The sequence below is a fragment of the Sphingomonas sp. S2M10 genome (assembly GCF_012650175.1).
Taxonomy (GTDB): domain Bacteria; phylum Pseudomonadota; class Alphaproteobacteria; order Sphingomonadales; family Sphingomonadaceae; genus Sphingomonas.
The window spans coordinates 111,942-168,779 of record NZ_JAAILI010000077.1; the positions used below are offsets into that span (position 1 = coordinate 111,942).

Annotated in this window: 53 protein-coding genes (2 of these 53 running past the window's edge); 30 read left to right on the top strand and 23 right to left on the bottom strand. The window is 67.0% G+C overall.

Annotated elements, in window-relative coordinates; translation table 11 throughout:
* The 4 genes from S2M10_RS18165 to rpsF all read right to left on the bottom strand — a co-directional run.
* Positions 1-1,880, bottom strand: the 5' portion of a protein-coding gene (locus S2M10_RS18165) for a potassium transporter Kup (RefSeq protein ID WP_168847336.1). It extends 10 nt beyond the left edge of the window; only the first 1,880 of its 1,890 coding nucleotides appear in the window; it begins with the start codon at positions 1,878-1,880; its stop codon lies beyond the left edge, outside the window.
* A gap of 209 nt (positions 1,881-2,089) precedes the next feature.
* Positions 2,090-2,683: a 50S ribosomal protein L9 gene (gene rplI / locus S2M10_RS18170; RefSeq protein WP_168847286.1), complete on the bottom strand. Its 594-nt coding sequence runs from the start codon at positions 2,681-2,683 to the stop codon at positions 2,090-2,092.
* 11 nt (positions 2,684-2,694) lie between these two features.
* Complete coding sequence (gene rpsR, locus S2M10_RS18175) at positions 2,695-2,919, bottom strand: 30S ribosomal protein S18 (protein ID WP_010543816.1); 225 nt, start codon at positions 2,917-2,919, stop codon at positions 2,695-2,697.
* A 14-nt stretch (positions 2,920-2,933) separates the two neighbouring features.
* Complete coding sequence (gene rpsF, locus S2M10_RS18180) at positions 2,934-3,308, bottom strand: 30S ribosomal protein S6 (RefSeq protein ID WP_125977145.1); 375 nt, start codon at positions 3,306-3,308, stop codon at positions 2,934-2,936.
* 234 nt (positions 3,309-3,542) lie between these two features.
* On the opposite strand from rpsF, the gene fabD reads away from it, so the two are divergent.
* From fabD to S2M10_RS18220, 8 genes are all read left to right on the top strand, one after another.
* On the top strand, positions 3,543-4,478 hold the full coding sequence (gene fabD / locus S2M10_RS18185; protein WP_168847287.1) for an ACP S-malonyltransferase: 936 nt from the start codon (positions 3,543-3,545) through the stop codon (positions 4,476-4,478).
* Positions 4,479-4,491: 13 nt separating this feature from the next.
* Positions 4,492-5,232: a 3-oxoacyl-[acyl-carrier-protein] reductase gene (fabG, locus tag S2M10_RS18190; protein ID WP_168847288.1), complete on the top strand. Its 741-nt coding sequence runs from the start codon at positions 4,492-4,494 to the stop codon at positions 5,230-5,232.
* A 34-nt stretch (positions 5,233-5,266) separates the two neighbouring features.
* A complete protein-coding gene (locus S2M10_RS18195; protein ID WP_168847289.1) occupies positions 5,267-5,800 on the top strand; it encodes a hypothetical protein in 534 nt (177 codons plus the stop codon).
* 100 nt (positions 5,801-5,900) lie between these two features.
* The gene (locus tag S2M10_RS18200; RefSeq protein ID WP_010543822.1) at positions 5,901-6,149 is read left to right on the top strand and encodes an acyl carrier protein; all 249 of its coding nucleotides are present in this window, start codon (positions 5,901-5,903) and stop codon (positions 6,147-6,149) included.
* Positions 6,150-6,287: 138 nt separating this feature from the next.
* Positions 6,288-7,547, top strand: a complete 1,260-nt coding sequence (fabF, locus tag S2M10_RS18205) for a beta-ketoacyl-ACP synthase II (protein ID WP_168847290.1) — start codon at positions 6,288-6,290, stop codon at positions 7,545-7,547.
* A gap of 4 nt (positions 7,548-7,551) precedes the next feature.
* Positions 7,552-8,568 (top strand): endolytic transglycosylase MltG, encoded by a 1,017-nt coding sequence (gene mltG / locus S2M10_RS18210; RefSeq protein ID WP_168847291.1) that lies wholly within the window; start codon positions 7,552-7,554, stop codon positions 8,566-8,568.
* A gap of 78 nt (positions 8,569-8,646) precedes the next feature.
* Positions 8,647-10,260, top strand: coding sequence for a peptidase S10 (locus tag S2M10_RS18215; RefSeq protein ID WP_168847292.1), 1,614 nt, complete (start codon positions 8,647-8,649; stop codon positions 10,258-10,260).
* Between the two features lie 345 nt (positions 10,261-10,605).
* Entirely contained in the window at positions 10,606-11,067 is a 462-nt protein-coding gene (locus S2M10_RS18220; RefSeq protein WP_168847293.1) for a YaiI/YqxD family protein, read from the top strand.
* Here the strand turns inward: S2M10_RS18220 and S2M10_RS18225 are convergent.
* From S2M10_RS18225 to S2M10_RS18280, 12 genes are all read right to left on the bottom strand, one after another.
* Complete coding sequence (locus S2M10_RS18225) at positions 11,064-11,243, bottom strand: hypothetical protein (RefSeq protein ID WP_010543827.1); 180 nt, start codon at positions 11,241-11,243, stop codon at positions 11,064-11,066. The two genes, S2M10_RS18220 and S2M10_RS18225, sit on opposite strands and share 4 nt — an antisense overlap.
* Before the next feature lie 43 nt (positions 11,244-11,286).
* Positions 11,287-11,562, bottom strand: coding sequence for an antitoxin Xre/MbcA/ParS toxin-binding domain-containing protein (locus S2M10_RS18230; protein WP_168847294.1), 276 nt, complete (start codon positions 11,560-11,562; stop codon positions 11,287-11,289).
* A gap of 294 nt (positions 11,563-11,856) precedes the next feature.
* Positions 11,857-12,624, bottom strand: a complete 768-nt coding sequence (gene map / locus S2M10_RS18235; RefSeq protein WP_168847295.1) for a type I methionyl aminopeptidase — start codon at positions 12,622-12,624, stop codon at positions 11,857-11,859.
* A 1-nt stretch (position 12,625) separates the two neighbouring features.
* A complete protein-coding gene (locus tag S2M10_RS18240) occupies positions 12,626-12,832 on the bottom strand; it encodes a ParD-like family protein (RefSeq protein ID WP_168847296.1) in 207 nt (68 codons plus the stop codon).
* Between the two features lie 197 nt (positions 12,833-13,029).
* On the bottom strand, positions 13,030-13,614 hold the full coding sequence (eda, locus tag S2M10_RS18245) for a bifunctional 4-hydroxy-2-oxoglutarate aldolase/2-dehydro-3-deoxy-phosphogluconate aldolase (RefSeq protein ID WP_168847337.1): 585 nt from the start codon (positions 13,612-13,614) through the stop codon (positions 13,030-13,032).
* 29 nt (positions 13,615-13,643) lie between these two features.
* Positions 13,644-14,615: a glucokinase gene (locus S2M10_RS18250; RefSeq protein WP_168847297.1), complete on the bottom strand. Its 972-nt coding sequence runs from the start codon at positions 14,613-14,615 to the stop codon at positions 13,644-13,646.
* 125 nt (positions 14,616-14,740) lie between these two features.
* Positions 14,741-16,564: a phosphogluconate dehydratase gene (edd, locus tag S2M10_RS18255; protein WP_168847298.1), complete on the bottom strand. Its 1,824-nt coding sequence runs from the start codon at positions 16,562-16,564 to the stop codon at positions 14,741-14,743.
* Positions 16,565-17,272, bottom strand: a complete 708-nt coding sequence (pgl, locus tag S2M10_RS18260; protein WP_168847299.1) for a 6-phosphogluconolactonase — start codon at positions 17,270-17,272, stop codon at positions 16,565-16,567.
* 218 nt (positions 17,273-17,490) lie between these two features.
* Positions 17,491-18,951, bottom strand: coding sequence for a glucose-6-phosphate dehydrogenase (zwf, locus tag S2M10_RS18265; RefSeq protein ID WP_168847300.1), 1,461 nt, complete (start codon positions 18,949-18,951; stop codon positions 17,491-17,493).
* 137 nt (positions 18,952-19,088) lie between these two features.
* Complete coding sequence (argC, locus tag S2M10_RS18270; RefSeq protein WP_168847301.1) at positions 19,089-20,027, bottom strand: N-acetyl-gamma-glutamyl-phosphate reductase; 939 nt, start codon at positions 20,025-20,027, stop codon at positions 19,089-19,091.
* Positions 20,024-20,290, bottom strand: coding sequence for an SH3 domain-containing protein (locus tag S2M10_RS18275; RefSeq protein ID WP_348770635.1), 267 nt, complete (start codon positions 20,288-20,290; stop codon positions 20,024-20,026). The genes argC and S2M10_RS18275 overlap by 4 nt, the downstream gene beginning before the upstream one ends.
* A 43-nt stretch (positions 20,291-20,333) precedes the next feature.
* On the bottom strand, positions 20,334-20,687 hold the full coding sequence (locus S2M10_RS18280) for a MarR family transcriptional regulator (RefSeq protein WP_084253223.1): 354 nt from the start codon (positions 20,685-20,687) through the stop codon (positions 20,334-20,336).
* A gap of 238 nt (positions 20,688-20,925) precedes the next feature.
* Between S2M10_RS18280 and secG the strand changes: the two genes are divergently transcribed.
* The 5 genes from secG to rlmJ all read left to right on the top strand — a co-directional run bounded on the left by secG (position 20,926) and on the right by rlmJ (position 25,451).
* Positions 20,926-21,282, top strand: coding sequence for a preprotein translocase subunit SecG (secG, locus tag S2M10_RS18285; protein ID WP_168847302.1), 357 nt, complete (start codon positions 20,926-20,928; stop codon positions 21,280-21,282).
* 107 nt (positions 21,283-21,389) lie between these two features.
* A complete protein-coding gene (locus S2M10_RS18290; protein WP_168847303.1) occupies positions 21,390-23,021 on the top strand; it encodes a CTP synthase in 1,632 nt (543 codons plus the stop codon).
* A gap of 4 nt (positions 23,022-23,025) precedes the next feature.
* Positions 23,026-23,685, top strand: coding sequence for a peptidylprolyl isomerase (locus S2M10_RS18295; RefSeq protein ID WP_168847304.1), 660 nt, complete (start codon positions 23,026-23,028; stop codon positions 23,683-23,685).
* Positions 23,686-23,839: 154 nt separating this feature from the next.
* Positions 23,840-24,412, top strand: coding sequence for a pseudouridine synthase (locus tag S2M10_RS18300; protein ID WP_168847339.1), 573 nt, complete (start codon positions 23,840-23,842; stop codon positions 24,410-24,412).
* A 208-nt stretch (positions 24,413-24,620) separates the two neighbouring features.
* Positions 24,621-25,451, top strand: coding sequence for a 23S rRNA (adenine(2030)-N(6))-methyltransferase RlmJ (rlmJ, locus tag S2M10_RS18305; RefSeq protein WP_168847305.1), 831 nt, complete (start codon positions 24,621-24,623; stop codon positions 25,449-25,451).
* Positions 25,452-25,595: 144 nt separating this feature from the next.
* On the opposite strand, the gene S2M10_RS18310 is transcribed toward rlmJ, so the two are convergent.
* Positions 25,596-26,066 (bottom strand): Hsp20 family protein, encoded by a 471-nt coding sequence (locus tag S2M10_RS18310; protein ID WP_168847340.1) that lies wholly within the window; start codon positions 26,064-26,066, stop codon positions 25,596-25,598.
* A 225-nt stretch (positions 26,067-26,291) separates the two neighbouring features.
* Here S2M10_RS18310 and S2M10_RS18315 point away from each other — a divergent pair, with 225 nt between their 5' ends.
* From S2M10_RS18315 to S2M10_RS18340, 6 genes are all read left to right on the top strand, one after another.
* Positions 26,292-28,664 carry a TonB-dependent receptor gene (locus tag S2M10_RS18315; RefSeq protein WP_168847306.1) on the top strand — a complete coding sequence of 791 codons (2,373 nt, stop codon included), beginning with the start codon at positions 26,292-26,294 and terminating at the stop codon, positions 28,662-28,664.
* A 588-nt stretch (positions 28,665-29,252) separates the two neighbouring features.
* Positions 29,253-30,503: a lipoprotein-releasing ABC transporter permease subunit gene (locus S2M10_RS18320; RefSeq protein WP_168847307.1), complete on the top strand. Its 1,251-nt coding sequence runs from the start codon at positions 29,253-29,255 to the stop codon at positions 30,501-30,503.
* Positions 30,496-31,179 carry an ABC transporter ATP-binding protein gene (locus tag S2M10_RS18325; protein WP_168847308.1) on the top strand — a complete coding sequence of 228 codons (684 nt, stop codon included), beginning with the start codon at positions 30,496-30,498 and terminating at the stop codon, positions 31,177-31,179. The genes S2M10_RS18320 and S2M10_RS18325 overlap by 8 nt, the downstream gene beginning before the upstream one ends.
* The gene (locus S2M10_RS18330; RefSeq protein WP_168847309.1) at positions 31,176-31,658 is read left to right on the top strand and encodes a glutathione peroxidase; all 483 of its coding nucleotides are present in this window, start codon (positions 31,176-31,178) and stop codon (positions 31,656-31,658) included. Before S2M10_RS18325 ends, S2M10_RS18330 begins: the two co-directional genes overlap by 4 nt.
* A 198-nt stretch (positions 31,659-31,856) precedes the next feature.
* A complete protein-coding gene (gene dnaE / locus S2M10_RS18335) occupies positions 31,857-35,336 on the top strand; it encodes a DNA polymerase III subunit alpha (protein WP_168847310.1) in 3,480 nt (1,159 codons plus the stop codon).
* 296 nt (positions 35,337-35,632) lie between these two features.
* A complete protein-coding gene (locus S2M10_RS18340) occupies positions 35,633-37,225 on the top strand; it encodes a long-chain fatty acid--CoA ligase (RefSeq protein ID WP_211091125.1) in 1,593 nt (530 codons plus the stop codon).
* A gap of 184 nt (positions 37,226-37,409) precedes the next feature.
* On the opposite strand, the gene S2M10_RS18345 is transcribed toward S2M10_RS18340, so the two are convergent.
* Positions 37,410-40,022, bottom strand: coding sequence for a M1 family metallopeptidase (locus S2M10_RS18345; RefSeq protein ID WP_168847312.1), 2,613 nt, complete (start codon positions 40,020-40,022; stop codon positions 37,410-37,412).
* A gap of 130 nt (positions 40,023-40,152) precedes the next feature.
* Between S2M10_RS18345 and S2M10_RS18350 the strand changes: the two genes are divergently transcribed.
* On the top strand, positions 40,153-41,379 hold the full coding sequence (locus S2M10_RS18350; protein ID WP_168847313.1) for an SGNH/GDSL hydrolase family protein: 1,227 nt from the start codon (positions 40,153-40,155) through the stop codon (positions 41,377-41,379).
* On the opposite strand, the gene S2M10_RS18355 is transcribed toward S2M10_RS18350, so the two are convergent.
* On the bottom strand, positions 41,376-42,446 hold the full coding sequence (locus tag S2M10_RS18355; RefSeq protein ID WP_168847314.1) for a PA0069 family radical SAM protein: 1,071 nt from the start codon (positions 42,444-42,446) through the stop codon (positions 41,376-41,378). The genes S2M10_RS18350 and S2M10_RS18355 overlap by 4 nt on opposite strands.
* A 56-nt stretch (positions 42,447-42,502) precedes the next feature.
* Here S2M10_RS18355 and S2M10_RS18360 point away from each other — a divergent pair, with 56 nt between their 5' ends.
* Positions 42,503-42,838: a VOC family protein gene (locus tag S2M10_RS18360; RefSeq protein ID WP_168847315.1), complete on the top strand. Its 336-nt coding sequence runs from the start codon at positions 42,503-42,505 to the stop codon at positions 42,836-42,838.
* 140 nt (positions 42,839-42,978) lie between these two features.
* On the opposite strand, the gene moaB is transcribed toward S2M10_RS18360, so the two are convergent.
* Genes moaB through S2M10_RS18375 form a run of 3 tightly spaced genes read right to left on the bottom strand, consistent with a single transcriptional unit; the run spans position 42,979 to position 46,125 of the window.
* Positions 42,979-43,506: a molybdenum cofactor biosynthesis protein B gene (moaB, locus tag S2M10_RS18365; protein ID WP_168847316.1), complete on the bottom strand. Its 528-nt coding sequence runs from the start codon at positions 43,504-43,506 to the stop codon at positions 42,979-42,981.
* Positions 43,496-45,406 (bottom strand): lytic transglycosylase domain-containing protein, encoded by a 1,911-nt coding sequence (locus tag S2M10_RS18370; RefSeq protein ID WP_168847317.1) that lies wholly within the window; start codon positions 45,404-45,406, stop codon positions 43,496-43,498. The genes moaB and S2M10_RS18370 overlap by 11 nt, the downstream gene beginning before the upstream one ends.
* Positions 45,403-46,125 carry a uracil-DNA glycosylase family protein gene (locus S2M10_RS18375; protein ID WP_168847318.1) on the bottom strand — a complete coding sequence of 241 codons (723 nt, stop codon included), beginning with the start codon at positions 46,123-46,125 and terminating at the stop codon, positions 45,403-45,405. Before S2M10_RS18375 ends, S2M10_RS18370 begins: the two co-directional genes overlap by 4 nt.
* A 131-nt stretch (positions 46,126-46,256) precedes the next feature.
* Between S2M10_RS18375 and S2M10_RS18380 the strand changes: the two genes are divergently transcribed.
* The 9 genes from S2M10_RS18380 (at position 46,257) to S2M10_RS18420 (ending at position 56,587) form a co-directional block, all read left to right on the top strand.
* Positions 46,257-47,909 carry an electron transfer flavoprotein-ubiquinone oxidoreductase gene (locus tag S2M10_RS18380; protein WP_168847319.1) on the top strand — a complete coding sequence of 551 codons (1,653 nt, stop codon included), beginning with the start codon at positions 46,257-46,259 and terminating at the stop codon, positions 47,907-47,909.
* Positions 47,884-49,470, top strand: a complete 1,587-nt coding sequence (locus tag S2M10_RS18385; RefSeq protein ID WP_348770636.1) for a tetratricopeptide repeat protein — start codon at positions 47,884-47,886, stop codon at positions 49,468-49,470. Before S2M10_RS18380 ends, S2M10_RS18385 begins: the two co-directional genes overlap by 26 nt.
* Before the next feature lie 19 nt (positions 49,471-49,489).
* Positions 49,490-50,326 carry a 4-(cytidine 5'-diphospho)-2-C-methyl-D-erythritol kinase gene (locus S2M10_RS18390; protein WP_168847320.1) on the top strand — a complete coding sequence of 279 codons (837 nt, stop codon included), beginning with the start codon at positions 49,490-49,492 and terminating at the stop codon, positions 50,324-50,326.
* 159 nt (positions 50,327-50,485) lie between these two features.
* The gene (locus S2M10_RS18395; RefSeq protein ID WP_168847321.1) at positions 50,486-51,217 is read left to right on the top strand and encodes an enoyl-CoA hydratase-related protein; all 732 of its coding nucleotides are present in this window, start codon (positions 50,486-50,488) and stop codon (positions 51,215-51,217) included.
* Positions 51,217-51,948: an N-formylglutamate amidohydrolase gene (locus S2M10_RS18400; RefSeq protein WP_168847322.1), complete on the top strand. Its 732-nt coding sequence runs from the start codon at positions 51,217-51,219 to the stop codon at positions 51,946-51,948. The genes S2M10_RS18395 and S2M10_RS18400 overlap by 1 nt, the downstream gene beginning before the upstream one ends.
* An 11-nt stretch (positions 51,949-51,959) precedes the next feature.
* Positions 51,960-53,681, top strand: coding sequence for a dihydroxy-acid dehydratase (ilvD, locus tag S2M10_RS18405; RefSeq protein WP_168847323.1), 1,722 nt, complete (start codon positions 51,960-51,962; stop codon positions 53,679-53,681).
* A gap of 7 nt (positions 53,682-53,688) precedes the next feature.
* A complete protein-coding gene (locus S2M10_RS18410) occupies positions 53,689-54,000 on the top strand; it encodes a hypothetical protein (protein WP_247650898.1) in 312 nt (103 codons plus the stop codon).
* Complete coding sequence (locus S2M10_RS18415; protein ID WP_168847324.1) at positions 53,997-55,400, top strand: NAD(P)H-hydrate dehydratase; 1,404 nt, start codon at positions 53,997-53,999, stop codon at positions 55,398-55,400. Before S2M10_RS18410 ends, S2M10_RS18415 begins: the two co-directional genes overlap by 4 nt.
* Positions 55,397-56,587, top strand: a complete 1,191-nt coding sequence (locus S2M10_RS18420) for a class I SAM-dependent RNA methyltransferase (RefSeq protein ID WP_348770637.1) — start codon at positions 55,397-55,399, stop codon at positions 56,585-56,587. The genes S2M10_RS18415 and S2M10_RS18420 overlap by 4 nt, the downstream gene beginning before the upstream one ends.
* Here the strand turns inward: S2M10_RS18420 and truA are convergent.
* Positions 56,577-56,838, bottom strand: the 3' portion of a protein-coding gene (gene truA, locus S2M10_RS18425; protein ID WP_168847326.1) for a tRNA pseudouridine(38-40) synthase TruA. 485 nt of this gene lie beyond the right edge of the window; 262 of the gene's 747 nt are visible here — the last part of the coding sequence; its start codon lies off the right edge, out of view; the stop codon is at positions 56,577-56,579. The genes S2M10_RS18420 and truA overlap by 11 nt on opposite strands.

Below are 56,838 nucleotides of genomic sequence, written 5' to 3' on the forward strand. Positions count from 1 at the left end.
AGCTGGCTGCCGAGTTCGACCACGCGATTGGTGGGGAGCTTGAAGAACTCCATCGCGCTTTCGGCATTGCGCACCATCCAGGCGAACAGCTTCTCGCGCCAGATCGCCATGCCGGGGCGCGACGAGGGCAGCAGCGTCTGACGGGCGAGGAAGTAGCTCGTTTCCATGGGCTTGAAGGGCGCGCCGCAATCCTGGATCGCCGCCAGCGCCAAGGGTACGTCGACTTCATCCATGAAGCCATAGTGCAGCACGACGCGGAAGAAGCCTTCGCCGAGCGGCTCCATCGTCCGGCATTCGGCGCCGCGAACGTGCGGGACCTGCTCGATCGCGACGGTGAGCAGCACGATCCGCTCGTGCAGCACCTTGTTGTGCTTGAGGTTATGCAGCAGGGCAGGGGGAATGCTGTCCGGCGTGGAGGTGAGGAACACTGCCGTCCCCTTCACCCGCGTTGCCGACTGCGCGGCGGAGCGGATGAACAGCGCGATCGGCATTGCGCCCTCCTGCAGGCGGTCCAGCACCAGCCGGCGGCCGCGCGACCAGGTGGTCAGCAGCACGAATGCCACGGCGGCCACGAGCAGCGGGAACCAGCCGCCATCGGGGATCTTGGTGATGTTCGAGGCGAAATAGGCTCCGTCGATCAGCAGGAAGGTGCCGGTGACGGCACCGGCGAGCAGCGGATGCCATTTCCACACGGCGAAGGTCAGCACGCCCAGCATGCAGGCGGTGATGAACATCGTGCCGGTCACTGCAATCCCATAGGCCGAGGCGAGGTTGCTCGAGCTGCGGAAGCCGAGCGCCAGCAGCACCACCATCACCAGCAGCCCCCAGTTGACCAGCGGCACATAGATCTGCCCCGCCGCCTTGGCGCTGGTGTGGAGAATGCGCAGCCGCGGCAGGAAGCCGAGCTGGACCGCCTGTTGCGACACCGAGAAGGCGCCCGAGATCACCGCCTGACTGGCGATCACCGTCGCCATGGTGGCGAGGATGACGAGGGGCAGGCGCGCCCATTCCGGCGCCATCAGGAAGAAGGGATTCTCGATCATCGCCGGATTGCGCAGGATCGAGGCCGACTGGCCCAGATAATTGAGCATCAGGCACGGGAAGGCAATGTAGAGCCACGACACCATGATCGCGCGGCGACCGAAATGGCCCATGTCCGCATAAAGCGCCTCGGCGCCGGTGACCGCGAGTACGACCGAGCCGAGCGCCAGGAAGGCGAGGCCGGGGTCCAGCAGGAAGAAGTTGAGCGCGTACCACGGGTTGAGCGCCCACAGGATCTCCGGCGCCTGCACGATGCCGGAGATTCCCAGCACCGCGATCACCGCGAAATAGATCAGCATCACGGGCCCGAACAGCTTGCCCACCGCCGCCGTGCCCCGCGACTGGATGGCGAACAGCGCGACCAGAATGGCTACCGTGACCGGCAGCACCAGCGGCGCGAAACCCTGTTGCACGGTGGTAAGGCCTTCGACTGCCGACAGCACCGAGACAGCAGGCGTGATGATTGCATCACCATAAAAGAGCGCGGTGGCGATAACACCGGTCATGGTGATCGCAACCCGCCAGCGCGTATTGCCCATCACCCGGGTGATCAGCGCGAGCAGCGCCAGGCTGCCGCCTTCCCCGCGATTGTCCGCGCGCAGGATCAAAGCGACATATTTGATCGTGACGATCGACGTCATCGTCCAGAAGATCAGCGAGAGGACCCCGAAGATGTGCGCGGCATCCACCGTCAGCCGATGGTGGCCGATGAAGCTCTCCTTGAGCGAATAGAGCGGTGACGTGCCGATATCGCCGAATACGACGCCGATCGCGCCGACGGTCAGCGCGGCGAACCGCTCTTGATGCGCAGGCGTGGGGGCATCCCCGTCGCTCGCCAACTGCTCCACTGCATGTCTCCTGGCCCCGACCGATTCGGGGTGCCACGCGGTACGCCGCAACATTTTGCCGCACCAGTGGGCAGCCGGGCAATCGCTGACGATCTTCGGCGGATTTCAGGACAGGTGCGCGCGTTTCCGGTGCGTGAAAAGGAAAGGGCCGCACCGATCGCTCGGTACGGCCCTTTGCCTTGTTGATGGAGTCGCTGGACTCAGCCCTGCGCGTCGTCCGCGGCGGGAGCTTCGGTCGCGATCTCGCCCGGCTCGGCGTTGGGATCATAGTCCTCGGTGAAGCCGGTCTCTTCACGCTCGAACATCGCCGCCGTAACGTCGACGCCCTGCGCCTGCATCTCGGCTTCTTCCGGCGAACGTGCGACGTTGACCTTGATGGTCACCGCGACTTCCGGGTGCAGCGCGACGCGGACTTCGTACACGCCGATCGCCTTGATCGGACGATCGAGCACGATCTGCGCCTTGTTGACCTTGTGGCCGTCGGCGGTCAGCACGTCGACCAGGTCGCGCACCGCGACCGAGCCGTACAGCTGGCCGGTGTTCGACGCCTGGCGGATCAGGGTGACCGAAACGCCCTCGAGCGTCTTCGATTCCTTCTCGGCCTCGACGCGACGGGTCGCGTTCTCAGATTCGATGCGCTCGCGATTAGCCTCGAAGACCTTGCGGTTGGCTTCGTTGGCGCGCAGCGCCTTCTTGCGCGGCAGAAGGAAGTTACGGGCAAAGCCGTCCTTCACCTTCACCACGTCGCCGATGTGGCCGAGCTTCTCAACGCGCTCCAGCAGAATGACTTCCATGGATCCGCTCCTTACTTAACGATGTAGGGCAGCAGGCCCAGGTGACGGGCGCGCTTGATGGCCTGGGCCAGCTCGCGCTGCTTCTTCGCGCTCACCGAAGTGATGCGCGAGGGGACGATCTTGCCGCGCTCGGAGACGAAGCCCTGCAGCAGGCGGACGTCCTTATAGTCGATCCGGGGCGCATCCTTCGCGGAGAAGGGGCAGCTCTTGCGGCGGCGGAAAAAGGGTCGTGCCATGGTCTATACGCTCCTTATTCGCCTTCGAAGTTGCCATCGCGGTCACGACGGCCGCGACGCTCGCGGTCGCCCTTGCGCATCATCACCGACGGGCCCTGCTCATGGCCGTCCACCTTGACGGTCATGTAGCGGATCACGTCTTCGTTGATCTGCGTCTGGCGCTCCAGCTCGGCGACCACGCCGGCCGGCGCGTCGATCTCGAGCATCACGTAGTGCGCCTTGCGGTTCTTGGCGATACGATAGGCGAGGCTGCGAAGACCCCAGGTCTCGGTCTTGACGACCTTGCCGTTATTGTCTTCGACGATCTTGGTGGCGGTTTCCGCCAGCGCGTCCACTTGCGCCTGTGCCAGATCCTGGCGCGCAAGGAACACATGCTCGTACAGAGCCATTGGTTCTCTTCCTGTTGGCCGATCGCTGACGCCGCCCCATGCGAACGCCCCTCCGGCTGTCGTCTCGATAAAGCAAACGGAGCGGACGCATTGCTGCTCCGCTCCGATCGGGTGCCTTTACACGCAATCGGGCGGCGAAGGCAAGCCCATTCGGCGCGCCGGGCTTGCATCGCCCGGGCGTTCGGCTCTAACGCGCGCCGCCAATATAGAAGCGTTCGCAAAAGAGGAGCCAGCATGCGCGCATTCATCTTTCCAGGCCAGGGCAGCCAGGCCGTCGGCATGGGCAGGGCGCTGGCCGAGGCCAGCCCCGCGGCGCGCGAAGTGTTCCAGGAAGTCGACGAGGCGCTGGGTCAGCATCTGTTCAAGCTGATGATCGAAGGCCCCGAAAGTGACCTGACGCTCACCGCCAATGCCCAGCCGGCGATCATGGCAAATGCGATCGCGGTACTGCGCGTGCTGGAGAAGGAAGGCGGCATCCGCCTATCCGACAAGGCGGATTTCGTCGCCGGGCACTCACTGGGCGAATATACCGCGCTGTGTGCTGCGGGCGCGCTGGATCTGTCCACCACGGCCAAGCTGCTCCGCAAGCGCGGCGATGCGATGCAGTCGGCAGTGCCGGTGGGTGAGGGAGCGATGGCGGTGCTGCTTGGCGCCGATCTCGTCAAGGCGCAGGCAATTGCCGACGCGGCGGCCGAAGGCGAGGTGTGCACCGTCGCCAATGACAATGATCCGACGCAGGTGGTGATATCGGGCGCCCGCGCCGCGATCGAGCGTGCGGTCGCGATCGCCAAGGATCATGGCGCCAAGCGCGCATTGCTGCTGCCGGTGTCGGCGCCGTTTCATTGCCCGCTGATGCAGCCGGCGGCGGACGCGATGGACAAGGCGCTGGCGGACGTCGCGATCCAGGCGCCGCTGGTGCCGGTCTATGCCAATGTCACCGCGGCGCCGGTCGTCGACGCGGCGACGATCCGGACGCTCCTCGTCGAGCAGGTCACCGGCATGGTCCGCTGGCGCGAATCGGTGTCGGCGATGTTCGATGCGGGCGTGCATGATTTCGTGGAGCTGGGCGGCAAGGTGCTCGGTGGCATGGTCAAGCGGATCACGCCTGATGCTAAGGTGGCCAGCGTCGTGACGATGGATGATATTGAAGCGCTCGTGAAGGCGCTCTGAGGAGATACGGGACATGTTCGATCTTACGGGAATGACCGCGCTGGTCACGGGCGCATCGGGGGGCATCGGTTCTGCGATCGCCAAGGCGCTGGCGGCGCAGGGCGCCAAGCTCGCCGTGTCCGGCTCCAATGCCGAGAAGCTGGAGGCATTCCGCGCCGGCCTTGGCGGTGAGCATGTCGCGCTTGCCTGCAACCTCTCCGATCGCGCCGCGGTCGATGCGCTGGTGCCGCAGGCGGTGGAAGCGCTGGGCGGCAAGCTCGACATCCTCGTCAACAATGCCGGCGTTACCCGTGACAATTTGGCGATGCGGATGAAGGACGAGGAATGGGAGCAGGTGATCCAGGTCAATCTGGAAGCCGCGTTCCGCCTGATGCGCGCCGCCGCCAAGCCGATGATGAAGGCACGCTTCGGTCGCATGATCTCGATCACCTCGGTTGTCGGCGCGACCGGCAATCCGGGGCAGGCAAATTATGCCGCCTCCAAGGCCGGCCTGGTCGGCATGTCGAAGGCGCTGGCGCAGGAACTGGCCAGCCGCAACATCACCGTCAACTGCGTCGCGCCGGGCTTCATCCGGTCGGCAATGACGGACGTTCTGCCGGATGCGCAGAAAGAGGCGCTGCTTGGCCGTATTCCTGCCGGAAAGCTGGGCGAGGGCGAAGATATCGGCGCGGCGGTCGTCTATCTCGCCAGCAAGGAGGCGGCCTATGTCACCGGCCAGACCTTGCACGTGAACGGCGGGATGGCGATGCTCTGAGCCGAGCAGCCGGGGGGCGTGGAGTAGGAAGACGATGCGTTTTATTCTTGCCGCAGCAATTGCGCTTGCCGCCGCAACCCCCGCTTTTGCGGCGCCCGCGGACCCCGCCTCGATCGGCTGTGTCGGGCAGAAGCTCGACGCAGCCGTAAAGGCGCAGCTCGCCGCCGATGTCGAACGCAACCTCGGTACGCCCGGCCAGCGCCCGCGCTATGACCCGGCGGTTACCCGCGGGCTGAACGACGCCACCACCGCCTGCGCGAACGAGCGCGGGTGGAGCGGCGCCGCGGCCACGGCGTCCGGCGTCTATGCGCTGGCCGAGGTGGGGCTGCCGGTCGCGAAGCGGGTCGTGCAGGCCAAGGGCTTCGATCCCGCCGCGCTGGACCAGCAGTTCGCGGCCTTGCCAGAGGCGGTGCGTCGCGCGCCGCTGACCCCCAAGGCGACGCAGGACCTGATCCGCGCCGCGGTTACCGATGAAACGCAACAGACCCGCGCCAATGCGGAACTGCTCGCGCAATATTTTGCGTTTCTCAACACGCTGGAATATGCTTCCGCCGACTTTTCCCGATAGCGGGACGGGGCCCTTGCGGCTCCCTCTTGCAACCGCCCCGGCGGCATTCTAGGTGCGGGAAAACGGATTCAGAGCCCCATCACAAAGGAAAACAGGGACCATGGCCAACCAGGAAGAGATCACCACCCGCGTGCAGGCGCTCGTTGTCGACCATCTGGGCGTCGACGCCAAGGACGTGGTGCCGACCGCGAGCTTCACCGATGATCTCGGTGCGGACAGCCTCGACATCGTCGAGCTGGTGATGGCCTTCGAGGAAGAATTCGGGGTCGAGATCCCGGACGACGCCGCGGAGAAGATCAGCACCGTCGGCGACGCCGTTGCCTACATCTCCGAGCATCAGCAGGGCTGACGCTCGAACCGCGCTCCCCGCCCGATGGGCAGGAATTGCGACTAGGCGGCTTCCCGTCCCGTGCCTTCTTGGCGATGCGGACGGGGAGCCGTTTTGTATTACACCTACAACCGAACGTAGATTGACTGGAGAACTGCCATGCGCCGCGTAGTCGTGACCGGCCTGGGCCTCGTCACCCCGCTGGGGGCCGATGTCGAAACCGCCTGGAAGAACATCCTCGCCAGCAAGTCCGGCGCGGGCACGATCACCCGGTTCGACGCCACCGACTTCCAGAGCAACTATGCCTGTGAAGTGAAGCCGGCCGATCATGAATATGGCTTCGATGCGGGCAAGCGCGTCGATCACAAGATCCAGCGCCAGGTCGATCCGTTCATCGTCTATGGCATCGATGCCGCCGGCCAGGCGATCGAGGATGCCGGCCTGCTGGACATGCCCGAGGAAATGCGGTTCCGCGCCGGCTGCTCGATCGGTTCGGGCATTGGCGGCCTGCCGGGCATCGAGAGCGAATCGCTCGTCCTCGCCGAAAAGGGGCCGAAGCGCGTATCGCCGCACTTCGTCCATGGACGCCTGATCAATCTGATCTCCGGCCAGGTCTCGATCAAATACGGACTGATGGGCCCGAACCATGCGGTGGTCACCGCCTGCTCGACCGGCGCCCACTCGATCGGCGACGCCGCGCGGATGATCGCGATGGATGATGCCGACATCATGCTGGCGGGCGGCGCGGAAAGCACCGTCTGCCCGATTGGCATCGCCGGCTTCGGCCAGGCGCGCGCGCTTTCCACCGGATTCCGCGACGACCCCACCAAGGCCAGCCGCCCCTGGGATCAGGGCCGCGACGGCTTCGTGATGGGCGAGGGCGCGGGCGTCGTCGTGCTCGAGGAATATGAGCATGCCAAGGCGCGCGGCGCGAAGATCTATGCCGAGGTGGTCGGCTATGGCCTTTCGGGCGACGCCTATCACGTCACCGCGCCCCACCCCGAGGGCTCGGGGGCGTTCCGTTCGATGCAGATGGCGATGCGCAAGTCTGGCCTGGCGCTCGAGGACATCGATTACATCAACGCGCACGGCACCTCGACTCCGATGGGCGATGAACTGGAGCTCGGTGCGGTACGCCGACTGTTCGGCGATGCGCTCGGCAGCCTGTCGATGAGCTCGACCAAATCGGCGATCGGCCACCTGCTGGGTGGCGCCGGTGCGGTGGAGAGCATCTTCTGCATCCTCGCGCTGCGCGACCAGATCGTGCCGCCGACGCTCAACCTCGACAATCCGAGCGAGAATTGCGCTGGCGTCGACCTGGTGCCGCACATCGCCAAGGAGCGGAAGGTGAAGGCCGTGCTGAACAATTCGTTCGGCTTCGGCGGTACCAATGCCAGCCTGGTAATGAAGGCGCTGTAAGGCCATGGCGAAGGACGCACGCTCCCGTTCCCGCAAGCGTGCATCTGCGCGCCGGAGCCGGGGGCCGCGCGTTCTGCTCGTTGCCGCGCTGCTGCTGGTCGCCGCCTTTGCCGGTGGCTGGTTTCTCTGGGCGGGGCCGGGGCCGGCGACCCGGGAATTGAGCGTCGTCGTGCCGGAGGGGGCGACGCTTTCCCGCGCCGCCCGCGAACTGGAGAAGGCGGGGGCGATCGCCTCCCGCCCGGTCTTCCTCACCTTCGCCAAGCTGTTCGGGGGCGGCGGTACGATCCGTGCGGGCGAATATCGCATCGCACCACGTTCCAGCGCGCGACAGATCCTCGCCATGCTCCAGGATGGGAATACGCTGCAGCGGCTGGTGACCGTGCCCGAAGGCATGGCATCGATCCTCGTCGCCGAGGCGCTGGCCAAGGCACCCGCGCTCACCGGCGCTGCGGAGACGCCGGCAGAAGGCTCCGTCCTGCCCGACAGCTATGCCTATGTTCGCAATGAACCGCGTGCGGCGGTGCTGGCGCGGATGCAGAAGGCGATGGCGGCCTATCTCGCCAAGGCCTGGGCGGGACGCGCCAAAGGCCTGGTGGTGACCACCCCGCGCGAGGCGATCATTCTCGCCTCGATCGTCGAAAAGGAAACCGGCAAGCCTTCGGAGCGCACCACGGTCGCGGCCGTCTATGCCAATCGCCTGAAGGCCGGGATGCCGCTGCAGGCGGATCCCACGATCATCTATCCGATTACCAAGGGCAAGCCGCTCGGCCGACGGATCCTGCAATCGGAGCTGCGCGCGAAGAACGGCTACAACACCTATACCATGCGCGGCCTGCCCGAAGGGCCGATCGCCAATCCGGGCCGCGCATCGATCGACGCGGTGTTGCACCCGGCGCAGTCAAAGGCGCTCTACTTTGTTGCAGACGGCAGCGGCGGCCATGTCTTCGCCGAGACCTATGCTCAGCATCAGGCGAACGTGGCGAAATGGTATGCGCTTCGCCGTGCGCGCGGCGAGATGTAGGCCCTTCGCTTCCCGGCTTGTTTCCCCGTCTTTGGCATGTAACAAAGTCTCCCTGATCCGAAAATTCAGGGGGAAAGAATGCGTCGTGCCGCCTTGTTGTGCCTGTTGTTCGCCACCACCGCCAGCCCCGCCTTGGCGCAGGAGAAGCCGAAGGAGGCAGCTGCCAAGGGCGATCATCGCGAGCAGATGAAGGCCGAGGCGGAGGCGGCTTGGGCCAAGCCCTCGGTCGAGGAGGCTGCGGCGGTCAGCCACGGCGCGGTCACTGTGGGGGGCCAGCGCATCGCCTATACCGCCACCGCGGGCACGCTCACCATTCGCGACGACGACGGTAAGCCGACCGCCTCCTATTTCTACACCGCTTATGTGCGCGACGGCGCGCCGCGCGAGCAGCGGCCGGTGACCTTCTTCTACAATGGCGGGCCGGGCTCGCCGACGATCTGGCTCCACATGGGCAGCTTTGCGCCGGTGCGGGTCACCACCGCCAATCCGGAATATATTCGCCCGGCGCCCTATGGCTTCGGCCCCAACCCGGACTCGCTGATCGACAAGAGCGATCTCGTCTTCATCGACGCGCTCGGCGCCGGCTGGTCACGGCCGCTGGGGGACAAGACCGGCAAGGACTTCTGGGGCGTCGACCAGGATGCCGACGGCTTTGCCCGTGCCATCCTCCGCTACACCAGCAAGTTCGATCGCTGGCAAAGCCCGAAATTCCTGTTCGGCGAGAGTTACGGCACGCTGCGCAATCCGGTGGTTGCCGCCAAGCTGGAGGAGGCGGGGCTGAGCCTGAACGGCATGGTGCAGTTCTCGACGATCATGAACTATGGCGTGCGCCAGCCAGGCTACGACCAAAATTTCCTGACGCTTTTCCCGACCATGGCGGCGACCGCATGGTATCACAATCGGCTTCAGAACCGTGCCGCCGATCTGCCGACCTTCCTTGCGGAGGTGCGCGCCTTCACCAGCGGCCCCTACGCCGCTGCGCTCGCCAAGGGCTCGACCATCTCGGCGGCCGAGAAGGCGGCGGTCGCCAGGAAGATGGCGGACTATACCGGCATCAGCGAGGCCTATATCCTGCGTGCAGACCTGCGTCTCACCCTGCCGCGTTTCCAGACCGAGTTGCTGCGGGATCGGCGTCTCGCGGTCGGGCGCCTGGATTCTCGCTACCTGCTGAACGTCACCGACGCCAATGCCGACAGCCCGAGCGACGATCCGGCCTCCACGGCGGTTACCGGCGCCTTTGTCGCAACCTTCCAGGACTATGCGACCCGCGTGCTGGGCTACAAAACCGACATGCCGTACCGCATGACCGCGCGCGGCCCGGGGTTCGAATGGGACTGGAAGCACCGCGCGCCCGATGGCAGCGGCACGCACCTGATGCCGAACAGCGCCGCCGACCTCGCCTATACGATGCGGACCAACCCGTATCTCAAGGTCTTGTTCATGAACGGCTATTACGACTTTGCCACACCATTTTTCGGCGCCGAGTTCGACGTGAGCCACATGCTGCTCGACCCGCAGCTCCAGAACAACATCCGCTTCACCTATTATGATGCCGGACACATGGTCTATCTGAACCCGGCGACGATGCCCCAGATGCATCGTGACCTCGCCGCCTGGTACGACGATGCCCTGCGCAGCGCCGCATCCAGCCGGCCGCCGGCGCGCCCCGAGGCGAAGGCGGCGCAGAACTGAGACGAGGGCTCCGACCGTTCCAGCGACTCCGGGGAAGCGCCATCGACGCTCCCCCGGAACTGGCTTGCGCGCGAGCATCGCGGTGGCTGCGGCACAGCTGAACCGCGCGGTGCGGAAACCGTATCGCGCTGCCACTTATCGCGCGGCGGGGATCGCACACACGCGTTCGGTGCTCCAGCCGTCCGCATGCGCTGCCGGCTCGCCCTCGCCCGGATCAGCAGGATCGCCGCTTTGCCGGGCCAATGCGCAGAGAACAGGCGCGATCGCCATGCGCAGGAATTCGCTTTGGTCCCTTGGTCGGCCGTGGCGGCTTGGCCCGCGCATGCTGCTATGGCAGGGCGAAGCATGACGATTGCGCCGCATATCCTCGTCGATGCCGATGCCTGCCCGGTCAAGGACGAGATCTACAAGGTCGCCTGGCGGATGGAGGTGCCGGTGACGCTGGTCAGCAATGCGCATCTGCGCGTGCCGCAGCATCCGCTGATCACCCGTGTGGTGGTGAGCGAGGGGTTCGACGCGGCCGACAACTGGATCGCCGAGCACAGCAACGCCGGCAGCGTGGTGGTGACCGCAGACATCCTGCTCGCCGATCGCTGCCTGAAGGCAGGCGCGGCAGCAGTGCTGTCCCCTAACGGCAAGCCGTTCACCACCAGCTCGATCGGCAGCGCAGTGGCGGTGCGCGCGATCATGGCAGATCTGCGGGCCGGCGGCGACCGCATCGGCGGCCCGCCGCCGTTCGGGAAGGAGGATCGCTCGCGCTTTCTCTCGGCGCTGGACTCCGCGCTGGTACGAGCGCGGAGCGGCTAGTGCAGCTTGGCGATCGAGAGACCGTCGAGTTTGGCGCGTTCCTTCACCGATTCCTCGCTGCGGGTAAGCGCCTTGGCGATGGCACGCAGCGGCATGCCCTTCTTGGCGAGGGTGTGGAGCTTTTGCAGCTCGTCGGGACGCCAGGGCTGGCGATGTCGTTCGAAGCGTTCGGCCATGGCACCTGTTAGCCGATATATGGTGTCTGGAACATGGGCCAGCTCAGACCAGTGAACGCAGGGCGGCTTCAACGCGTGCAGCGCCCGCCTCGCCGGAACTGGCAACGTCGATCGGGCGCCCGCCAAGCGCGTCGTGCACGCCGTTGAGGAACGCCAGAGCTGCGTCGCGGTCGGGCAGGCACTGAAAGGCGAGCAGGGCGACGCGCGACTGGCGGGCGATGACATCGGGAGCAAGTTTCGTCCGGGCGGTGCCGCGGAAGCGCGGGCGGTCCTTCTCGTCCGAGGTTGCGCCGACGGCGAGCTGCGTGATCGCACCCATCAGACGGTGATCGCCATGTGAGGCGCGGCGTTGGCACGGTGCCATGAGTGGATGGGATCGGCACAGGCCCACGCTCGCTGGGAGGCATGCAACGCGATGCACTCGGCGACTACGACGCGGGGCTGGCAGTTCTGATATCGGGGAAGCAGATCGGCGAGGTCCATGGACACACTCGTGCTGCGCAAGCGAGAACATGACGTACCCAGCCGCCGGCGCTTACGGATTGGAAGCCGGCGATGATGGATAGATGGGGAGGGGGCAATCGTTTCGCAAGCGCCGCGCCCTGCGGACCCACTAGGCGGGCACGCGTTCGCCCTCGCGCAGGGTCAGCACCTCGACCCCGGTGGCGGTCACCGCAACGGTGTGCTCGAACTGCGCGGAGAGCTTGCGGTCGTTGGTCACCACCGTCCAGCCGTCGTCGAGCGTCGTCACCTTGCGGGTGCCCTGGTTAAGCATCGGCTCGATCGTGAAGGTCATGCCTTCGCGCAGCTTCATGCCTGTGCCGGGGCGGCCGAAATGAAGGACCGAGGGCTCCTCGTGCATCTCGCGGCCGATGCCGTGGCCGCAATAATCGCGGACGATGGAATAGCCGTGCTGCTTGGCGTGGCGCTCGATCGCGGCGCCGATGTCACCCAGCGTCGCGCCGGGGCGGACTTGGGCGATGCCCTTCCACAGCGCTTCCTGCGTCACCTTCACCAGCCGCCGGGCCTGGGGCGAGACGGTGCCGACCATGTAGGTCTTGCTGGAATCGGCGATGAAGCCGTTCTTTTCCAGCGTGATGTCGAGGTTGATGATGTCGCCGTCGCGGACGATCGTCGCGGCATCGGGCACGCCGTGGCAGACGACATGGTTGATCGAGCAGTTGAGCACGAAGCCATAGCCATATTGCCCCTTGCTGGCGGGGCGGGCGTGGAGCTCGTCGGTGATGTAGCGCTCGACCAGCGTGTCGATTGCGAGTGTCGACATGCCGGCGAGCGGCGTGCGGTCGAGCATCGTAAAGACCTGGGCGAGCAGCCGCCCTGCTTCTCGCATCAGGTCGAGCTCTTCTGGCGTCTTGACCATCTCAGGCGGGCTCGAACGCGGCGGCGCCGACCTGCGCCTCGGCCAGCTGGCGGCGGACAATCTCGTTGAAGGAGAGGGTGGGGTTGGCCTCGGCGAGCATGCCGATCTTCATCCAATATTCCGCCTGGGCGTTGATCGAGCGGCACATCACCGCGCTGGCGCGGCGCGCCTCCTCGTGGAGGTCGTCGGCGATTTTCACGATGCCCATGGGTGCTCCGGTATGGGTGAGACTACGGAGCGTATATGGTTCGTATATTGGCAAAGGGCAAGGGTTTGGAGAGCTTAGCCCCTCCCCTTTAGGGGAGGGGTAGGGGTGGGGCTGTGTCTCGCAGAGACCAACAGCGGGTCTGGAATCCCTCCACCCCAAACCCCTCCTCCAAGGAGGAGGGGCTTAGAACGTGTGAATTATCGCGGCAGCGCGGCGGCTTCGCGCGCCTTGGCTTCCACCTCTTCCAGCGAGCCGCTGGCGATCCAGCTGCCGCCGACGCAGAGCACCGGATCGAACGCCAGCCACTCGGGCGCGCTCGCCAGGCTGATGCCGCCGGTGGGGCAGAACTTCGCCTCGTAGAAAGGCGCGGCAAGCGCCTTGAGCGCCTTGAGTCCGCCCGAGGTCTCGGCCGGGAAGAACTTGAAGTGGCTCAGGCCCAGATCCATGCCGCGCATGATGTCGCCGGCATTGGCGATGCCCGGCAGATACGGCACGCCGCTCTTGACGATCGCATCGCCGATACGGTCGGTCAGGCCGGGGGATACGATGAACTCGGCGTCCTCCCGCATCACCTGCTCGAATTGCTGGGTGTTGACCACGGTGCCGGCACCCACGATCGCGCCGGGAACCTGCTTCATCTCGCGGATGGCGTCGAGCGCCGCCGGCGTGCGCATCGTCACTTCGAGCACGCGCAGACCGCCCTTCACCAGCGCCTCGGCGAGCGGGCGCGCCTTGGCGGCGTCGTCGATCACCAGCACCGGGATGACCGGGGCGGTGCGCATGATGGCTTCGATCGTGGGGCGGGTGTCGCTCACTGTGCATGCTCCTGGGCGAAGGCGGCGGCTGCGCCGTACAGGCCCGGCTGGGGATGGGTGATCAGCTTGACGGGGATCGTCGCCATCAGGGAGCGGAATCGCCCCTTGGCGACGAATCGCTCGCCGAACCCCGATTGCAGCAGATGGTCCTTGAGGCGCAACCCCAGACCGCCCGCGATCACCACCGCAGTAGGGCCATGGGCAAGCGCGAGATCGCCCGCCACCGCGCCGAGGCTGAGGCAGAAGCGATCAAGCGCAGCGACCGCGAGGCTGTCCTTGCCTTCCAGCGCCAGCGTCCAGATGGCCTTGTCGTCGAGGCGGGAAACGGGAACGCCTTCGAGATCGGCCAGCGTCTCGTAGATCGAGACAATCGCCGGTCCGGCGACGATGCGTTCCTTGGAAACGCGCTGATAGGTGCGACGCAGTCGCTTCACCAGCGCATCCTCGATCGCGTCGAGCGGCGCGAAGTCGCTATGGCCGCCCTCGGTGGCGATAATGTCATAGCCGCCGCTGCGATGGCGGAACACCTGCGCCACGCCGAGCCCGGTACCCGGCCCGCACACCGTAATCGAGCCTTTTACCGGGAGCGAGGTTTCCGGACCGCACAGATGAAGGAACGAGGCGTCCTCGAGTTGCGCGACGGCATGGCCGATCGCTTCGAAATCGTTGACGATCGTCCAGGTATCGGCACCCAGCCGCTCCGGGATCAGCGGCGGGCGGATGATCCAGGGATTGTTGGTGAGCTTGATGAGGTCGTTGTTGACTGGCGACGCCACTGCAATCGCCGCCGCCTTGGGCACTGGGCGACCGAGCTGCTCGCCAAAGGCGCGCCAGGCGAGCTGGAGGCTGGGATGTTCGGCTACCTTCTGGGTGATCGGCTCGCTGAGCGAAACGACGCGACCCTCCGCGACCTCCGCCACCGCAAAGCGCGCGTGGGTCCCCCCGATGTCGACGGCGACGACTTCCATCCGATTCCGATCCTCTCTCTGCAGCCCCTGTCAACGTTGCCAGTGGGCGGCCGTTCTTCTTCCCGTCCGTCGCGCGGATGTAAAGTCCGTGTGCAGGACGGGTATGATTTACATGCGTTACAATCTCACAGCCCGGCTTCGTGCAGCATCGCCGACGCGCCCTTTTCGGCTTCGTCGCAGTGATGGCGCATCATCGCGAAGAGCTCGCGGCCGGTGCCGATCGCCGGCGGGGGGGACGATGCATGCTCGCGTGCGTCCCACTCGTCGGCCGGGACCAGAGCCTCCAGCGTGCCGTTCTCGGCATCAAGGCGGAGGATGTCGCCATCACGCACCTTGCCGATCGGGCCGCCGCCCAGGGCTTCCGGCGAGAGGTGGATCGCCGCGGGCACCTTGCCGCTCGCGCCCGACATCCGCCCGTCGGTGACCAGCGCCACCTTGAAGCCGCGATTCTGCAGGACACCGAGCTGCGGGGTGAGCTTGTGCAGCTCCGGCATGCCATTGGCGCGCGGGCCCTGGAAGCGCACGACGACGATCACGTCGCGCTCCAGCTCGCCGGCCTTGAACGCCTCCAGCACGTCCAGCTGATCCGAGAAGACGCGGGCAGGGGCCTCGATGACCCAGCGCTCGCGTTCGACCGCCGAGACCTTGATGCAGGCGCGGCCGATATTGCCCTTGAGGATGCGGAAGCCGCCCTCGGGCGAAAAGGCCGTCTCGACGGTGCGGACGATATTCTCGTCGTTGCTCGTTTCGCCATGGTCGGTCCAGACGAGCGCATCGCCCTCGATGTCGGGCTTGCGGCCATAGGCGGCCATGCCGTCCCTGGCGATGGTCAGCGCGTCGCCGTGCATCAGCCCGGCGCGCAGCAGTTCCTTGATGACGAAGGACGGGCCCCCGGCATCCTCGAACTGGTTCACATCGGCCGAGCCGTTCGGATAGACGCGGGTCATCAGCGGCACGACGCGCGAGAGGCGGTCGAAATCGTCCCAGTCGATGATGATGCCGGCCGCGCGCGCAAAGGCGGGGACGTGGATCAGGTGGTTGGTCGAGCCGCCGGTCGCCAGCAGCACGATCGCGGCGTTCACGATCGCACGCTCGTCGACGACATGGCCGATCGGGCGGTAATCGTCGCCGTTCCAGCCGATCTCGGCAAGACGGTGGACGGCGTGCCGGGTCAGTTCCTGGCGCAGCTTGGTGCCCGGATTGGCGAAGGCCGAGCCGGGGACATGGAGGCCCATCGCCTCCATCATCATCTGGTTCGAGTTGGCGGTACCATAGAAGGTGCAGGTGCCCTTGCCGTGATAGGCGGCGATTTCGGCCTCAAGCAGTTCTTCGCGAGTCGCCTTACCCTCGGCGTAGCGCTCGCGGACGGCGGCCTTTTCCTTGTTGGGCAGGCCCGAGCGCATCGGGCCGCCGGGGATCAGCACCATCGGCAGATGACCGAAGCGCAGCGCGCCCATCAGCAGGCCGGGCACGATCTTGTCGCAGATGCCGAGCAGCGCCGCGCCCTCGAAGACGCGGTGGCTGAGCGATACTGCGGTCGCCATCGCGATGGTGTCTCGGCTGAACAGGGAGAGCTCCATGCCCTGATAGCCTTGGGTCACGCCGTCGCACATCGCGGGTACCCCGCCCGCCACCTGCGCGGTGGCGCCGGCCTCGAGCGCCCAGACCTTCATCTGCTCGGGATACCGGTAGTAAGGCGCATGGGCCGACAGCATGTCGTTGTACGACGTGACGATGCCGATGTTCATCCGCGCGCCGGTCTTCAGCGCCTCGCGCTGTTCCTCCGTACCGGCATAGGCATGGGCGAGATTCGCGCAGCCCAGCTTCGGGCGGTCATTGCCCGATTCGCGTTCGCGGCGGATCAGGTCGAGATAGGCGGTGCGGCCCGCCTTGGACCGCTCGATCACCCGATCGGTGACGGCTGCGATTTCGGCGTGCAGATTGGCCATTTACAGACTCCAGTGGATGTCGACAGGCAGTTCGGTTTCGGCAAGCACGCGGCCGATCGGGAGGGTCGAGCCGGCGCCTTCGGAGATCGCGCGCTCGAGCACGTCCTTCTTCTCCTGACCGGTGATCGCGATCATCAGCGCGCGCGCCGAGACGATCGCGGCCAGCGACAAAGTCACGCGGGGGACGGGGGCTTCGGGCGGCAGCGGATCGGGCATCACGCCCAGTGCGCGGCGCTCCTTGGGGCCGGTCAGCGCTTCGGCGAGATCGGGGCCGGGGAAGATCGAGGCGGTATGGCCATCGGCGCCCATGCCGAGCAGGCAGAGATCGAGCGGCCAGTGGAAGTCCTGAAGGCGCGCATCGGCGGCGCGGCCGGCGGCCTTGTACTCATCGGCCTTTTCGCTGACCACCGGGATCACGCGGGCACCGAGTGGCAAGAACACCTTGGCCAGGCCGGTGACGTTCGACATCGCGTCGCCCATCGGCACGATGCGATCGTCGGTCGGGATGATCGTCACGCGCTTCCAGTCGAGCTTGGCCTTGCTCAGCTTGGCGTAGATCGGGCCGGGGGTACGGCCGCCCGCAAGCGCGATAACCGCGGCGCCGCGCGCGTCGATCGCGCTCTCGATGATGAACTGCACGTCGCCGGCAAGCGCGTCGCCCATCTCGGCGGCGTCCTCATAGTCCCACCATTCGATTTCGGTCGTCATGTCAGCTCCTTGGGTTTGGGTGGGACCAGGTCAGCGGCGTGCGAGCCGCGCAGGTCCGATATAGGGTGAACGTCCCGTTAATGCTCCCCTCCCGCTTGCGGGAGGGGCTGGCCGGTTCGTTCGCCGAACCGTCGAAGATGGAGCCACCACGTCGATCCCTCCCCCGACCCCTCCCGCAAGCGGAAGGGGAGCAAAAGAGGCGAAGGCGGCGACACTCTTCATTCGTGCCAGTGCACCCCGTCGCGCTCGGTAAGCGCGATCGAGAGCGAGGGCCCCCAGCTGCCCGAGGCGTAGGGCTTGGGCTTGAGATCATTGGCGTCCCAGCCGGCGCGGATCGCATCGATCCAATCCCACTGCGCTTCCACTTCGTCGCGGCGGACGAACAGCGTGGGATCGCCCTCAATGAGGTCGAGCAGCAGGCGTTCATAGGCGATGCGGCGGCGGGTGCCGGCGAACTCGGTGTCCAGGCTCAAATTGAGCGGCACCTCGCGCAGCCGATAGCCGTCGCGATCGAGCCCCGGCTGCTTGGCCATCACCAGCAGCTGGACATATTCCTCGGGTTGAAGGCGGATGACCAGCGTGTTCGACTGGAGCATGCCGCCGCGCTCGGCGAAGATCGAGTGCGGCACCGGCTTGAACTGGATGACGATTTCCGAGCGACGCTCGGCGAGGCGCTTGCCGGTGCGCAGATAGAAGGGCACGCCCTGCCAGCGCCAATTGTCGACATGCGCCTTGATCGCGACGAAGGTCTCGGTGCGCGAGTCCTTGCCGAGATCGGTGGCATAATCGCGGACGATCTGCCCCTTCACCGCACCGCCGCCATATTGGCCGACCACGGTGAGGTTAGGCGCCTCGGCCGCGGGAATCTTGCGGAGCGAGCGCAGCACCTTGACCTTCTCGTCGCGGATCGAGGTGCCGTCGAAGCGGGCAGGGGGCTCCATCGCAATCAAAGCGAGCAACTGGAGCATATGGTTCTGCACCATGTCACGCAGCGCGCCGGTATCCTCGTAGAAGCCGGCGCGGCCCTCGAGACCCACGGTCTCCGAGACAGTGATCTGCACGCTGTCGATCCCGCGCGCGTTCCATACCGGCTCGAACAGCGAATTGCCGAAGCGCAGCGCGAGGATGTTCTGAACGGTTTCCTTGCCGAGATAGTGATCGATGCGGAACGTCCGCTCCTCGGGGAAGGCCTCCGCGACGATATCATTGATCTCGCGGCTGGAGGCCAGGTCGCGGCCCAGCGGCTTCTCCAGGCTGATCCGGACATTCTCGCCGGCAAGACCGGCCGATTCGAGGCCCTTGATCGTCGGGCCGAACAGCCAGGGCGCGGTCGACAGGAAGATGGCGAGCCCGCCGGAGATATCGCCCAGCTTTTCCTTCAGCGCGGCATAGCCTTCGGTCTGCGAGGCATCGAGCGTCTGATAGTGCACGCGCTGGAGGAATCCGGCGACAGCGCTGTCGTCCTTGCGATCGGCGGGCAGGAATTCGTCGAGCGCCTTGGCGGCGAACGCGCGATAGCCCTCGTCGTCATGCTCGGATCGCGCGGTGCCGGTGATGGTAAGGCCGTCCGGGAGCAGGCCATCGGCGTGCAGCGCGTAAAGCGAAGGAAGCAGCATCCGCTGCGCCAGATCACCGGTGGCACCGAACAGAAGCAATTTGCCGACGGGCTGCTGCATCATTTCCCTCTCGATTGGTTCGCCCCGCGAGACACCAATGCGGCCGAAAGATCAAGCCGAAGGGGAGGAATAGGTATGCGAAGGCGGCAGATTTTGAAGTTTGATTTCCCCGCCCGCACGCGGGAGGGGAATCCGCATGGTCAGAGGACCAGCCCTGCGGTCGGATCCAGACCCGCCATGATGTTCAGGTTCTGCACCGCCGCGCCGGCGGCGCCCTTGCCGAGATTGTCGAGCGTGGCGATCAGCCGCGCCTGACGAGTTTCATCATTGCCGAACACGCGAACCGAAAGGCGGTCGCTCCCGGCATTTTCCTCGATGCTCACCGTTGCCACGTCGGCGGGCAGTACCTGCACCACCGGCGAGTCGCGATAGGCGTCGCGCAGCACCGTCTCCAGCGCCTCTACCGAGGGCTTGCGGGTGAAGGCGAACAGCGGCAGCGGCACTTCCACGATCATCCCGCGATAGGTGCGTGCCACTGACGGCAGAAAGATCGGCGGATGCTCGATCCGCGCATGTTTCTGCATCTCCGGCACATGCTTGTGTGCCAGCGACAGGCCATAGGGGCGGAAGGCCGTGTCGGTGCGATCCGGGCCGTCGCCCTCGAATTCGGCGATCATCGCGCGGCCGCCGCCCGAATAGCCCGAGACGGCGTTCACGCTCAGCGGGAAATCGTGCGGGATCAGCCCGGCGCGGATCAGCGGACGGACAAGCGCGAGGAAGCCTGTGGGGTAGCAGCCCGGATTGCTCACCCGCGCCGCCTCGGCGATCGCTGCCGCCTGGCCGGGTTCGAGCTCGGCAAAGCCATAGGTCCAGTCGGCGGCGGTACGATAGGCGGTCGAGGCGTCGATCACCCGCGTGCGCTCGTTCTGGATCATCGCCACCGCTTCGCGCGCCGCGTCGTCGGGCAGGCAGAGGATAACGAAATCGGCGGCGTTGAGCGCTTCCTCGCGTTTCTTGGGGTCCTTGCGATCCTGATCGTCCAGGATCATCACCTCGATCTCAGCACGGCCCGCGAGGCGCTCGCGAATCTCGAGACCGGTGGTGCCGGCGGCCCCGTCGATGAAAACGCGCGCGATCATTCGGTTTCCCCCAAGGCCGATGCGTCGACATAGCCTACCAGCGCCGGACCGGGGGCGGTTCCCCAGGCATGACCGCCGGCGATTTCGAGAACTTCGAACACATCGCCCTTGCGGAGGATCGCCAGCACCGGCTCGTCGCCCTTGGCGGTCGCGCGCAGCGGCGTTTCGAAATGGATCACCCGGGGCATCGGCGACGCGTAATGCGGTGCGAACACACGGCCCGCCAGGCGGATATCGGCGATGTCGGGGCGAACGGCGTCCACCCGGGGATCGATCGCGGCGGAACGACCGCCAAGCGCCAGACGCTTACGCGTCGGCGCGCTCTGGGACTGGCTCGCTGATGGTGTTGCCAGCGAGGAAATGCCCGAACTCTGCAAGAAACTCTGCCCCTTCCGCGGTACGCGCTACGAAGATGTTGCGCTTGTCGGTGTCGTCGCGCTGGCGGCGCAGATAGCCGAGCGTGCCCAGGCGATTCAAGGCACGCGTGACCACCGGCTTCGAGACGTTGAGCGCCCGTGCCAGACCGCGCACCGTATGGGGGCCCGGATCGAGATACACAAGCATCAGCAGCGCCATCTGCCGATTGGTGAGATCGGGTTCACCCGATCGCACATAATCGATCAGCGTATTTTTCCATCCCCACAGGGTCTGTTCGGACATAGCGTTCACGGCATCACTCGTTCGTTTCAGGCCCGGCACGGCATCGAACCGAGGAAACAAACGCGCATTTTACAACTAGGTTTCAGTCCGGGGGCGAAATGTTGTGCGAAAATCGCGATGAAAATGCAGGCGGTGCATGGGGTTGCGCCTCGGCATTGGAGTCGGGGCCGGAACAGGCGGTTGATTGCGCGGGGCGCCTCGCCTATGTCGCGCCCTTCGCTAACGGGCACCGGATTTCATGTTCACCTTCCTCCTCGTCGTTCAGTTCATCATCGCCGCCCTGCTGGTGGGGGTGATTCTCGTTCAGAAGTCGGAGGGTGGCGGTCTCACCTCGGGCGGCAGCCCGGCCGGTCTCATGTCGGCGCGTGGTGCGGCCGATTTCCTCACGCGCATGACCGCGATCCTGGCGACCGCGTTCATCCTGATGAGCATCGTGCTCGCCTTCCTGGCGGCCACCCGGCACTCGACCAAGATCGACGCCGGCCTGCAGAAGGCGCCCGCCGCCGTCGCCCCGCTCACCATTCCGAGCGCCCCGGCGCCCACCGGCAACGATACGGCCCCGACCGGCAACAGCGCGGTTCCGTTCAGCCAGTAAGTTTCCGTAGTTCGCCGCGCTTGCGGCGACGCAACCGTAAAATTTGCGCAGCCGGCGGATTCTTACGCTTGCCGGTCTGCGCCCTTTGACGTTAGGCGTTTTCTCCCATGGCGCGGTACATCTTCATCACCGGCGGCGTGGTCTCCTCGCTCGGCAAGGGTCTCATGGCAGCGAGCCTCGCGGCGCTGCTCCAGGCCCGTGGCTATCGAGTCCGCATCCGCAAGTTCGATCCCTATCTCAACGTCGATCCCGGCACGATGTCGCCCCACCAACATGGTGAGGTGTACGTCACCGACGATGGCGCCGAGACCGATCTCGACCTGGGGCATTACGAGCGCTTCACCGGCGTGACCGCGCGCCAGGCCGACAACGTCACTTCCGGCCGGATCTACAAGACGATCATCGAGCGCGAGCGGCGCGGCGACTATCTGGGTGCGACCGTGCAGGTGGTCCCGCACGTCACCGACGCGATCAAGGCCTTCGCCCAGGCGGAGACCGAGGATCTCGACTTCGTGCTGTGCGAGATCGGCGGCACGGTGGGCGACATCGAATCGCTGCCGTTCATCGAGGCGATTCGCCAGCTCCGCAACGATCTCGGCCGGGGCCAGACCGTCAGCATCCATGTGACCCTGGTGCCGTATATCGCCGCCGCGGGCGAGCTGAAGACCAAGCCGACGCAGCACAGCGTGCGCGAGCTGGCCGCGCTCGGCGTGCAGCCCGACGTGCTGGTGTGCCGCGCCGAGCGGCCGCTGCCCGCCGGCGAGCGCGCCAAGATCGCCCAGTTCTGCAACGTGCCAACTTCGGCGGTGATCCCCGCGCTCGACGCCAAGAGCATCTATGCGGTGCCGCTGCAGTATCACGGCGAGGGCTTGGACGGCGAAGTGCTCAAGGCGTTCGGCATCGAGCCGGGCCCTTCGCCCGACCTCAGCCGCTGGAGCGGCATCGTCGAGCGGCTTCAGAATCCCGAGGGCGAAGTCACCATCGGCGTGGTCGGCAAATATATGGGTGTGCCGGACGCCTATAAGTCGCTCACCGAAGCGCTGGTTCACGGCGGCATCGCAAACCGCGTGAAGGTCAATATCCAGTGGCTCGACGCCGAGCTGTTCGAGCAGGACCAAAGCGAAGTCGCCGCGATGCTCGAGCCGATGCACGGGATCCTCGTGCCGGGCGGGTTCGGGGAGCGCGGCAGCGAGGGCAAGATCGCCGGCGTGCGCTTCGCCCGCGAGCGCAACGTGCCGTTCTTCGGCATCTGTCTCGGCATGCAGATGGCCTGCATCGAGGGCGTCCGCGCCCAGGGCATCGCCAATGCCTCAACGACCGAGTTCGGCCCGACCGAGGCGCCGGTGGTGGGCATGATCACCGAATGGATGACCGCCGACGGGCTGCAGAAGCGTGAGGAAGGCGGCGATCTCGGCGGCACGATGCGGCTGGGCGCCTATCCGGCCAAGCTCGGCGGCAACAGCGTGGTCGCATCGATCTACGGCAGCGATTCGATCAGCGAGCGCCACCGCCACCGCTATGAGGTGAACACCGCCTACAAGCCGGTGCTGGAGGAGGGCGGCCTCGTCTTCTCGGGGATGTCGCCCGACGGTACGCTCCCCGAAATCGTCGAGCGACCCGATCACCCCTGGTTCGTCGGCGTGCAGTTCCACCCCGAGCTCAAGTCCAAGCCGTTCGATCCACACCCGCTTTTCGCGGGCTTCATCGAGGCTGCCGTCAGGCACTCGCGGCTCGTCTAAGCGCGTGCTGCGACGGATCTTCGTCGCCGGGCTGGCGCTGCTGGCGGTGTCCGCAGCGCCGGCGCCGTTACAGCCGCGCGCGGTACCGGGGCAAGCGCGGGTGCGGCTGGTGACGAGCATGGGCACGATCACGCTGGCGCTGGACGCGAAGCGTGCGCCGAAGACGGTCGCCAATTTCCTCGCTTATGTCGATGACGGTCGATTCGAGGGCACGACTTTCTACCGCACCGCACGGCGCAAAGCCGCGCCGACCAGGGGCTTCATTCAGGGCGGCGTCGGCACGGATGCGCGCCGCATGCTCGATCCCCTGCCGCTGGAGTCGACCAGCAAGACCGGTCTCAAGCATCTGAACGGCACCATCTCGATGGCGCATGGACAGAATCCCAATTCGGCCAACGGTAATTTCTCGATCATGGTCGGCGACAATCCGGGGCTAGACGCGCGCGGTGCGAACCCGGGCTTCGCGGCGTTCGGTCAGGTGATCGGCGGCATGGACGTCGTCCAGCGCATCCTCGGCCTGCCCAGTGGTGGCGGACGGGATGCAATGCGCGGGCAGATGATCCTCAAGCCGGTGACGATCGTGCGTGCGGAGCGGCTGGACGGGACGTCGAAGCCGACCGGCCGGGTGAAGCCGTGGCTGCTGGGGCTGAAACCGGCGGGTTAACGTGCGGCGCAGACCTGAAACACTATGTTCGCGGCGAGGGTGCTTAGCGTTTTGATGAACGCGGGCGACGACCATGATGGCGGAATGGCGGCGTCTGTACATGACGGCCATGCGCTGGAAGACATCGCCAATGTCGCAGGATAAGGTGCGCAGGATGGCCCGGCTGCTGCTGTTCAACAAGCCCTTCGGGGTCCTATCGCAATTCACCGACCGCGGATCGCCCACGGTTCGCTCCACCCTATCGGATTTCATCGCGGTGAAGGGCGTCTATCCTGCTGGAAGGCTCGATCGGGACAGCGAGGGCCTGCTGCTGCTGTGCGATGACGGGCGATTGCAGGCGCGCATTGCCGATCCGCGTTTCAAGATGCCGAAGACCTATCTTGTGCAGGTCGAAGGCGATCCGCAGGCGCCGGCATTGGAGCGCTTGCGACACGGCGTCCAGCTCAAGGACGGCATGACCCTGCCGGCGGACGTTGCACGTATCGACGCGCCGGACGTGTGGCCGCGCGATCCACCGATACGCGAACGCAAGCACATCCCTGACAATTGGCTGAAAATTACCATCCGCGAGGGGCGCAACCGGCAAGTGCGTCGCATGACGGCGGCGGTCGGGCTGCCCACCTTGCGGCTGGTCCGCTGGTCGATCGGCGACTGGACCGTCGCCGGGATCGCGCCAGGTCAGTTCGCGGAAGTTTCGACCCTGCGGGCCGGCACCGGCGGCCTTTAGAGCCGTGCGCCGGGTGGTTTCAGGGCGACGGCCTTTCGGGCCGACCCCGCGGAGATCGAACCGAACCGCTGTCCCTGCTGCCGGTTGCCGTCGAGCCCGAAAGCTGATTTGAACTTGGCGACGAAGGCGTGCACGGGTTTCGCCAGCGCGCACGCGCGTCCGAGTGGCTGTTTGCTTCGCCGCGCGCTCTCCAGGGTTTTGAATATCGATGAATTATCGCCATTCCTTCCATGCCGGCAACAGCGCCGATGTCGTCAAGCACAGCCTGCTGATCGCGCTCGTCCGGGCGCTGCAGCAGAAACCGGGCGCGCTGACCCTGATCGACACCCATGCCGGTTGCGGGCTCTACGATCTGGGCGGCGAGCAGGCCCAGCGCACTGGCGAGGCTGCCCAGGGCGTGCTCCGCGCCTTTGCCGACGCCAACCCCTTGCTGGATTTCTATCGCACCGCGGTTCAGGCGGTGAACGACGTGGACGAGCCGCGCTTCTACCCCGGTTCGCCCCAGGTTCTTGCGCAGCTCCTGCGCCCGCAGGATGGGCTGATCCTCAATGAAAAGCATCCCGAGGACGCCAATATTCTCCGCGGAGCGATGCGCGGCACACCTGCCGCCGTGCATGAACGCGATGCCTATGAGTTTTGGCTGGCGATGCTTCCTACCCGCACCAGTCGGGGCGTGGTGTTGGTCGATCCGCCATATGAGCAGACCGACGAACGCGCCCGAATTACCGCCACCCTCGCTGCCGCACACCGCAAATGGGCGCACGGCGTTTCGGTGATCTGGTATCCGCTGAAAGACCGGGTAACGCATCAACAGTGGAAGCGTCAATTACGCGCGCTTGGCATTCCGAAATTCCTGACGATCGAGCATTGGTTATACGATGAAGATATGCCCGGCATCTACAATGGTGCGGGTCTTTTCATCGTCAATCCACCCTATGCGTTCGCGCAGGCGCTGCCGCCACTGCTGGAATCCCTTCGTGCCGCGCTGGCGCCGCAAGGCCATCGAGGCGAAATCGCAGGGACTTGGCTGAACGATTGACCATGGTCCTGGTGCCGGACCCAATCCCATCATCGCGTCCGTGCGGCTCTCCCGGATGGGCTAAACGAAAAGGCGCCCGGGCCGTAGCCCGGGCGCCCCGTCGCGGCGCCTAAGGGAGGGGACGCCGCGAGCTCTTGAGGCAGGTTATGCTGCGTTGGCCGTACGATGGTCGATCGCGGCCGGCTCGCTGCCGGTACCCACCTGGATCTTCTTGGGCTTCATCGCCTCGGGCACTTCGCGCAGCAGCTCGATCGTGAGCAGGCCGTCGGCCAGGTTCGCATTCTCCACCCGCACGAAATCGGCGAGTTCGAAGCGGCGCTCGAAGCTGCGGTTGGCGATGCCCAGGTGCAGATAATTGCCCTGATTGTTCTCATTCTCCCCGGCCTTCTTGCCGGCGACCAGCAGCAGGTTCTGCTGCGCGGTGATGTCGATCTCTTCCGCCTTGAAGCCGGCCACTGCGATGGTGATGCGATAGCGGTCTTCGGCAAGACGCTCGAGGTTGAAGGGGGGATAGTTTTCCGAATTCGCCTGGCGGGCGCTGGCCTCGAGCATGTCGAACAGCCGGTCGAACCCGATCGCCGAGCGACGGAAGGGAGTAAAGTCGAGCTGACGCATCTTCATATTCTCCTGTGAGCAATTTGAACGTCATGAGTCTCGATGCCCGGCCAACTGCCGCGACACCGGTGCAAGGCCCGTTCGGCGCCTCGCCATGCTGATCTGGTGTTGCGGTTCATCGTTTCAAGGGGTGGGCCAACCGCGACTACCCGCCGCTAAACATCTCCTTTCTCGCTAAAACCCACCAAAGAAGTGGAGATTACGGCAACGATCCAGGGGAACCTCATGAGCCTGCCGCTGATACCGCTGTTGTTGCTGTCCACCGCGATGCCCGCCGCGCCCGATCCAGAGGTGCCGGCACCCGCCGCCCAGGAGCCGCAGCGCCAGGACGGCGACATCGTCGTCACCGCCCGCCGCCGCGAGGAGCGGATCCAGGAAGTGCCGGTGGCGCTCTCGGTGCTCAGCGGTGCGACCCTGGCCGAGGCGGGGGCGTTCAACGTCAGCCGTATCCAGCAGTCGCAGCCGGCGCTGCAATTCTATTCGAGCAACCCGCGCAACACCGCGATCAACATCCGCGGGCTCGGCGCGCCGTTCGGGCTGACCAATGACGGGATCGAGCAGGGCGTCGGCTTCTATGTCGACGGCGTCTATATCGGCCGGGTCGGCGCCTCGACCTTCGACTTCGTCGATGTCGAGCGGGTCGAGGTGCTGCGCGGGCCGCAGGGGACGCTTTACGGCAAGAACACCACGGCGGGCGCGATCAACATCACCACGCGCAAGCCGAGCTTCACCCCCGAGGTCCGCTACGAGGCGAGCGCCGGGGCCTATGACTTCCTTCAGATCAAGGGCTCGGCCTCGGCGCCGATCGCCGAGGACAAGCTTGCGGTGCGGCTGTCGACCTCGGTGACCAAGCGCAAGGGCACGATCTACGACACCCGCAGCGACACCAATCTTCATCGCCTCGACAACTACGGCGTGCGCGGCCAGCTGCTGTGGCGCGCGGCGCCCAATCTGGACCTGACGCTGTCGGGCGATTTCAACCTGCAGAACCCGCTGTGCTGCGTGCAATATTATGTCCGCACCGGCGCCACGCAGCGGCCGCTCAACCGGCAATATGCCGCGCTGGCGGCGGCGTTCGGCTATGCCCCGCCGAGCACCGATCCGTTCGATCGCCGCACCGATCTCGATGCCGACATCAACTCGCGCCAGGAAATCGGCGGTGCCTCGCTGGTGGCGAACTGGGATCTGGGGCCGGCGACAATAACCTCGGTGAGCGCCTGGCGCTATTGGGACTGGCAGCCGGCGAACGACCGCGACTTTATCGGCCTGCCGATCACCACCGTCTCGCAGAACCCGTCGCAGCAGAAGCAGGTGACGCAGGAGCTGCGGATCGCGTCGAACGGCAAGAACAAGCTCGATTATACCGCCGGTGTGTTCGTGTTCCACCAGACGATCGACACCCAGGGCTCGCAGGTCCAGGGTCCGGCGGCGAGCCGCTGGCTGCTCAACCCGACCAGCGCGGCGGCCAACAACCCGGCGACGCTGAACGGACTCACCTCGACGAACACGATCGGGTTCGACAACACCAGCTTAGCGGTGTTCGGCAAGCTCAACTGGGAAGTGGTGCCGCGCTTGCGCTTCCAGCCGGGCCTGCGGGTGAACTACGACAAGAAGACCGGGTCGTACCTCGCGGTCGTCACCAATGGCGCGGGGAGCACGACGCTCACCGCCGACCAGCGCGGGGTGCTGGCGCCGCAGAATTACGCGGCGCGGTTCAGCGACTGGAACGTCTCGGGCGACGCGACGCTCTCCTATGATTTCGCGCGCGACGTGCACGGCTATGCGACCTATGCGCGCAGCTTCAAGTCGGGCGGGATCAACCTGTCCGGCCTGCCGCTCGATGCGAACAACAACCCGATCCTTGGCGCCGCCTCGGTCAAGCCCGAGAAGGTCAACCATTTCGAGCTGGGCCTGAAGACCCAGTTCCTCGATCGCCGCGCCACCTTCAACCTTGCCGGCTTCTGGACCGAGGTGAACGACTATCAGGCGACCGTCACCAATGGCCAGCTGGGGGTGATCCGCGGCTATCTCGCCAATGCCGACAAGGTGCGGGTGCGCGGCGTCGAGTTCGATTCCAACTTCCAGCCGACCGACCGCTTCAAGCTCTACGTCAACGGCGCCTATACCGACGCCAAATATGTCCGCTTCCGCGATGCGCCGTGCCCGCCCGAGCTCTCCGGCGGCACCACCGGCGCGACGCCGAGCGCACCGGGGACGCCGGGCGGGGTCAGCCCGGCCAATTGCGACATTTCCGGCCAGGTGCTGCCGGGTATCTCGAAATGGGCGCTGGGCTTCGGCGGCGAGGTGAACGTGCCGGTGCAGGAAGGGCAGGTGTATCTCGGCTATGACGGCAGCTGGCGCTCGCGCTTCTCGTCCAACCCGTCGCCTTCGGCCTATACCTGGATCGAGGGGTACTCGCTGTCCAACTTCCGGCTCGGCTATCGCAAGGGCAAGGTGAACGCCTTCGCCTGGGTGCGGAACGCGTTCGACAAGCGGTACTTCGAACTGCTGTCCGTGCAGTCCGGCAACACCGGGCTGATCGTCGGCCAGCCGGGCGATCCGCGCACCTGGGGCTTCACGATCAGCGGTTCCTTCTGATCGTGTGACTGGCTGGCCTCCTGCCCTGGCCGGAGGAGGTTGGCGGGCGGAGCAGGGCGACCTGCTCCGCCCGATAGGTTGGAGGACACCGGCTGGCATTCTCCTATCGCATCCCCGCGCAGACGGGGATCCATTTGCCAGCACGGCTCGGCACTGCCGCGCCGACTCCATCCATGGATCCCCGCTCTCGCGGGGATGACGTTCGGTGGAGTGGGTGGGAGAGGGTGACGTCACACCGCGGCTGCCGCGCAACAAGTCCGCGGAAGGTTGTACCGAGATGATGCAAGCCGGGGTGCCGGGAAAAACGAAAACGCCCGGACCGTTGCCGGCCCGGGCGCCTGCGTGACGAATGCTCGTCAGCCCCCTTGATAGGATCCCGCTTCAAACATTTGCGTTTGTTCGCAAATGGAGCTGGGAACCTCCCCGAACCGTGGCCTTTTTGCGCCTGCGCTTCGACGATTTCTTGGTAGAAGCCTGCGGCGCCTTTGTCACCGGTCGACAGGCTGGCGTCAGCAGATTGCGGCAAGCCTGTGTCGAATCGGCAACAGAACGCTTCCCACCTTGCCCGACTGGCCCTAGAGGATCCCCATGCTACTGTCGCGCTACGAGCGAATGATCGCCCGCCGCTATCTGCTGCCCGGGCGCAGCGAAGCCTTCATTGCCGTCGTCGCCGGCTTCAGCCTGGTCGCCGTGATGCTCGGCGTTGCCGCGCTGATCGTGGTGATGAGCATCATGAACGGGTTCCGCGCGGAACTGTTCGACAAGATTGCCGGGCTGAACGGCCATGCTGTGGTGCAGGGCTATAACGGCCAGCTGCGCGATTGGCGGCGCATCGCCGATGAGGCCAAGGCCATCCCGGGCGTAACCGCCGCCACCCCGCTGATCGAGCAGCCGCTCTTCACGATCTATAACGGCCGGACCGAATTCTCGCTGGTGCGCGGCATGCGGGTGCAAGACATCCAGCAGAACGCCACGCTGAAGGGCAAGGAGATTCTGGGTTCGTTCAAGAACCTGAAGCCCGGCAGCGAACAGGTCGCGATCGGTTCGCGGCTTGCGGAGGCGCTGGGTGCGTCGATCGGGTCGGAGATATCGATCGTCAACCCGCTCGGCGTGGCCACGCCGTTCGGGACCAATATCCGCATCGTCAAATATCGCGTCGGCGCGATCTTCGAGGTGGGCGTATATGATTATGACAAGAGCTACATCATCATGCCGATCGAGGATGCGCAGACCCTGCTGCTGATGGGCGACACGGTGGGCATGGTGCGGATCGACACGAACAATCCGGACCAGATCCAGCGGATCATGGCCCCACTGGCGAGCAAGGTGAGCAATGTCGCGCAGATCACCGACTGGCGGCAGATGAACAGCGAGCTGTTCGAAGCGCTCTCGGTGGACCGGATCGTTTCGTTCACGATCCTCTCCATCATCCTGGTCGTCGCCTCGTTCAACATCATCTCCTCTCTGATCATGCTGGTGCGCGCCAAGACGCGCGACATCGCCGTGCTGCGGACGATGGGAGCGACCCGCGGCGGGCTGATGCGGATCTTCGTCACCGTCGGCACCACCGTCGGCGCGCTGGGCGTGGGAGCGGGCGGCGTTCTCGCCTTCTTCTTCATCACCTTCCGCGAGCAGGTGGTATGGGCAATCGGCGCCGCGACCGGGCAGAAGGTGTGGGACCCGCAGATGCGCTTCCTGACCGAGCTGCCCGCCAAGACCGACCCGTTCCAGACCTTCGCGATCTGCGCGATGGCGCTGCTCTTCACCTTCCTCGCCACCCTCTACCCTGCGTGGAAGGCGGCGAGCACCGATCCCGTTCAGGTGCTGCGTTATGAGTGATCCGGTTCTCCAGACGCGCGACCTGCGCCGCAGCTTCGAACAGGGCGGTGTGCGCATCGACGTGCTGCGCGGCGTCGACCTCGACGTGCAGCCCGGAGAAATCGTGGCGCTGCTCGGCCCGTCGGGCTCGGGCAAGTCGACCCTGCTCCAGGCGGTGGGCCTGCTCGAGGGCGGGTTCGAAGGATCGATCCGCATCGTCGGCACCGAGGCCGCGAAGCTTCCGGCGAGCGGGCGGACCGAGGTGCGGCGCGACAAGCTGGGCTTCGTCTACCAGTTCCACCATCTCCTGCCCGATTTCGACGCGACCGAGAATGTCGTGCTGCCGCAGATGATCCGTGGTGGGACACGCGCCGAGGCGCAGGCCCGGGCCACCGAATTGCTGACCCTGCTCGGGCTTGGTCACCGGCTGACCCACCGGCCCAACCAGCTTTCTGGTGGGGAGCAGCAGCGCGTCGCGGTAGCCCGTGCGCTGGCCAATCGCCCGCCGCTGGTGCTGGCGGACGAGCCTACCGGCAATCTGGACGAGGCGACCTCGGACCGCGTGTTCGGCGAGTTCCTCAACCTCGTCCGCAACGAGGGCTCTGCGGCACTGGTCGCGACCCATAACGAGCGGCTTGCGGCGCGGATGGACCGCGTGGTGCGGCTCCACGAAGGACGGCTGGAGGAGATGGCATGAGCGAGACGATCACGCAGATCCCGGTGACTCTGCCGGACGGCGCGACCGGCACCCTGTCCAGCTTCACCGGGCAGGTGCTGCTGGTGGTCAACACCGCCTCCAAGTGCGGCTTCACGCCGCAGTACAAGGAGCTGGAGCAGCTCTGGCGCGCCTATCGCGACCGAGGCTTCGCGGTGCTGGCCTTCCCGTGCAACCAGTTCGGTGCCCAGGAGCCGGGCAATGCGGAGGAAATCGCCAGTTTCTGCTCGCTCACCTATGACGTGACCTTTCCCGTCTTCGCAAAGGTGGATGTGAACGGCAGCAACGCAGCGCCCTTGTTCCAAGCGCTCAAGGCGCAGGCGCCAGGGGTGCTTGGCACCCAGGCGATCAAGTGGAATTTCACCAAGTTCCTGATCGACCGCGACGGCAATGTGGTGGAGCGCTATGCACCGACTACCGCGCCAAGCGCGATCGCGGCGGACATTGAGAAGCTGCTGTAAAGCGCTGAAAATTTGAAAAAGCACGGCCGGAACGGGAGGTGTGTGGATGTCCCGGCCGCGCTTCTTGTTTACCATATCTGCAGAATGAAGAAGGTGTAGATCGGTCCGATCCGGCGGTATCGGTCTTTCGCACGCAAAAGCTGTGGAGAAGCGCGCCTGCGGGTTGGCAATTGGGCGTGCGCGCTCCTAGGGTCGGGCATGGCGCATTCCGGTTTCGTCCCGCTTCGGGTTTTCTCCTGCTACACCATGCTGGAAGGGGCGATCGACCCCAAGGCCATCGCCAAGCACGCCAAGTCCCACGGCTTCCCCGCCATCGCCGTCGCCGATCGCAACGGCCTGTATGCCGCCATGGGCTTTTCGGATGCCGCCAAGAAGGCCGGCGTCCAGCCGATCGTCGGCACGCTGCTGGCGGTGAAGCGCTCCAACCTCGCCGAGGGGCTCAACGTGCCGATCGACTGGCTCGCGCTCTACGCGCAGGACCAGACCGGCTACCAAAATCTCTGCCACCTCGTCTCGCAGGCGCATCTCGATCGCCCGATCGAGGAGGACGCGCATGTGCCCTTCGCCGCGCTCACCGGTCACACCGACGGCCTGCTTTGCCTGACCGCCGGGGCCGAGGGCGCGCTCGCCCGGCTTTATGCCGAGGGGCAGGACAAGACCGCCGAGGCCTATGCGACCCAGCTGGAAGCGTTGTTCCCGGAGCGGCTCTATGTCGAGATTGCCCGGCGCAACAACGACATCGAGATTCGCGCCGAGGCCAAGCTGATCGACCTTGCCTATGCGCGCAATCTGCCGCTGGTGGGAACCAACCCGGCCTGCTTCGCCGAGGCCGATTTCTACGACGCGCATGACGCGATGCTGTGCATCGCCAACTCGACCTATCTTGAAACCGACGACCGCCCGCGCTCCTCGCCCGAGGCCTGGCTCAAGCCGGCCGAGACGATGAAGACGAGTTTCGCGGACCTGCCCGAGGCGATAGAGAACACGCTCGTCGTCGCCCAGCGCTGCGCCTATGCCGCGCCCAAGCGCAAGCCGATCCTGCCCAGCCTCGCCGGCGACCGCGAGGGCGAGGCCAAGATGCTGCGCGACCTGAGCTGGGCGGGGCTAAAGGACCGTCTCGACTTCGCCGGCATCACCGATCCCGCCGAAGTGGAGGTATATAACCAGCGCCTCCAGTTCGAGCTCGACATCATCATCCAGATGGGGTTCCCGGGCTACTTCCTGATCGTGGCCGACTTCATCCAATGGGCGAAGTCGAACGACATTCCGGTGGGGCCGGGGCGTGGTTCGGGCGCGGGCTCGGCGGTCGCCTGGGCGCTGACCATCACCGATCTCGATCCGCTCAAGCTGGGCCTGCTGTTCGAACGCTTCCTCAACCCGGAACGCGTCTCGATGCCCGACTTCGACATCGACTTCTGCGAAACCCGGCGTGGCGAAGTGATCCGCTACGTCCAGGAGAAATACGGCCGCGATCACGTCGCGCAGATCATCACCTTCGGGACGATGAAGGCACGCGCGGTGATCAAGGACGTCGGGCGTGTGCTGCAGATGAGCTATGGCCAGGTCGATCGCCTCGCCAAGCAGATCCCGAACCACCCGACCGATCCCTGGACCCTCGAGCGCACGCTGAACGGCGTGAGCGAATTCCTCGCCGAATATAACGGCAACGAGGATGTGAAGCGTCTCGTCGACCTGTCGATGCGGATGGAAGGCCTGCCGCGCCACAGCTCGACCCACGCCGCCGGCGTGGTGATCGGCGACCGGCCGCTCGCGCAGCTGGTGCCGCTGTATCGCGATCCGCGCTCGGACATGCCGGTGACCCAGTTCGACATGAAGAATGTCGAAGGCGCCGGGCTGGTGAAGTTCGACTTTCTCGGCCTCAAGACGCTGTCGGTGCTCAAGAAGGCGGTGGTGCTGCTCGCCAAGCGGGGTGTCGACGTGAACCTCGATCGGCTCGATTGGGATGACGAGGCCGTCTATGCGCTGCTCCAGCGCGGCGACACGGTGGGCGTATTCCAGCTGGAATCCGAAGGCATGCGCCGCACGCTGACCGCGGTGCGGCCGACCAATTTCGGCGACATCGTCGCGCTCGTCTCGCTCTACCGCCCGGGTCCGATGGACAACATCCCGACCTTCGGCGCGCGTAAGGCCGGGCGCGAGCCCATCATCTACCCGCACGACCTGCTCGAACCGATCCTGAAGGAGACCTACGGGATCTTCGTCTACCAGGAGCAGGTGATGCAGGCCGCGCAGATCCTCGCCGGCTACACGCTCGGCGGCGCGGACATGCTGCGGCGCGCGATGGGCAAGAAGGTCAAGGCGGAGATGGACGCCCAGCGCAGCATCTTCGTCGAGGGCTGCCGGCAGGTGAACGACATCCCGGCGGCCAAGGCCAACGAGCTGTTCGACTTGATCGACAAATTCGCCGGCTACGGCTTCAACAAGTCGCACGCCGCCGCCTATGCGCTGCTCGCCTACCAGACCGCGTGGCTGAAGGCGCACCATCCGCACGAATTCTTTGCCGCGTCGATGGCCTACGACATCCACCAGACCGACAAGCTCGCGGTGTTCGCCGACGACATGCGGCGGCTGGGAATCGAGGCGACGTCGCCCGACATCAACGCCAGCGAGGCCGACTTCACCGTGCAGGCGAGCGGCGAGGGGCTGGCGGTGCGCTATGCGCTCGGCGCGCTCAAGGGCGTGGGCGAGCGGGCGATGGAGCTGCTGGTCGAGGAGCGCGAGAAGAACGGCCGCTTCGCCAGCCTCGACGATTTCGCAAAGCGGGTTGATCCGCGGGTGCTCAACAAGCGGCAGCTGGAAACGCTGGCCTCGGCGGGCGCGTTCGACAGCATCGAGCCCAACCGCGCCGGCGTGCATGCGGCGGCCGAGACGATCCTCGCGGTTGCCCAGCGCGACCATGCCAGCCGGATGAGCGGGCAGGGCGGGCTGTTCGGCGATGCCGAGCCGGCGGGCGGCGGGATCACCGTCCCGAAGGACGCCGTCTGGTCGATGTCCGACAAGATCAACGCCGAGAAGGAGGCCTTTGGCTATTATTTCTCGGCGCATCCGCTGGATCGCTACGAGCACCTGTTCCGCGGCCAGGGCGTGCGCGACATCGCCTCGCTCCCGGACATGCAGATCCCCGAGGGCGCGCGGGTCAACGCCCAGGTCGCCGCGCTGATCGAGGATTGCCGCTACCGCACCTCGGCGCGCGGCAACCGCTATCTGATGGCGACGATCTCGGACCGCAGCGCGCAGATCCAGACCTCGTGCTTCGAGGAGCTGATTGCCAAGGACATGGAGGAATGCGCCAAGGGCACCGGCTGCGCGATCCTCACGCTGGAGCTCGACAAGCGCCCCGGCGAGGATACGCCACGCGCGGCGGTCAAGCGGGTGCAGCCCTTCGATACGCTGGCGGGCACCACTCAGCTGGTGATGGAGATCCGCATCGAGGATCCCATCGTGCCGGCGCAGCTGGCCGCGCTGGTCGGCGAGCTGCGCGGCGGCGGCAGGGGCGAGATCCTGCTCCACGCGCCGATCGACGGCGGCGAGGCGACGGTGATGCTCGGCCGCGGCTTCCGGCTGGATACCGAGCTGGCGGCGCGGATCGAGGCGATGCCGGGGGTGAAGGCAGCGTCGCTGATGCCGGCGAGCATGAAGCTGGCGGCAGCGGCGTGAGGCTGGCGATCGCCCGCTAGCCCCCTCCACCATTCGCTGGCGCGAATGGTCCCCCTCCCCCGGAGCAGAGCTCCGAGGGAGGAAACACTGCCACCCACGCAGAATAGCGTCTCCTCCACCGCGAAGCGGGGGAGGGGGACCGCGCCGCGCCAGCGGCGTGGTGGAGGGGGCGCCCGGCATATCGACGAACAGGTATGCCGCCGTACACCGGAAACGCAATGTAACGCCCGCCCCTCTCGACTCCCGCGCATGAAGGCGTATCCTGCGCCCAAAACAGCCACGCAATGGAGAGGCCTATGCTGGGCGGCATGCAGGATTTCGAGCTTCGGGTATCCACTTTGCTCGATCACGCGGCACGAGAACACGGGACCCGCGAGATCGTCACGCGCTGGGCGGACGGCAGCGAGACACGCACGACTTGGGCAGGCATCGCGCACGACGCGCGGCGCATGGCGCAGGCGCTGGAGCGGCTCGGCATCCGCAAGGGCGACCGCGTCGCGACGCTGGCGATGAACCATAGCCGTCACCTCGTCGCCTGGTATGGCGTGACCGGCATGGGGGCGCTGATCCACACGATCAACCCGCGGCTGTTCGACGATCAGCTCGCCTTTATCGGCAACCATGCCGAGGATCGGGTGCTGCTCTACGACCGGATGTTCGCCCCCGTGGTCGAGCGGCTCAAGCCGCAATGGACCACGATCGAGCATTATATCTGTTTCGACGATCTCGGCCCCGATGGCTTCGAGGCGTGGATCGCTGCCGAGGACGGCGACTATGCCTGGGTGACCGGCGACGAGCGCGAGCCGATGATGCTCTGCTACACCAGCGGCACCACCGGCAATCCCAAGGGCGTGGTCTATACCCATCGCTCCACCGTGATCCACGCGCTCACCGAGCTGCAGCCGGCCGAGTTCGACCTTTCCACCCAGTCGGTGGCGATGCCGATCGTGCCGATGTTCCACGCGGTCGGCTGGGGGCTGCCCTGGGCGGCGCCGGCGGTGGGCGCGAAGATGGTGTTCTCGGCGGTCAACGACCCCAAGATCCTGTGCGAGCTGATGAACCGCGAGAAGGTGACCCATTCGGCCGGCGTGCCTACCGTGTGGTTCGCGCTGTTCCAGCATATCGACGCGACCGGCGAGGCGCCCAAGCACCTCAAGATCGTCACCATCGGCGGATCGGCCGCGCCGCGCGCGATGATCGAGCGGCTGATGCGGATGGGCATGCGGGTCAACCACGCCTGGGGCATGACCGAGACCAGCCCGATCGGCACGATGGGCGCGCCCTCGCCCGACTGGGACGAGCTCGGCTTCGAGGCGCAGGTCGACCAGGTGAGCAAGCAGGGCAAGGTGCCGTACGGCGTCGAGCTGCGCACCGTTGACGACGAAGGCAACGTCCTGCCGCGCGACGGCAAGACGTCCGGCCGGCTGCAGGTGCGCGGACCCTGGGTGGTGTCGCAATATTATCGCGAGGAGAAGCCCGCGATCGACGCCGACAACTGGTTCGACACCGGCGACGTCGCGGTGCTCCATCCGGACGGGGTGATGCAGATCACCGATCGCGCGAAGGACGTGATCAAGTCCGGCGGCGAATGGATCAGCTCGGTCGAGCTGGAGAATTGCGCGATCGGCTGTGCGGGCGTCGCCGAGGCGGCGGCGATCGGCGTGCATCATCCGCGCTGGGAGGAGCGGCCGATCCTGCTCGTCGTGCGCAAGCCGGGCAGCAGCGTGGATGAGGCGGAGATTCTCGCGCATCTCGGGCAGCACGTCGCCAAATGGTGGCTGCCCGACGAGATCCACTTCGTCGATAGCCTGCCGCACACCGCGACGGGCAAGCTGCTCAAGATGGAAATCCGCAAGCAGTACAAGGATTATTCGCTCAAGGCGGCGTGAGGGGGCGACCGTCACGCCATCTTCGTCATCCCCGCGAAGGCGGCAATTCATCTGCCAGGACGCTGCGGAAAGAACCGGAACATCCATGCCAATGGATCGATCCCCTTCGCGGGGACGGCGGTAGCCAGGGAGATAGCGTCCGCGCGTCCGATGCGCCTTCCCGGGTTGGGAGGGCGCATCGTCCTCACTTGCCCGCGATGATCGCCGCGCTCACTTCGCCTGCCTTGGCATCACGGAAGCGAGCACAGGTGCGGATCGTTTCGATCGCACGATCCAGGTTCAGCGTGCTGCCCTTGGCCGTCGGGCGCAACTTGGCGTCCACCGCGTCGGCCTGCGCATTCGAGCACAGCGCGCCGAACATCTGCGCCGCTCGCCCCGAGAAGACGCCGCCGCCGCCGCCATTCTTCACGAACTCGTCAAAATGCGTGATCATGAAGTCGCTGGCGATATCGCGGGTATAGGGCGACCGAAGGAAGCCGGCGACGGTGAACAGCCGCTGGCGGGCATCGACACGCGGATCCTTGAAATCGTTCAGGAACCAGCGCGCGATGTCCGGATTGTTCGATGCGGTCACGCCTTGGCCGAGCGCCTGGAACAGCGCCGGCTTGCCCACGCTCTGGGTCAGCAGCTGCTGGGCGAAGGGCACGCCGCGCTCGTTGAGCACGATGCCCGCCGCTACGCCCCGCCACGCCGGATCGAGCGCCTTGTCGTCACCCGCCACGAAGGCATCGAAGGCGGTCGTCAGCTTGGCACGGATCGCTTTGTCATGCCCGGTGACGGCCACCAGCCCGATCAGGTCCGCGCGCAGCTCGCGCTGATCGGCCTCTTCCTTGGCATAGACGCCGGCGGCCGGATCGAAGCCGATCTTGGTCAGCATCGGGCCGTACAGGTCGACGAACAGCTTGCGATAGGCAGGCAGCGCCTCGGCGGCGATCAGGCCCCGCTTCTCCAGGTCGCGCAGACGATGGGCGTTGTCGAAAACAATCTTGGTCGAGGCATTGGTAGCGGTGGCGCGGGCGAGCGCAATGGGCCGCTTCACCGGGCTGCGACCGGCGTAGAAGCTCGCCCACACACTGTCGTTCACCGCGAGCAGTTCGGCCGCAGGCAGCGTAGGGGTATCGGCGATCAGCGCGTCCCAATCCGCGGGATCAAGCTCGAAGCGATAATAACCCCAGCCGCCCGCGTTCGGCACCAGCGCGCCGCTGCCCCTGGCGGAGACGGTCATGCTGGGCTTGTCGAGCAGCGTGCAGTCCTTGGTCTCGCCCTGGCGGAGGCAGAGCGGGACGATCCACTGTTCGGCAGGCAGGTTGGCACCGAAAAAGCCGTAGCGCGACTGGGTGGCAGTCAGCGTGCTGCCCTCGCGGTGCAGCGTCACCAGCGGCACGCCCTGCTGGTCGACGAAGCTCTTCAGCGACGCCAGCACGCGCGGGTCATGCGCGGCATCCGCCAGCGAGGCGAAGAACTGATCGGTGCTCGCATTGCCATAGGCATGGCGCTTCATGTGCAGCCGCACGCCGTCGCGGAACGGCAGGTCGCCCATATAGGCGGCGATCATCGCGACGACCTGGCCGCCCTTGCCATAGGTGATCTGGTCGAACGCGGCGTCGATGTCCCCATCATTGGGAATTGGCTGGTGGATCGGCCGGCCGGCAGCGAGCGCGTCCAGGTCCATCGCCTGGAAGCCTTCCTCGATCGCGTTGAGCTCGATCTGGAGGCCCGGGCGCCATTCGTTGCCGATGCGATAGCCCATCCAGTTGGCGAAGCTCTCGTTCAGCCAGATATCGTCCCACCATGCCGGCGTTACGAGATCGCCGAACCATTGGTGCGCCAGCTCGTGGGCGACGACCATGCCGAATGCCTGTTTGCGCTCGCTCGAGTCCGTCTCGTCGAGGAACAGGATGCCGTCGCCGTAGATGTCGGCACCCGCATTCTCCATCGCCCCCGGCATGATCGGCGAGCCGATCTGGTCGAGCTTGGGGAAGGGGAAGGGCTGGCCGAAATAATTCTCTAGCAGCGATACGATCTTGCCGGATTCCTTGAGGGCGAAGTCAAGCTGTCCGGCGTTCGGCTTGGTGCCGACCACGCCCAGCGGCATCGGGTTGCTCCGCTGCGGCGTCGGCGGGATCATCGTCGCGGCGGTGGCGAAGGGGCCGGTGACCAGCGCGACCAGATAGGTCGGCAGCGGCTTGGTCGGGGCGAACTGGTGGCGCACCAACGCACCCGCCTTGCGCCTGCTCGCTTCGGGAGCGTTGCTGACTGCGGTGAAGCCCGGCTTGGTGGTGATCGAAACGGTGAACGGCGTCTTGTAGCCCGGCTGGTCGAAGGACGGGAAGGCGGCGCGCGCCTCGATCGATTCGAACTGGGTCCAGCTGTACCAAGCGTCCTCGACCTTGACGCGGTAAATGCCCTGCGTGCCGGTGCCGAAGGCGGCGTCATAGTCGAACACCAGCGTCACGCGGCCGGCGGGCAGCGTCTTGCCGAAGTCGAGCTCGGCAAGGCCGGTGGCGCTCTTCTGGGTGAAGGTGGCGGTGACCGACTTGCCGCCGCTGCGCGCGATCGCCTTGGCGACGTGGAGGTCGCGACCGTGCATCCAGATCGTTCGCGCCGGCGCCTTGAGGTCGATGTCGATCTCGGTATGGCCGTTGAACCGCTCCTTCTCGGGCACGATGGTGAAATCGAGGCGATAGGCGATCGGCGTGGCGGCATCGGGCAGCTTGCCGGTGGGTTGCGCGGGCGTCTGCGCGAAGGCGGCGATCGGCAGCAACAGGGCAGAGGAGGCGAAGAGGAGCGCGCGCATCGAGGTTCCTTGTTGGAGGTGCGACCTGCTTAGGTCGCCCGCTGCCTTGCCGCAATAGGACACCCTGGCGCGCGTGCTTGTCCTTGGGTGCGGGTGGCGTAGGGTGGCGGCCAGAAACGGGAGGATGGGAATGGTACGACGCAAGCTTCGCTGGGTGGTAGCGGCACTGCTCGCGGCGGCGACTGCCCAGGCGGCGCCTGCGGATCGCTGGACGACCGCTTGGTGGACATCGCAGCTGGCGCTTGACGGGGCAAACGCGCTACCTGCGGCCGATCTCACCAATGCGACTCTGCGCCAGTTGGTGCGGCTCCAGGGGCCGGCAACGCGGCTTCGGGTGCGCTTTTCCAATCGCTTCGGCACCGCGCCGCTCGTTCTCGAAAACGCCACCATTGCGCGTGCGCTAGACGCTGCCAGTCCCCGGATCGACATCGCGACCTTGCGACAGCTACGTTTCGGTGGCGCCACAACGGTAACGATTCCGGCCGGTGCGGATTACTGGAGCGACCCGGTGGAAGCGCGCGCCGCGGCGGGTACCGATCTCGCCATCTCGATCCACGTCCCGCACCCCCCGGCGCAGCAGACCGGGCATCCGGGATCGCGCGCGACCTCCTATCTTTTGCAAGGCGACCATGGCGGCGATGCGGACCTGCCGGGCGCGAAACGGGTGGACCATTGGTTCCAGATCGCGGGGATCGAGGCGGTTGCAGGAAAGGCGCGCGCGATCATGGCATTCGGCGACTCCATCACCGACGGATACGGCGTGCAGCCCAACACCAACGCCCGCTGGACCGACGCGCTCCAGCGCCGGCTGCGCGCCGCGCCGGGAATGGGCGATGTTGCGGTCCTCAATGCGGGCATCGGCGGCAACCGACTGCTCAACGACGGGCTCGGTCCGAATGCGCTCGCAAGGCTCGACCATGACGTCATCGGCCAGCCGGGCGTCACCCACCTCATCGTGCTGGAGGGGGTGAACGATCTCGGCACGCTCACCCGCGAGGCGCCAGTGCGTCCGGAGGCGCACACGGCATTGGTCGCGCGGATGATCGACGCCTATCGCCAGATCGTCGCCCGGGCACATGCCCGCGGCATCAAGACGATCGGCGCCACGATCATGCCCTATGCGGGGTCGGGCTATTACCATCCCGATGCGCAGAACGAGGCCGATCGACAGGCGGTCAACCGCTGGATCCGGACGCCCGGCAATTTCGACGCGGTAATCGACTTCGACGCCGCGATGCGCGATCCGGCCGACCCCAAGCGGCTGCGCAAAGACTATGACAGCGGCGACGGGCTGCATCCCTCGGTAGCGGGCTATGCGGCGATGGCGGCCGCCGTGCCGTTGGCGCTGCTGCGCTAGAACAGCTCGCCCTGCAGACCGGCGGGCGGGCGGAACAGGTCGGTGCGCAGCCGCATCCGCTCGCCGTCCAGCCCGTAGCGCTTGACCGCGCGGGTGAAGCGGGTCCGGAGCAGATCGGCCCAGGGCCCCTGGCCGCGCATCCGGGTGAAGAAGCCCGGATCATTGTCCTTGCCGCCGCGGATCGACTGGATCGTCGCCATCACCTTGGCGGCGCGATCGGGGAAATGCGTGTCGAGCCAGGCGCGGAACAGCGGCGCGACCTCCCAGGGGAGGCGGACGGGCAGGAAGAAGGCGCCGCGCGCGCCCGCTTCCGCCGCGCGCTCGAGAAGCTGCTCCATCTCGTGATCGGTGACGTGCGGGATCACCGGGGACATCGAGACGAACACCGGCACGCCCGCATCGGTGAGAGTGCGGATCGCCGCCAGCCGGCGCTCGGGATGCGGCGCGCGCGGCTCCACCGTCATCGCGATCTTCGGGTCGAGCGAGGTGACCGACATCATCACCGCCGCCAGCCCCTGCGCCGCCATGGGGGCGAGCAGATCGAGGTCTTTCACCACGCGGTTGGACTTGGTGGTGATCGTCACCGGATGACGGCATTCGGCGAGCAGTTCCAGGCAGCTACGGGTGATCCGCCAGATCGATTCGATCGGCTGATAGGGATCTGTGTTGGTGCCGAAGGCGATCGGCTTGCAGACATAGCCGCGTCTGCCAAGCTCGGCGCGGAGCAGCGCCGGTGCGGTCGGCTTGACGAACAGCTTGCTTTCGAAGTCGAGGCCGGGCGACAGATCGAGATAGGCATGACTTGGCCGCGCGAAGCAGTAGATGCAGCCATGCTCGCAGCCGCGATAGGGGTTCACCGATTGCTCGAAGCTGATGTCGGGTGACTGGTTGCGGCTGATGATCGTGCGCGGGGTTTCCACAGTGACGGTGGTGCGCAGCGGCGGCGGGGCGCCGTCGATCACCGCCTGCGCGTCGAGCCAGTCGCCGTCCGCCTCGCGGGCGGGGAGGTTGAAGCGCGCGCTCGCGTCGTTGAACGTGGCACCTCGGACGGGGCGACTCTTTGCCATTGCACGATGCTAGGTGAAGGGATAGAACGAATCAAGAACATTGAGGGCGAGGGACGATGGCGCGGCTGAACTATCTCGAACTGCCTGCAGGAGACGTGGGCGAACTCAAGGGCTTTTACGGCGCGGTGTTCGATTGGCATTTCGCCGATTTCGGGCCGAGCTATGCCGCGACGATGAGCGGGGATACGGACGTTGGACTCGACGGCGATGCGCAGGGGCGGACGCAGCTGCTGCCGGTGATCGCGGTCGACGATCTGGAGGCGACGCTGGCGGCGGTGGAAGCGGCGGGGGGTGTCGTGACGGTGCCGATATTCAGCTTCCCGGGCGGGCGGCGGTTCCATTTTCGCGATCCGCAGGGGCATGAGCTGGCGGCTTGGGTGACGGAGGGGTGAGGGGCGTTTAGGCTAGTGCGGCTTAGGCATACCAGTGCCCCTGCGAAAGCAGGGGCCCAGGGCAGGCTAGGACGTCGCTCGTGGCCCTGGGCTCCTGCTTTCGCAGGAGCACTGCATAGGGCACGGGCATGGGAACGCCCTTACTTCTCCTGCAGCCGCCCCATCAGCTCGACGAAGTTGCAGGGCTTGTGGCGGATGTCGAGCTGGCTGGCGAGGATGCCGTCCCAGGCATCGGCAACCGCGCCGGTCGAGCCCGGCAGCGCGAAGATATAGGTGCCGCGCGCGACTCCGGCGGTGGCGCGCGACTGGATCGTCGAGGTGCCGATCTTGGCATAGCTCAGCCAGCGGAACAGCTCGCCGAAGCCGGGGATTTCCTTGTCCCACACGCGGGCGAGCGCCTCGGGCGTCACGTCGCGCCCGGTCACCCCGGTGCCGCCGGTGGCGAGGATGACCTCGACGCCGGGCGCCGCAATCCACGCCTCGAACTGCGCCGCGATCGCGTCGACATCGTCGCGCAGGATCGCACGGTCGCTGAGCAGATGCCCCGCCTCGGTCAGCCGCTCGACCAGCCGGTCGCCCGAGCGGTCCTCGGCCAGCGTGCGGGTGTCGGAGACGGTGAGGACGGCGATGCGGACGGGGCGGAAGGCGATGCTCGCGTCAATTGCCACGCGCGACCTCGCTCGGCAGCTTGGCGGCGCTGATCGTCACGGCGGCGCCGGTCGCGGGCAGCTGGAACTGCTGTTGGATCGGCGAGGGCTCCACCGGCTGCGGCGCCGGGAAGGTCAGCGCCGGCGCGCGCTGGGTCTTGAGCTTGACCGCCTTTGCCCCGGCCATGCCCGGGAAGCGCGGCCACATGCCGGTGGCGAGCGCGACGCGGCTGGGCGAGGGCTTGCCGTCGTGCAGTTCGTACATCCAATAGTTGCGCAGCACCGTGACGACATAGCCGCGCGTCTCCCAATAGGGGATGCTCTCGATGTAGAGCAGCGGATCGCCGCCGTCGCGCGAGGCCTGGTTCCAGGCATCGACCGGGCTCGGGCCGGCGTTATAGGCCGCGATCACCTTGGGGAGCAGCCCCTGGGTCTGCGGCATGTCGCGCAGCTGTTCGAGATAGGACTGGCCGATCTCCATGTTGACCGAGGGCTTGGTGAGGTCGCTGGCGGCATAGGTCACCCCGCGCCGCCGGCCGACATCGATCGCCGCCCCGGTCTTCACCTGCATCAGCCCCATCGCGCCCGCCGCGCTGCGCACCTCGGCGTTGAAGCGCGACTCCTGCAGCGTGTGGGCGAACACCAGCGCGCGATCGACCCGCCAGCCGCCGTCCGGCGACCAGTTGGGCACCGGATAGCGCGCCTCGACGATCGGCTTGGCCCCGGCCGGGCCGTTATGCGCGAGCCACAATTCGGTCTGGGGCAGGCTCAGCTGCGCGGCGAGGCGGGTGAGCGCGCCATGATCGTCCGGCGTGCAGAACTTCGCCTGGTGGCGGAGCACCTGGTCGGCCAGCGTCGTCTCGCCGATCTCGCTCAAGGCGGCCGCGACCCGGATGTTCGGGCGCCGCTCGAGCGCGGTCCAGTCCTTGCTGACGAAGCGATCGCCCTCCAGCCGCTTCTCCTCGAGACCGAGGCTGGAGCGGGCGAGCAGGCCATAGAAGGTCTCGCCATATTGGCTGGCGGCGCGCAGCTTTGCGGCGACGCGATCGGGGCGGCCGCACGCCATTTCGGCACGCGATCCCCAGAACAGCCCGGCGGCGCGCAGCTCGGTATCGCTGGCGCGGGTGGCGACGCGCTCGAAGGCGGCGGTGGCGCCGGCGCAATCCTGCTGGCGCCAGGCGGCGAGGCCATCGGCCCAATCGGCCTGTGCGGCCCATTCGCCCAGGCCCTGCTCGGCCTTGGCGGCCATGCGACGGGCATTGGCGTCGTCGCCGGCGACATAATAGATCCAGGCGACCTTCTGCTGCCACTCGGTCAGCGCCTCGGGCGTCAGGTCATTGGCGAAGCGCGCGACCACCGCCTCGGCGGCGGGGCCGTTATCGGCCTTGACATAGGGCGACATCAGGATCGCGACTTCGGTCGCGGCATTGTCGCTGCGGATCGAGCGCGCGCGCTTGCGCACCGGCGCGCCGTCGAACCAGATCAGCCGCTGGGCGACCGGCAGCGCGGGCAGGTCGCTCACGCCGCGCGTCTTGGCCAGGCGGGCGAGCTGTTCGGCCTGGGGCAGCTCGGGTGCCTCGGTGAGCAGCGCGACCAGCTGCTCGGCCTCGACCCGCGGCGAGCCCTTGGCGGTGTAGAGCTGGGCGCGGGCGATCGCATGGAGCGGGCCCGGCTTCATCGAATCAAGCTTAATCTGCGCATCCGCCCAGCGGCCATTGCGAATGGCATCGAACACGAAACGGTAGTCGGCGCGCTGATCGGTATCGAGCTGCACCGGAATGCCGTCGCCCTTGCGCTTGGCGGTCGCGGGGGCGTCCTCGTCGATCACCGCGGGGCCGGTGTCGTCGGACCACGCGGCCAGGGCGGGCGTGGCGATCGGCGCCGTCAGCAGCGTGGCGGCAAGCAGGATGCGCAAGGTCAAAGGCTCGGTCCCCGGCTCAGCAGCAACAGATGTTTCCAGGTTTCGCTCTTGGCGGCCGGGCGCTCGATCAGCGAGCGCGGATGGTAGGTGGCCACCGCCTGGGTATTGGCGTCGTAGCGGTTAACGTCGTGCGAACGAAGCTCCGGCGGCCAGGCTTCCGGCCCGAGAACCGCACGGGTCGCCGCATGACCGAGCAGCAGCAGCTTGGTAGGTTGCACCAGCGAAAGAAAATGCGTTGCGAGTTCGACCAGCTTGGGCGCCGCATCGGCCGGCACCTGGCCGGTCGCCGGGCGCGCGAAGCAGAGCGGCACGAGCTGCACCGAGTCGCGTGAGAGCGCGACGGCGGCCAGCATCCGATCAAGCAGGGCACCGGCCGGGCCGCTCCATAGCGTGTCGCTGTCTTCCGGCTCGGGCATGTCGACAAAAATCGTCCACGCCGGATTTTCGACGAGCGCAGGCCCGATCAGCGGGCTGTGCCAACCAGCCTCCGGTGCCGCTTCGCCGGTGCGCCAGGCGAGGAACTCGGGCAATGTCTGCGGGAGCGTGGGCGTCGGCGCCGCTACGGCAGGCTCGGGCTGCGGCTCGGCGCGGAGCGGCGCGGGCTTGGCGAACCAGTCGCGCACTTCGTCTTCCACGAGCACCTCGACCCCGGCGGCATCCCACCATTCGAGCGCGCTTGCGAGCGACTTGTGCCAGCTATTGTCTGGTTCTGCCCCCATACCCATTCTTTGAATCCCAGTTGACGGCGAGGTCAATCTGGCTTCATCGCCGGATAGACGGAACGTTGCGCGGGCGCGACGACAGGTGGCCGCGAGGGCCGTGTTAGTACGAAGGACTTAGGGGAACAAGGATGAGCGAACGGGAGTCGATGCCCTATGACGTCGTGATCGTCGGCGCGGGGCCTGCCGGTCTTTCCGCGGCGATCCGGCTGAAGCAGCTGGCGAACGAGGCTGGCGCCGAGCTTTCGGTGTGCGTCCTGGAGAAGGGCTCCGAGGTCGGCGCGCATATCCTGTCGGGCGCGGTGGTCGACCCGAAGTCGCTCGACGAGTTGCTGCCGAGCTGGCGCGACGACGGTTGCCCGCTGGCGCGCACGCCGGTGACCGAGAACCATCACTGGGTGCTCAGCGAGAAGGGCAAGTCCGCCTATCCGGAATTCCTCACGCCGCCCTATCTGCACAACAAGGGCACCTATACCGGCAGCCTCGGCAATCTCTGCCGCTGGATGGCGGAGAAGGCCGGCGAGCTCGGCGTGGAGATCTTCCCCGGCTTCGCCGCCGCCGAGGTGCTGTACAACGAGGACGGCAGCGTGAAGGGCGTTGCCACCGGCGATATGGGCGTCGCCAGGGACGGCACGCACAAGCCGGACTATCAGCCGGGCCTGGAGATCCACGCGAAATACACCTTCCTCTCCGAAGGTTGCCGCGGGCACCTGTCGAAGCAGATGATCCGCCAGTTCGATCTCGATGCCGAGAGCGAGCCGCAGGTCTATGGCATCGGCATCAAGGAGCTGTGGGACATCGACCCCGCCAAGCACGTGCCGGGCCGGGTGATCCACACCCAGGGTTGGCCGCTGACCGACGGCAGCAATGGCGGCGGGTTCATCTATCATCAGGCCGATGGCCAGGTCGCGATCGGCTTCGTCGTTTGGCTGGGCTACAAGAACCCCTGGCTCTCGCCGTTCCAGGAGATGCAGCGCTGGAAGACGCACCCCGAGATCGCCGAACTGCTCGAGGGCGGCAAGCGCGTCTCCTATGGCGCCCGCGCCATCTCGGACGGTGGCTGGCAGTCGGTGCCGAAGCTGGTGGCCCCTGGCCTCGCGCTGATCGGCGACTCCGCCGGCTTCCTCAACGTGCCGCGCATCAAGGGCACGCATACCGCGATGAAGAGCGGGATGATGGCGGCCGAGGCGGCCTTCGCGGCGATCCAGGCGGGCCGCGGCAGCGACGAGCTGACCGCCTATCCGCAAGCGTACGAAGCCAGCTGGGTCTACAAGGAGCTGCGCGGCGTCCGCAACGTGGCGCCCTTGGTCAAGAAGTTCGGCGACACCTGGGGCACGTTGCTCGCCGGTGCGGCGATGTGGAGCGAGCATCTGGGGCTGCGCTGGCCGATCACCATGCAGCACAAGCCCGACCATGAGGGGCTGCTCCGCGCCGACCAGGCGCCCAGGATCGACTATCCCAAGCCCGACGGCGTGCTCACCTTCGACCGGCTCTCCTCGGTGTTCGTCTCGAACACCAACCACGAGGAGGACCAGCCGGTTCATCTGACGCTGAAGGACAAGGATATTCCGATCGGCTACAATCTGCCGATGTACGCCGAGCCCGCGCAGCGTTATTGTCCGGCGGGTGTGTATGAGGTCGTAGGGGAAGGCGATGATCTGCGGTTCCAGATCAACGCGCAGAATTGCGTGCACTGCAAGACCTGCGACATCAAGGATCCTACCCAGAACATTAACTGGGTGGTGCCAGAAGGGGGCGGTGGCCCCAATTATCCGAACATGTAGCACTGCTTTCGCGCTGCTGCTGGCACTCCCTGCAGCGGCGCAGACGGCGGATCTGACCGATTACGTCCGCGCCCGTGCCGCCGATGCGGCGGGCGCGGCGGGGGTTGCCGCGCAGGGCTATGGCCGCGCGCTGGCAGTGACGCCCGACGATCCGGTGATCGCGCTGCGGGCCTATCGCCAGGCGCTGATGGTGGGCGACACGGCGCTGGCCGCCCGCGCCTCGGCGGTGATGACCAAGGCGGGGGTGGCGCCGCCCGACGCCGCGCTGTTCGACATGGCCGTGGCGCTTACGGCGGACGACCAGCCGGGCGCCGCCGATGCGGTTAAGCGCCTGAAGGGCACACCGTTGGACTTCCTGATGCCGATCCTGACCGCCTGGCTAGCCCAGGCGCGCGGGCTGGACGGCGTGAAAGTGATCGAGAGCCTCGACATGGGCGCGCTCGCTCGCCGCTATGCCGCGCCCCAGCGTGCGCTGATGCTAATGGCGCAGGGCAAGGACGATGCGGCGGTGCTCGATGCGGTGGCGGCACTGGCCGGCGATGGCGATGCCGACCTGCGCATCGACCTGGCGACGGCGCGGGGCCGCGACGGCGCGCGATTGCTGCTGGAAGGCGGGGGCGCCGAGCTGGAGGCAGTCGCGCGGACGCTGGGCGCGCCGCAGCCGGTGACGATCAGCTACGGCCTTGCCCGCCTGTTCCGCGCGATGGCCACCGATCTGGGCGGTGACCGGATGGCGACACTGACGATTGCGCTGAGCCGCTGCGCGCTGATCCTCGATCCCGGCGAAACGCGCGCGCGCATCCTGCTAGCGCAGGCGATCGACGCCACCGGTGCGCCGGACCTCGCGCTGCAGACACTGGCGGGAATACCCAGGGACAGCCCGTTCGCCCGCCGCGCCGCAGGCGTTCGCATCGCGGTGCTGCGCGATGCGGGCCGCGCCGATGCGGCCCTCGCCGATGCGCGGGCGCTCGCCGAGGATCGCGGTGCGGCTCCGCTGGAGGTGGAGCGCTATGCCCGGTTGCTGACCGACACCGGGCGCTATGATGCAGCGGCGCGTGTCTATGCCGATGCGGTGCGCAGGGGCGGGGAAGCGAGCGCCGACCTTCATCTTGACCATGGGCTCGCGCTGGAGCGCGCCGGCCGTTGGGCCGAAGCCTTGCCCGAATTGCGCAAGGCCGCGGCGCTGGCTCCCAACCGCGCCGATACGCTGCGGACGCTCGGCACCGCCCTCGTCACCCATGGCGGCGATGCGGCCGAGGCGATCCGCCTTCTGGAGCGCGCCCGGAGGATCGCGCCCGAGGATGCCGAAGTCGCCGATGCGCTCGGTTGGGCCTATGTCCGCAAGGGCGAGGTCGCACGCGGCGCGCTGCTGCTGGAGGCGGCGGCGCGCAACGACCCGGCGGGCACCACGGCGCACGAGCATCTGGGCGATGCCTATTGGCGGCTCGGCCGCGAGTTCGAGGCGCGCTATGCCTGGCGGGCGGCGGCGATCCATGCCGCGCCGAGCGATGCCGAACGCCTCGCCCGCAAGCTGCGAGAGGGGCTGACGGCCGCCTCGTGATCGCGCTAGGGCGATGGCGATGTCTGATCCTCGCACCGTTACCGAACTCGCCTGCGCCAAGCTGAACCTCGCGCTGCACGTCCGCCATCGCCGGCCGGACGGCTATCACGAGCTGGAAACGTTGTTTGCCCTCGTCGCGCATGGGGACTTGGTGCGGGTGACGTTGGCGGATAGCGACAGCTTCACGCTTACCGGTCCCTTTGCGGCAGTGCTGGCGGGCGAGGGAGACAATCTGGTCACCCGTGCCGCCGCCCGGTTCCGCGCGGCATTCGGCGGCGGCGCGCATGCGATCGAACTGGAAAAGCACCTGCCGATTGCCTCGGGGATTGGCGGCGGCTCGGCGGATGCGGCGGCAACGCTGCGTGCGCTCGCGGCGCTTCACGGCGTTGCGCAGGACGACCCGCGCCTGTTCGCGATCGCCGACGCCCTGGGCTCGGACGTGCCCGCCTGCCTGCTCGGGCGGACGGCCTTGGGGCGGGGGCGCGGCGAGCAGCTGATGCCGCTGGAGGGGCTGGCAGGCACGCCGACACTGCTGGTGAACCCCGGCGTCGCCGTCTCCACCGCGGCGGTGTTCCAGCGCTGGGACGGCGTCGATCGTGGACCCATCGGCACCGGCGATCTGCTGACGGTCGCCCGAACCGGGCGAAACGATCTCGAACCGCCGGCGCGCGCGGTCGCGCCAGCGATCGATGCGGTGCTGGCGGCGCTGGCGGCGCAGCCGGGCGTCCTGCTCGCGCGCATGTCGGGGTCCGGCGCAACCTGCTTCGCGCTGTTCGACACACATGCCGCCCGCGATTTGGCGGCTGCGGCGCTGGAGGGGCGGGGCTGGTGGCTCGCTGCGACACATTTGCGATGAGCGGGTAATCGAATCTTTACCGTTTTGGGACATTTTGGTGTCGACGGATCTGGCGCTGCGCGAACGTCCGTCCTTGGCCCGCGGGGGCGCTTCCTTGTCCGAAGTCCCCCCGCGCGCCATCGCGTGACTTGGCCGCCAGGATCGGGCACAGCCTCCACCATGATCGACGTGCATTGGGATGGGCCGATCGCCACGATCGCGCTCGCGCGTGCCTCGGCGCGCAACGCGGTGCCGATCGCCGGGTGGGAAGCGCTTGCGGAACAGGTCGCTGCGGTGGCGGGGGCGCGGGTCGTGATCCTGCGATCGGACATGCCGGCGATCTTTTCGGCCGGGGCCGATATCGGCGAATTTCCGCAGCTTCAGGCCGATCCTGCCGCCCGTACGCGCTTCCGCCTTGCCATGCGCGCGGCGATCGACGCGGTGGCGGCGCTGCCGATGCCGGTGCTCGCCGCGATCGACGGCGGCTGTTTCGGCGCCGCGGTCGCGCTGGTCCTGGCAGCCGACCTGCGCGTCGCCGGCGACGCTGCGCAATTCGCGGTCCCCCCTGCACGGCTCGGGCTGGGCTATCCGCGTGAGGATGTCGCCCGACTGGCCGAGCAGGTGGGGCGCGGCCGCGCCGGGGAATTGCTGTTCACCGGCGCGGTGATCGATGCCGACGCGGCGGCGCGCCTAGGGCTGGTCGAGCGCCGTGTGCCGTTGGCGGTCCCCGCCGCCGTCGCGCTTGCCGCGCAAATTGCCGAGAACGCGCCGGACGCCGTCCGACACCTCAAGCGGGCACTGCACGATCCGACCGATGCCGGCCTGGATGCCGCGTTCGAGTCGGCGTTCGGGGGAGCCGAACTCGCCGAAGGCCTCGCCGCGTTCCAAGCGCGCCGGCGACCGGTATTTTGATGCGCGCGGCGGAAGTCCTTCCCGGCACCGCGCAGGACGTGCTGCTGCTGTGCGATCACGCGTCCAACGCCGTTCCCGCCGACATCGATCTCGGCATCGATCCGCGCCTGCTGGATCTTCACATCGGCGTCGACATCGGTGCGGCCGCAGTGACCCGGGCGCTGGCGGCAGCGCTGGACGCCCCCGCGATCCTGGCAACGCTATCGCGCCTGGTCATCGATCTGCACCGCGAGCCGGACCATCCCGGGCTCATTCCCGTCACCAGCGACGGCCACGCCATCCCTGGCAATGTACGCGCTGATCGGTCGACGCGGATCGCCCGCTTCCATGCCCCCTATCATCGTGTGCTGCGGGATCAGGTGCGGCACCGGCGACCTTCGCTGATTCTCTCGATCCACAGCTTCACGCCTCGGCTGGAACAGGGAGGGGCGCCACGCCCCTGGCAGGTGGGCATTCTCTACAATCGCGACGCCCGCGCCGCGCGCGCCGCCATCGACTGGTTCCGCGCACAGGGGATCGAGACGGGCGACAACGAACCTTATTCCGGCCGCCTGCTCAATGCGACGCTCAACCGGCATGCGGAGGCGCAGGGCATCCCCTCCATCGCGATCGAGATCCGCAACGATCTCATCTGCCACGAGACGGGCGTTCAGTCCTGGGCCCGAACGCTACAGCAGCTTACGCTTTTTCTGCGCAACACTCTTGCGCAAAAGGGTGTTCTCGCGACATAGGCTTGCGCGCCATGACCAACCGATTCGATAAGTCCAAGCTCCCGAGCCGCCATGTCTCCGTGGGGCCGGAGCGCGCGCCGCACCGCAGCTATTACTACGCCATGGAGATTTCCGAGGAGGATATCGCCAAGCCGTTCGTCGCCGTCGCCAGTGCCGGCAACGACAGCGCGCCGTGCAACACCACCCTCGACTTCCAAGCCGACGCCGCGCGCCAGGGCGTGATCGCCAATGGCGGGATGCCGCGCCGGTTCAACACCATCACGGTGACCGACGGCATCGCGATGGGCCATCAGGGGATGAAGTCCTCGCTGGTCAGTCGCGAGGTGATCGCCGATTCGGTCGAGCTCAGCGTTCGCGGGCATTGCTATGACGCGCTGGTCGCCTTCGCCGGCTGCGACAAGTCGCTGCCGGGGATGATGATGGCGATGCTGCGCCTCAACATCCCGTCGATCTTCGTCTATGGCGGCTCGATCTTGCCGGGCCGGTTCGAGGACCGCGACGTCACCGTAGTGGACGTGTTCGAGGCGGTGGGCAAGTTCGCCGCCGGCAACTGCCCGCTCAAGGACCTGACCGCGCTCGAGAAGGTTGCCTGCCCGGGGCACGGTGCCTGTGGCGGCCAGTTCACCGCCAATACCATGGCCTGTGTCGGCGAGGCGATGGGATTGTCGTTGCCGAACAGCAACATGGTCCCTGCTCCGTACAAGAGCCGTGAAGAGATCGCGATCGCTGCCGGGGCGCAGGTCATGAACCTGCTCGAGATGAACCTGCGCCCGCGCGACATCGCCACGCGCGCCGCCTTCATCAATGCCGCCCGCGTGGTGGCGGCGACCGGCGGCTCGACCAACGCGGCGCTCCACCTGCCGGCGATGGCGAACGAAGCAGGCATCGAATTCGACCTGCACGACGTTGCCGATGCTTTCAAATCAACGCCTTATATCGCGGATCTGAAGCCGGGTGGGAAATATGTCGCCAAGGACATGCACGAAGCCGGCGGCGTCTACATGCTGATGAAGACGATGCTCGCCAACGGCCTGCTCGACGGCAGCTGCAGGACGGTGACCGGCAAGACGCTGGGCGAGAATATCGATCAGGTTACCTGGAACCCCGACCAGAAGGTGATCTACGACGTCAAGACGCCGATCACGCCCACCGGCGGCGTCGTCGGTCTTCGCGGCAGCCTCGCGCCCGAGGGTGCAATCGTGAAGGTCGCCGGCATGCACCGGCTCCAGTTCACCGGCCCGGCGCGGGTGTTCGACTGCGAGGAGGATGCCTTCCAGGCGGTCGAGCATCGCCAGATCAACGAGGGCGAAGTCATCATCATCCGCTATGAAGGACCCAAGGGCGGCCCGGGCATGCGCGAGATGCTGTCGACCACCGCCGCGCTCTACGGCCTCGGCATGGGCGAGAAGGTGGCGCTGATCACCGACGGCCGCTTCTCGGGCGGCACGCGCGGTTTCTGCATCGGCCATGTCGGTCCCGAGGCGGCCGAGGGCGGCCCGATCGCGTTGGTCGAGGACGGCGACACCATCCGCATCGATGCCGAGGCGGGCACGATCGACCTCGACGTCGCCGCGGCGGTGCTGACCGAGCGTCGCGCGCGCTGGCAGCCGCGGGTGAACGATTATCAGTCGGGCGCGCTCTACCGCTATTCGCAGAACGTCGGCCCGGCCTATCAGGGCGCGGTAACGCACCCCGGGGCCAAGGCCGAGCGCCATGTCTACGCGGATATCTAGTCTAGCGTTGACCTTGCTTCTGGCGGGCTGCGGTGCCGATCCGGCGTCGCAGCCCGCAGTGCAAGCAGGCGAGACGGTGGCGTGCGGGCCGGTTGGCGAGACGCTGCTGCCGGTCTGCACGGCGGAGCGCGAAGGCGGCATGCTGATCCTCCACCATCCCGATGGCGGCTTCCGGCGGTTACAGGTGCAGGGCGCGGCGATTTCCGCGGCAGATGGTGCGGAGGCGGCGAGCGTCACCCGCGCGGCGCAGGCGACCGAGGTGACGATCGGCGGGATGCGCTATCGTCTTGCGGGGAAGGGCGCTACAGCGGGGCAATGATCCCGCCCGGTGCCCCGATCCTCACCGCCGATGCGATGCGCGCCGCCGAGGAGGCGGTGTTCGCGCACGGCGTTTCTCAGGAGGAACTGATGGAGCGCGCCGGCACCGCCGTGGCGCGCGAAGCGATCCGCTTCGCCATGGGGCGGCCGGTGCTGGTGCTCGCAGGTCCCGGCAACAATGGCGGCGATGCCTATGTGGTTGCGCGATATTTGCGCGCGGCGGGGCTCGACGTGCTGGTTGCAGCCTCGGGTGCGCCCAAGCCCGGCGCCGCCGAGCGAATGCACGCGCGCTGGGACGGTCCGACGACCTCGCTCTACGGCGCGCCGGTGCGGCCGGTGGTGATCGACGGGCTGTTCGGCATCGGCGTCACCCGGCCGCTCGAACGCAGCATCGCCGCCGTGCTGGCCGAGCTGGTGCGTGGGGCACAGTTCACGCTCGCCATCGACCTTCCCTCCGGCATGAACACGGACAGCGGCGCGGAATTGGGCGCGCCGCGCGGCGTGCACGCCACCGTGGCGCTCGGCGCGCTCAAGCCCGCGCATCTGCTCGGCGACGGCCTGTCGCGCTGCGGCCATGTGCTGCTCGCCGATATCGGCATCCCGGTGGAGGCTGGGTGGCGGACCGTCGCCCGGCCTGTATTGCCGACGCCGGGACCGCAGAGCCACAAATATAGCCGCGGGCTCGTCGCCGTGGTCGAGGGCGCGATGCCGGGCGCGGGCCGGCTGGCCGCGCGCGCGGCGATGGCGAGCGGGGCGGGCTATGTGATGCTCGCGGGTCCCGAACCGGCGGGCCAAGCGCCGGACGCATTGGTCCGCCGCACGATCGACGATGCCGACGATCTTGCCGATTTCCTCGCCGGCGACCGGATCGACGCCGTGGTGCTGGGGCCGGGGCTGGGGCGGGATCGCCGTGCGGAAGGCTTTCTGCGCGCCGGACTCGCCGCCGACAAGCCGATGGTGCTGGACGGGGACGCGCTGAGCCTGCTCGGCACCGGCGCGGCCGCCGCACTCGCCGCGCGCGAGGCGCCGGTATGGATCACGCCCCATGGCGGCGAGTTCGACCGGATGTTCTGCCGATCGGGCAGCAAGATCGATCGCACGCTCCAGGCGGCGGCCGCCAGCGGCGCGACGGTGGTCCACAAGGGCGGCGATACGGTGATCGCGGGCCCGGACGGCAGCGTCCGCGTGCTGGCCGGGGCCTCCCCCTGGCTGTCGACCGCGGGCACCGGCGACGTGCTCGCGGGCGTGCTCGGCGCGCAGATCGGGCAGGGCGGCAGCGGCGTCGATCCCGCGGCGGCGGCGGTGTGGCTGCACGGCCGCGCGGCGCAGCTTGCGGGGCCGGCGTTTTTCGCCGATCAGCTCGTCGCTCAACTGGCGGATGCATGTTCGGAATGTCTGTGAGCGAAGTGGAAGTGGTGCGCGTCGCGGCACGCGGCGATGGGGTTACCAGCGACGGCCGGCATTTCCCGCTCACCGCGCCGGGTGACTGGGTGGGCGAGGACGGCACGATCCGCTTCGGCCCGCATCATCGGACGCCGCCCTGCCGGCATTTCCCGAGCTGCGGCGGCTGCCAGCTCCAGCATCTCGACGATGCCGCATGGAGCCGCTTCCTTGTCGAGCGGGTGCGGACGGCATTGGCGGCGCAGGGGCTGGAGACGGAGATCCGCACCCCGCTGCTCTCGCCGCCACGCACCCGGCGCCGGGCGACGCTCCATGCCGAGCGGCGTGGCAAGCAGGTACGGATCGGCTTTACCGAGGCGGGCAGCCACAAGCTGATCGACCTCGCCGAATGCCATGTGCTGGCGCCCGCGCTGTTCGCGCTGCTCGCGCCGCTCCGCCGGCTGTTCGCGACGCTGCTCCCCGATGCGCGGCGGGTGAACGTGCATCTGGCGCTGAGCGACCAGGGCCGCGACGTGCTGGTAGAGGGCATCGACCCCGAAGGACTGGCCGCGGCCGAGGCCATCACCACCTTCGCGCAAGCCGAGAAACTGGCACGCTTCGCTATCGACGAGGGCTTCGGCCCCACCGCGCGCTGGGAGCCGGTGCCCGTGACGATCACGCTGGGCGGGGTCGCGGTGCCGCTGCCGAGCGGCAGCTTCCTCCAGGCGACGCCCGAGGGCGAAGCGGCGCTGGTCGCGGCGGTGCGCGAGATCGTCGGCGAGGCCCGGACGGTCGCGGACCTGTTCGCCGGGCTCGGCACCTTCACCTTCGCGCTGGATACGGCGCGGGTCTATGCCGGCGAGGCGGCGCGCGATGCGATCCTGTCGCTCAAGGCGGCGGCCGGTGCGGCGGGGCGGCAGATAATCGGCGATCATCGCGACCTGTTCCGACGGCCGCTGACCACGGCCGAGCTGGACCGCTTCGACGCCGTCGTGCTCGATCCGCCACGGGCGGGCGCGCGCGAGCAGGTGGGCGAACTCGCCGGTGCCAAGGCGCCGATCGTCGCCTATGTATCGTGTAATCCCAGCACCTTCGCGCGCGATGCGGAGATTTTGTGCAAGGGTGGCTATCGGCTAGAATGGGTGCAGCCGGTGGGACAATTCCGCTGGTCCACCCATGTCGAGCTGGCCGGCACGTTCACGCGCTAGGATAGTCCGCGCGAAGGAAAAACAGCCCGTCCGGCGGCGCATTGAGGCCCAGCGTGGTGCGATCCCGCGCCTCCAGCGCGTCGCGCACATCCTCGGGTGCCCATTTGCCCTGGCCTACCAGCGACAGGCAGCCCACCATGGAGCGCACCTGGTGGTGGAGGAACGAACGGGCCGAGGCGAACACGCTGATCCGCTCGCCCGACTGCACCACGTCCAGCCGGTCGAGCGTGCGCACCGGGCTTTCGGCCTGG

Excerpts from the sequence above, each read along its gene's own strand:
- ilvD (WP_168847323.1), top strand. The coding sequence starts at position 51,960 with ATGACCAACCGATTCGATAAGTCCAAGCTCCCGAGCCGCCATGTCTCC.
- S2M10_RS18400 (WP_168847322.1), top strand. The coding sequence starts at position 51,217 with ATGCGCGCGGCGGAAGTCCTTCCCGGCACCGCGCAGGACGTGCTGCTG.
- secG (WP_168847302.1), top strand. The coding sequence starts at position 20,926 with ATGTTCACCTTCCTCCTCGTCGTTCAGTTCATCATCGCCGCCCTGCTG.
- S2M10_RS18280 (WP_084253223.1), bottom strand. The coding sequence starts at position 20,687 with ATGTCCGAACAGACCCTGTGGGGATGGAAAAATACGCTGATCGATTAT.
- S2M10_RS18380 (WP_168847319.1), top strand. The coding sequence starts at position 46,257 with ATGAGCGAACGGGAGTCGATGCCCTATGACGTCGTGATCGTCGGCGCG.
- S2M10_RS18225 (WP_010543827.1), bottom strand. The coding sequence starts at position 11,243 with ATGGCCGAACGCTTCGAACGACATCGCCAGCCCTGGCGTCCCGACGAG.
- rpsR (WP_010543816.1), bottom strand. The coding sequence starts at position 2,919 with ATGGCACGACCCTTTTTCCGCCGCCGCAAGAGCTGCCCCTTCTCCGCG.
- eda (WP_168847337.1), bottom strand. The coding sequence starts at position 13,614 with ATGCGCACCGCCCCGGTCATCCCGGTGCTGGTGATCGACGACGCCGCC.
- rlmJ (WP_168847305.1), top strand. The coding sequence starts at position 24,621 with ATGAATTATCGCCATTCCTTCCATGCCGGCAACAGCGCCGATGTCGTC.
- rpsF (WP_125977145.1), bottom strand. The coding sequence starts at position 3,308 with ATGGCTCTGTACGAGCATGTGTTCCTTGCGCGCCAGGATCTGGCACAG.
- S2M10_RS18310 (WP_168847340.1), bottom strand. The coding sequence starts at position 26,066 with ATGCGTCAGCTCGACTTTACTCCCTTCCGTCGCTCGGCGATCGGGTTC.
- map (WP_168847295.1), bottom strand. The coding sequence starts at position 12,624 with ATGGTCAAGACGCCAGAAGAGCTCGACCTGATGCGAGAAGCAGGGCGG.
- pgl (WP_168847299.1), bottom strand. The coding sequence starts at position 17,272 with ATGACGACCGAAATCGAATGGTGGGACTATGAGGACGCCGCCGAGATG.
- S2M10_RS18325 (WP_168847308.1), top strand. The coding sequence starts at position 30,496 with ATGAGTGATCCGGTTCTCCAGACGCGCGACCTGCGCCGCAGCTTCGAA.
- S2M10_RS18195 (WP_168847289.1), top strand. The coding sequence starts at position 5,267 with ATGCGTTTTATTCTTGCCGCAGCAATTGCGCTTGCCGCCGCAACCCCC.
- argC (WP_168847301.1), bottom strand. The coding sequence starts at position 20,027 with ATGATCGCGCGCGTTTTCATCGACGGGGCCGCCGGCACCACCGGTCTC.
- S2M10_RS18345 (WP_168847312.1), bottom strand. The coding sequence starts at position 40,022 with ATGCGCGCGCTCCTCTTCGCCTCCTCTGCCCTGTTGCTGCCGATCGCC.
- S2M10_RS18360 (WP_168847315.1), top strand. The coding sequence starts at position 42,503 with ATGGCGCGGCTGAACTATCTCGAACTGCCTGCAGGAGACGTGGGCGAA.
- S2M10_RS18215 (WP_168847292.1), top strand. The coding sequence starts at position 8,647 with ATGCGTCGTGCCGCCTTGTTGTGCCTGTTGTTCGCCACCACCGCCAGC.
- fabD (WP_168847287.1), top strand. The coding sequence starts at position 3,543 with ATGCGCGCATTCATCTTTCCAGGCCAGGGCAGCCAGGCCGTCGGCATG.
- fabG (WP_168847288.1), top strand. The coding sequence starts at position 4,492 with ATGTTCGATCTTACGGGAATGACCGCGCTGGTCACGGGCGCATCGGGG.
- S2M10_RS18390 (WP_168847320.1), top strand. The coding sequence starts at position 49,490 with ATGTCTGATCCTCGCACCGTTACCGAACTCGCCTGCGCCAAGCTGAAC.
- S2M10_RS18315 (WP_168847306.1), top strand. The coding sequence starts at position 26,292 with ATGAGCCTGCCGCTGATACCGCTGTTGTTGCTGTCCACCGCGATGCCC.
- S2M10_RS18200 (WP_010543822.1), top strand. The coding sequence starts at position 5,901 with ATGGCCAACCAGGAAGAGATCACCACCCGCGTGCAGGCGCTCGTTGTC.
- S2M10_RS18300 (WP_168847339.1), top strand. The coding sequence starts at position 23,840 with ATGGCCCGGCTGCTGCTGTTCAACAAGCCCTTCGGGGTCCTATCGCAA.
- edd (WP_168847298.1), bottom strand. The coding sequence starts at position 16,564 with ATGGCCAATCTGCACGCCGAAATCGCAGCCGTCACCGATCGGGTGATC.
- dnaE (WP_168847310.1), top strand. The coding sequence starts at position 31,857 with ATGGCGCATTCCGGTTTCGTCCCGCTTCGGGTTTTCTCCTGCTACACC.
- S2M10_RS18220 (WP_168847293.1), top strand. The coding sequence starts at position 10,606 with ATGACGATTGCGCCGCATATCCTCGTCGATGCCGATGCCTGCCCGGTC.
- S2M10_RS18320 (WP_168847307.1), top strand. The coding sequence starts at position 29,253 with ATGCTACTGTCGCGCTACGAGCGAATGATCGCCCGCCGCTATCTGCTG.
- S2M10_RS18230 (WP_168847294.1), bottom strand. The coding sequence starts at position 11,562 with ATGGGTGCGATCACGCAGCTCGCCGTCGGCGCAACCTCGGACGAGAAG.
- S2M10_RS18340 (WP_211091125.1), top strand. The coding sequence starts at position 35,633 with ATGCTGGGCGGCATGCAGGATTTCGAGCTTCGGGTATCCACTTTGCTC.
- rplI (WP_168847286.1), bottom strand. The coding sequence starts at position 2,683 with ATGGAAGTCATTCTGCTGGAGCGCGTTGAGAAGCTCGGCCACATCGGC.
- S2M10_RS18415 (WP_168847324.1), top strand. The coding sequence starts at position 53,997 with ATGATCCCGCCCGGTGCCCCGATCCTCACCGCCGATGCGATGCGCGCC.
- S2M10_RS18375 (WP_168847318.1), bottom strand. The coding sequence starts at position 46,125 with ATGGGGGCAGAACCAGACAATAGCTGGCACAAGTCGCTCGCAAGCGCG.
- S2M10_RS18350 (WP_168847313.1), top strand. The coding sequence starts at position 40,153 with ATGGTACGACGCAAGCTTCGCTGGGTGGTAGCGGCACTGCTCGCGGCG.
- zwf (WP_168847300.1), bottom strand. The coding sequence starts at position 18,951 with ATGATGCAGCAGCCCGTCGGCAAATTGCTTCTGTTCGGTGCCACCGGT.
- fabF (WP_168847290.1), top strand. The coding sequence starts at position 6,288 with ATGCGCCGCGTAGTCGTGACCGGCCTGGGCCTCGTCACCCCGCTGGGG.
- mltG (WP_168847291.1), top strand. The coding sequence starts at position 7,552 with ATGGCGAAGGACGCACGCTCCCGTTCCCGCAAGCGTGCATCTGCGCGC.
- S2M10_RS18250 (WP_168847297.1), bottom strand. The coding sequence starts at position 14,615 with ATGGAAGTCGTCGCCGTCGACATCGGGGGGACCCACGCGCGCTTTGCG.
- S2M10_RS18290 (WP_168847303.1), top strand. The coding sequence starts at position 21,390 with ATGGCGCGGTACATCTTCATCACCGGCGGCGTGGTCTCCTCGCTCGGC.
- S2M10_RS18395 (WP_168847321.1), top strand. The coding sequence starts at position 50,486 with ATGATCGACGTGCATTGGGATGGGCCGATCGCCACGATCGCGCTCGCG.
- S2M10_RS18240 (WP_168847296.1), bottom strand. The coding sequence starts at position 12,832 with ATGGGCATCGTGAAAATCGCCGACGACCTCCACGAGGAGGCGCGCCGC.
- S2M10_RS18355 (WP_168847314.1), bottom strand. The coding sequence starts at position 42,446 with ATGGCAAAGAGTCGCCCCGTCCGAGGTGCCACGTTCAACGACGCGAGC.
- S2M10_RS18330 (WP_168847309.1), top strand. The coding sequence starts at position 31,176 with ATGAGCGAGACGATCACGCAGATCCCGGTGACTCTGCCGGACGGCGCG.